Annotated in this window: 44 protein-coding genes (1 of these 44 cut by a window edge); 29 read left to right on the top strand and 15 right to left on the bottom strand. The window is 55.3% G+C overall.

Translation table 11 applies throughout. The annotated features are described in order from the left end of the window. The 4 genes from RTM13_RS03370 to RTM13_RS03355 form a co-directional block, all read left to right on the top strand. Nucleotides 1–309, top strand: a 309-nt coding sequence (locus tag RTM13_RS03370) for an enolase C-terminal domain-like protein (protein ID WP_312210089.1), incomplete at its 5' end; no start/stop codon positions are given. Nucleotides 310–322: 13 nt separating this feature from the next. Continuing rightward, nucleotides 323–1,342, top strand: coding sequence for a Zn-dependent oxidoreductase (locus RTM13_RS03365; protein WP_312210138.1), 1,020 nt, complete (start codon nucleotides 323–325; stop codon nucleotides 1,340–1,342). Between the two features lie 48 nt (nucleotides 1,343–1,390). Beyond that, nucleotides 1,391–2,788 (top strand): MFS transporter, encoded by a 1,398-nt coding sequence (locus RTM13_RS03360; RefSeq protein ID WP_312210087.1) that lies wholly within the window; start codon nucleotides 1,391–1,393, stop codon nucleotides 2,786–2,788. Nucleotides 2,789–2,957: 169 nt separating this feature from the next. Beyond that, nucleotides 2,958–4,424, top strand: a complete 1,467-nt coding sequence (locus RTM13_RS03355; RefSeq protein ID WP_312210086.1) for a mannitol dehydrogenase family protein — start codon at nucleotides 2,958–2,960, stop codon at nucleotides 4,422–4,424. 107 nt (nucleotides 4,425–4,531) lie between these two features. Here the strand turns inward: RTM13_RS03355 and RTM13_RS03350 are convergent, their stop codons facing one another. Beyond that, the gene (locus RTM13_RS03350) at nucleotides 4,532–5,218 is read right to left on the bottom strand and encodes a GntR family transcriptional regulator (protein WP_312210084.1); all 687 of its coding nucleotides are present in this window, start codon (nucleotides 5,216–5,218) and stop codon (nucleotides 4,532–4,534) included. Nucleotides 5,219–5,308: 90 nt separating this feature from the next. Beyond that, nucleotides 5,309–6,055, bottom strand: a complete 747-nt coding sequence (gene ydfG / locus RTM13_RS03345; protein ID WP_312210136.1) for a bifunctional NADP-dependent 3-hydroxy acid dehydrogenase/3-hydroxypropionate dehydrogenase YdfG — start codon at nucleotides 6,053–6,055, stop codon at nucleotides 5,309–5,311. An 86-nt stretch (nucleotides 6,056–6,141) separates the two neighbouring features. On the opposite strand from ydfG, the gene dcp reads away from it, so the two are divergent. From dcp to RTM13_RS03330, 3 genes are all read left to right on the top strand, one after another. Continuing rightward, nucleotides 6,142–8,187 carry a peptidyl-dipeptidase Dcp gene (dcp, locus tag RTM13_RS03340; RefSeq protein ID WP_312210082.1) on the top strand — a complete coding sequence of 682 codons (2,046 nt, stop codon included), beginning with the start codon at nucleotides 6,142–6,144 and terminating at the stop codon, nucleotides 8,185–8,187. A 183-nt stretch (nucleotides 8,188–8,370) separates the two neighbouring features. Continuing rightward, entirely contained in the window at nucleotides 8,371–8,844 is a 474-nt protein-coding gene (locus RTM13_RS03335) for a hypothetical protein (protein WP_312210081.1), read from the top strand. A 200-nt stretch (nucleotides 8,845–9,044) separates the two neighbouring features. Beyond that, a complete protein-coding gene (locus RTM13_RS03330) occupies nucleotides 9,045–9,488 on the top strand; it encodes an acetyltransferase (protein ID WP_312210079.1) in 444 nt (147 codons plus the stop codon). An 88-nt stretch (nucleotides 9,489–9,576) separates the two neighbouring features. Here RTM13_RS03330 and RTM13_RS03325 read toward each other — a convergent pair whose 3' ends face one another. Beyond that, nucleotides 9,577–9,939, bottom strand: coding sequence for a hypothetical protein (locus tag RTM13_RS03325; RefSeq protein WP_312210077.1), 363 nt, complete (start codon nucleotides 9,937–9,939; stop codon nucleotides 9,577–9,579). Between the two features lie 364 nt (nucleotides 9,940–10,303). Between RTM13_RS03325 and RTM13_RS03320 the strand changes: the two genes are divergently transcribed. Further along, on the top strand, nucleotides 10,304–10,480 hold the full coding sequence (locus RTM13_RS03320; RefSeq protein ID WP_312210075.1) for a hypothetical protein: 177 nt from the start codon (nucleotides 10,304–10,306) through the stop codon (nucleotides 10,478–10,480). Nucleotides 10,481–10,600: 120 nt separating this feature from the next. Continuing rightward, nucleotides 10,601–11,008, top strand: a complete 408-nt coding sequence (locus tag RTM13_RS03315; RefSeq protein WP_312210074.1) for a hypothetical protein — start codon at nucleotides 10,601–10,603, stop codon at nucleotides 11,006–11,008. Nucleotides 11,009–11,512: 504 nt separating this feature from the next. Here the strand turns inward: RTM13_RS03315 and ftrA are convergent. Then, the gene (gene ftrA, locus RTM13_RS03310) at nucleotides 11,513–12,499 is read right to left on the bottom strand and encodes a transcriptional regulator FtrA (RefSeq protein ID WP_312210072.1); all 987 of its coding nucleotides are present in this window, start codon (nucleotides 12,497–12,499) and stop codon (nucleotides 11,513–11,515) included. Nucleotides 12,500–12,566: 67 nt separating this feature from the next. On the opposite strand from ftrA, the gene RTM13_RS03305 reads away from it, so the two are divergent. Both RTM13_RS03305 and RTM13_RS03300 read left to right on the top strand, forming a co-directional pair. Then, nucleotides 12,567–12,965: a rhodanese-like domain-containing protein gene (locus tag RTM13_RS03305; protein ID WP_312210071.1), complete on the top strand. Its 399-nt coding sequence runs from the start codon at nucleotides 12,567–12,569 to the stop codon at nucleotides 12,963–12,965. Nucleotides 12,966–13,127: 162 nt separating this feature from the next. After that, nucleotides 13,128–14,231 carry a cobalamin-independent methionine synthase II family protein gene (locus tag RTM13_RS03300; protein WP_312210069.1) on the top strand — a complete coding sequence of 368 codons (1,104 nt, stop codon included), beginning with the start codon at nucleotides 13,128–13,130 and terminating at the stop codon, nucleotides 14,229–14,231. A gap of 33 nt (nucleotides 14,232–14,264) precedes the next feature. On the opposite strand, the gene ydeE is transcribed toward RTM13_RS03300, so the two are convergent. Continuing rightward, nucleotides 14,265–15,461, bottom strand: a complete 1,197-nt coding sequence (ydeE, locus tag RTM13_RS03295) for an efflux MFS transporter YdeE (protein ID WP_312210067.1) — start codon at nucleotides 15,459–15,461, stop codon at nucleotides 14,265–14,267. Nucleotides 15,462–15,652: 191 nt separating this feature from the next. Between ydeE and eamA the strand changes: the two genes are divergently transcribed. Further along, on the top strand, nucleotides 15,653–16,549 hold the full coding sequence (eamA, locus tag RTM13_RS03290; RefSeq protein WP_312210066.1) for an O-acetylserine/cysteine exporter: 897 nt from the start codon (nucleotides 15,653–15,655) through the stop codon (nucleotides 16,547–16,549). A 43-nt stretch (nucleotides 16,550–16,592) separates the two neighbouring features. Here the strand turns inward: eamA and marB are convergent, their stop codons facing one another. Genes marB through marR form a run of 3 tightly spaced genes read right to left on the bottom strand, consistent with a single transcriptional unit; the run spans nucleotide 16,593 to nucleotide 17,662 of the window. Continuing rightward, on the bottom strand, nucleotides 16,593–16,796 hold the full coding sequence (gene marB, locus RTM13_RS03285) for a multiple antibiotic resistance protein MarB (RefSeq protein WP_312210065.1): 204 nt from the start codon (nucleotides 16,794–16,796) through the stop codon (nucleotides 16,593–16,595). A 30-nt stretch (nucleotides 16,797–16,826) separates the two neighbouring features. Continuing rightward, complete coding sequence (marA, locus tag RTM13_RS03280; protein ID WP_312210134.1) at nucleotides 16,827–17,210, bottom strand: MDR efflux pump AcrAB transcriptional activator MarA; 384 nt, start codon at nucleotides 17,208–17,210, stop codon at nucleotides 16,827–16,829. Between the two features lie 17 nt (nucleotides 17,211–17,227). Then, nucleotides 17,228–17,662, bottom strand: coding sequence for a multiple antibiotic resistance transcriptional regulator MarR (marR, locus tag RTM13_RS03275; protein ID WP_103820981.1), 435 nt, complete (start codon nucleotides 17,660–17,662; stop codon nucleotides 17,228–17,230). A gap of 242 nt (nucleotides 17,663–17,904) precedes the next feature. On the opposite strand from marR, the gene RTM13_RS03270 reads away from it, so the two are divergent. Further along, a complete protein-coding gene (locus RTM13_RS03270; protein ID WP_312210063.1) occupies nucleotides 17,905–18,576 on the top strand; it encodes a MarC family NAAT transporter in 672 nt (223 codons plus the stop codon). Between the two features lie 95 nt (nucleotides 18,577–18,671). Here RTM13_RS03270 and RTM13_RS03265 read toward each other — a convergent pair whose 3' ends face one another. Then, nucleotides 18,672–19,880, bottom strand: coding sequence for a sugar transporter (locus RTM13_RS03265; protein WP_312210062.1), 1,209 nt, complete (start codon nucleotides 19,878–19,880; stop codon nucleotides 18,672–18,674). A gap of 289 nt (nucleotides 19,881–20,169) precedes the next feature. Here RTM13_RS03265 and RTM13_RS03260 point away from each other — a divergent pair, with 289 nt between their 5' ends. The 3 genes from RTM13_RS03260 to RTM13_RS03250 are packed head-to-tail and all read left to right on the top strand — an operon-like array spanning nucleotide 20,170 to nucleotide 21,516. Beyond that, the gene (locus RTM13_RS03260; protein ID WP_312210061.1) at nucleotides 20,170–20,502 is read left to right on the top strand and encodes a type II toxin-antitoxin system RelE/ParE family toxin; all 333 of its coding nucleotides are present in this window, start codon (nucleotides 20,170–20,172) and stop codon (nucleotides 20,500–20,502) included. Between the two features lies 1 nt (nucleotide 20,503). Beyond that, the gene (nadS, locus tag RTM13_RS03255; protein WP_312210059.1) at nucleotides 20,504–20,788 is read left to right on the top strand and encodes a NadS family protein; all 285 of its coding nucleotides are present in this window, start codon (nucleotides 20,504–20,506) and stop codon (nucleotides 20,786–20,788) included. A 14-nt stretch (nucleotides 20,789–20,802) separates the two neighbouring features. Then, on the top strand, nucleotides 20,803–21,516 hold the full coding sequence (locus tag RTM13_RS03250) for a GntR family transcriptional regulator (RefSeq protein ID WP_312210057.1): 714 nt from the start codon (nucleotides 20,803–20,805) through the stop codon (nucleotides 21,514–21,516). Here RTM13_RS03250 and RTM13_RS03245 read toward each other — a convergent pair. After that, the gene (locus tag RTM13_RS03245) at nucleotides 21,513–22,712 is read right to left on the bottom strand and encodes an enolase C-terminal domain-like protein (RefSeq protein WP_312210055.1); all 1,200 of its coding nucleotides are present in this window, start codon (nucleotides 22,710–22,712) and stop codon (nucleotides 21,513–21,515) included. The genes RTM13_RS03250 and RTM13_RS03245 overlap by 4 nt on opposite strands. Before the next feature lie 269 nt (nucleotides 22,713–22,981). On the opposite strand from RTM13_RS03245, the gene RTM13_RS03240 reads away from it, so the two are divergent. Then, nucleotides 22,982–24,349 carry a PTS transporter subunit EIIC gene (locus RTM13_RS03240; RefSeq protein WP_312210053.1) on the top strand — a complete coding sequence of 456 codons (1,368 nt, stop codon included), beginning with the start codon at nucleotides 22,982–22,984 and terminating at the stop codon, nucleotides 24,347–24,349. A gap of 10 nt (nucleotides 24,350–24,359) precedes the next feature. Here RTM13_RS03240 and RTM13_RS03235 read toward each other — a convergent pair whose 3' ends face one another. Both RTM13_RS03235 and ptrR read right to left on the bottom strand, forming a co-directional pair. Further along, the gene (locus tag RTM13_RS03235; protein WP_312210051.1) at nucleotides 24,360–25,304 is read right to left on the bottom strand and encodes an L-lactate dehydrogenase; all 945 of its coding nucleotides are present in this window, start codon (nucleotides 25,302–25,304) and stop codon (nucleotides 24,360–24,362) included. Nucleotides 25,305–25,393: 89 nt separating this feature from the next. Then, nucleotides 25,394–26,263, bottom strand: a complete 870-nt coding sequence (ptrR, locus tag RTM13_RS03230; RefSeq protein WP_312210049.1) for a putrescine utilization regulator PtrR — start codon at nucleotides 26,261–26,263, stop codon at nucleotides 25,394–25,396. 104 nt (nucleotides 26,264–26,367) lie between these two features. Between ptrR and sad the strand changes: the two genes are divergently transcribed. From sad to RTM13_RS03190, 8 genes are all read left to right on the top strand, one after another. Further along, nucleotides 26,368–27,756: a succinate-semialdehyde dehydrogenase gene (gene sad, locus RTM13_RS03225; protein WP_312210048.1), complete on the top strand. Its 1,389-nt coding sequence runs from the start codon at nucleotides 26,368–26,370 to the stop codon at nucleotides 27,754–27,756. Between the two features lie 127 nt (nucleotides 27,757–27,883). Continuing rightward, on the top strand, nucleotides 27,884–29,473 hold the full coding sequence (locus tag RTM13_RS03220; RefSeq protein WP_312210047.1) for a methyl-accepting chemotaxis protein: 1,590 nt from the start codon (nucleotides 27,884–27,886) through the stop codon (nucleotides 29,471–29,473). A 63-nt stretch (nucleotides 29,474–29,536) separates the two neighbouring features. Continuing rightward, on the top strand, nucleotides 29,537–30,463 hold the full coding sequence (gene glsB / locus RTM13_RS03215; RefSeq protein WP_312210045.1) for a glutaminase B: 927 nt from the start codon (nucleotides 29,537–29,539) through the stop codon (nucleotides 30,461–30,463). 43 nt (nucleotides 30,464–30,506) lie between these two features. After that, on the top strand, nucleotides 30,507–31,967 hold the full coding sequence (locus RTM13_RS03210) for a diguanylate cyclase (protein WP_312210044.1): 1,461 nt from the start codon (nucleotides 30,507–30,509) through the stop codon (nucleotides 31,965–31,967). A gap of 184 nt (nucleotides 31,968–32,151) precedes the next feature. Further along, entirely contained in the window at nucleotides 32,152–33,144 is a 993-nt protein-coding gene (locus RTM13_RS03205) for a diguanylate cyclase (protein WP_312210132.1), read from the top strand. 54 nt (nucleotides 33,145–33,198) lie between these two features. Then, a complete protein-coding gene (locus RTM13_RS03200; RefSeq protein WP_312210042.1) occupies nucleotides 33,199–34,170 on the top strand; it encodes a sensor domain-containing diguanylate cyclase in 972 nt (323 codons plus the stop codon). Nucleotides 34,171–34,349: 179 nt separating this feature from the next. After that, nucleotides 34,350–35,801 carry a tagaturonate reductase gene (locus RTM13_RS03195; RefSeq protein ID WP_312210040.1) on the top strand — a complete coding sequence of 484 codons (1,452 nt, stop codon included), beginning with the start codon at nucleotides 34,350–34,352 and terminating at the stop codon, nucleotides 35,799–35,801. 276 nt (nucleotides 35,802–36,077) lie between these two features. Then, a complete protein-coding gene (locus tag RTM13_RS03190) occupies nucleotides 36,078–36,992 on the top strand; it encodes a bestrophin family protein (protein ID WP_312210038.1) in 915 nt (304 codons plus the stop codon). Nucleotides 36,993–37,224: 232 nt separating this feature from the next. On the opposite strand, the gene RTM13_RS03185 is transcribed toward RTM13_RS03190, so the two are convergent. Next, nucleotides 37,225–38,793 (bottom strand): methyl-accepting chemotaxis protein, encoded by a 1,569-nt coding sequence (locus RTM13_RS03185; RefSeq protein WP_312210037.1) that lies wholly within the window; start codon nucleotides 38,791–38,793, stop codon nucleotides 37,225–37,227. A gap of 254 nt (nucleotides 38,794–39,047) precedes the next feature. On the opposite strand from RTM13_RS03185, the gene RTM13_RS03180 reads away from it, so the two are divergent. After that, on the top strand, nucleotides 39,048–40,601 hold the full coding sequence (locus RTM13_RS03180; RefSeq protein WP_312210036.1) for a diguanylate cyclase: 1,554 nt from the start codon (nucleotides 39,048–39,050) through the stop codon (nucleotides 40,599–40,601). 16 nt (nucleotides 40,602–40,617) lie between these two features. Here RTM13_RS03180 and RTM13_RS03175 read toward each other — a convergent pair whose 3' ends face one another. After that, complete coding sequence (locus RTM13_RS03175; RefSeq protein WP_312210034.1) at nucleotides 40,618–41,136, bottom strand: phosphoribosyltransferase; 519 nt, start codon at nucleotides 41,134–41,136, stop codon at nucleotides 40,618–40,620. Nucleotides 41,137–41,254: 118 nt separating this feature from the next. On the opposite strand from RTM13_RS03175, the gene RTM13_RS03170 reads away from it, so the two are divergent. The 3 genes from RTM13_RS03170 to RTM13_RS03160 are packed head-to-tail and all read left to right on the top strand — an operon-like array spanning nucleotide 41,255 to nucleotide 42,333. Then, nucleotides 41,255–41,596, top strand: coding sequence for a multidrug efflux SMR transporter (locus tag RTM13_RS03170; RefSeq protein ID WP_312210033.1), 342 nt, complete (start codon nucleotides 41,255–41,257; stop codon nucleotides 41,594–41,596). Next, the gene (locus RTM13_RS03165) at nucleotides 41,593–41,913 is read left to right on the top strand and encodes an SMR family transporter (RefSeq protein ID WP_312210032.1); all 321 of its coding nucleotides are present in this window, start codon (nucleotides 41,593–41,595) and stop codon (nucleotides 41,911–41,913) included. The genes RTM13_RS03170 and RTM13_RS03165 overlap by 4 nt, the downstream gene beginning before the upstream one ends. A 9-nt stretch (nucleotides 41,914–41,922) precedes the next feature. Beyond that, a complete protein-coding gene (locus RTM13_RS03160) occupies nucleotides 41,923–42,333 on the top strand; it encodes an ASCH domain-containing protein (protein ID WP_312210031.1) in 411 nt (136 codons plus the stop codon). A 47-nt stretch (nucleotides 42,334–42,380) separates the two neighbouring features. On the opposite strand, the gene RTM13_RS03155 is transcribed toward RTM13_RS03160, so the two are convergent. Continuing rightward, on the bottom strand, nucleotides 42,381–42,433 hold the 3' end of the coding sequence (locus tag RTM13_RS03155; protein ID WP_312210030.1) for a TetR/AcrR family transcriptional regulator. Its footprint extends 478 nt past the window's final position; 53 of the gene's 531 nt are visible here — the last part of the coding sequence; its start codon lies off the right edge, out of view — the gene reads right to left on this strand; its stop codon occupies nucleotides 42,381–42,383.

Genomic DNA, 42,433 nt, shown 5'->3' with positions numbered 1-42,433 from the left:
TTCGCCTCGCTCTATCAGGTGCGTACCGGCTCTCACGGCCCGTCGGATCTCTCGCCGATCTGCCACGCGGCGGCGCTGCACTTCGACCTGTGGGTGCCGAACTTCGGCGTGCAGGAGTACATGGGCTACTCCGAGCAGATGCTCGAGGTCTTCCCGCACAGCTGGAGATTCGACAACGGTTATATGCATCCTGGCGAAAAGCCTGGTCTCGGCATTGAGTTTGACGAGAAGCTGGCGGCGAAATACCCCTATGACCCCGCCTATCTGCCGGTCGCCCGCCTCGAAGACGGCACGTTGTGGAACTGGTAAAAAGGAGTTGATGATGAAGAGCATTGTTATCCAGAAGCCGAACGAGCTGGTCATTGAAGAGCGTCCGATGCCGACGCCAGCCGCAGGTGAAGTACGGGTCAAAATCAAACTTGCCGGGATCTGTGGCTCAGACAGCCACATCTATCGCGGGCATAACCCGTTTGCCAAATATCCACGGGTGATCGGCCATGAATTCTTCGGCGTCATCGACGCGGTGGGCGAGGGCGTTGACGAGGCGCGCCTAGGTCAGCGGGTCTCCGTTGATCCGGTGATCAGCTGCGGTCACTGCTATCCCTGCTCCGTCGGCAAGCCCAACGTCTGTACCTCGCTGGTGGTGCTCGGCGTCCATCGTGACGGCGGCTTTAGCGAGTATGCGGCAGTACCGGCAAAGAATGCCTGGGTTATTCCCGACGCCATTCCGGATAAGCATGCCGTGATGGTCGAGCCGTTTACTATCGCCGCCCAGGTAACCGGGCACGTTAGCCCTACCGAGCAGGACGTGGCGCTGGTCTATGGCGCAGGCCCAATGGGACTGACCACCGTCCAGGCGCTGAAGGGCGTGTACAACGTTAAGCAGGTCATTGTCACCGATCGCATTGAAGAGCGGCTAGCGATGGCGGAAAAAAGCGGTGCGGACTGGACGATCAACAATGGTAAATCGTCGCTGCAGGAGGCACTGGAAGAAAAAGGCGTGAAGCCAACGCTGATTATTGACGCGGCTTGCCACCCGTCGATTTTGCAGGAGGCGGTGACTCTGGCGTCGCCAGCGGCGCGCATCGTAATGATGGGCTTTTCAAGCGAGCCGAGCCAGATTGTTCAGCAGGGGATCACCGGCAAAGAGCTGTCGATCTTCTCCTCGCGTCTGAACGCCAACAAATTCCCGGTCGTCATCGACTGGCTGGAGAAGGGGTTAATCGATCCAGATAAATTGATTACCCACGCTTTTGACTATCACCACGTCACAGACGCAATCGAACTGTTTGAAAAAGACCAGCGGCAGTGCTGCAAGGTTCTGCTCACGTTCGGGGAATAAAAATACTGCGATACGTGGTCCACATCTTACCCTGTAGAGATAGCCATTATGACTCAAGCACAACATGAAAGATCGACCTCAGACCTGGTGAAAGCGGCCGTATCCGGTTGGCTCGGCACCGCGCTGGAATTTATGGACTTCCAGCTTTATTCCCTGGGGGCAGCGTTAGTATTCCATGAGATTTTCTTCCCGGAGCAGTCTGCCGCTATGGCGTTGATTCTGGCGATGGGGACCTACGGCGCAGGCTATATTGCCCGCATTGTTGGGGCATTTATCTTTGGTAAAATGGGCGACAGGGTTGGTCGTAAAAAGGTGCTGTTTATTACCATCACCATGATGGGGATCTGCACCACCCTGATTGGTGTCCTGCCGACCTATGCGCAGATCGGTATTTTTGCCCCGATCCTGCTGGTTACCCTGCGTATCGTTCAGGGACTCGGCGCGGGGGCTGAGATCTCCGGTGCAGGAACCATGCTGGCTGAGTACGCGCCGAAAGGGAAGCGCGGCATTATCTCGTCGCTGGTGGCGATGGGCACTAACTGTGGCACGCTGAGCGCCACGGCTATCTGGGCGGTAATGTTCTTCTTCCTCGATCGGGAAGAGCTGGTTGCCTGGGGCTGGCGTATCCCGTTCCTCGCGAGCGTAGTGGTGATGATCTTCGCTATCTGGCTGCGTATGAACCTCAAGGAGAGCCCGGTATTTGAGAAGGTCAGCGAAGGGGAAGCCCCTGCCCAAGCCAACCCACAGGAGAGCTCTCTGGGCGCGATGTTCAAGAGCAAATCCTTCTGGCTGGCAACCGGTCTGCGCTTCGGCCAGGCAGGCAACTCGGGTCTGATTCAGACCTTCCTCGCCGGTTATCTGGTTCAAACTCTGCTCTTTAATAAAAGCATCCCTACCGATGCGCTGATGATCAGCTCTATCCTTGGGTTTATTACTATCCCGCTGCTGGGCTGGCTGTCGGATAAGTTTGGGCGTCGTCTGCCATACATCCTGCTGAACATCTCGGCCATTATCCTCGCTTACCCGATGCTGTCGATTATCGTGGATAACAGCTACACCCCAGGCGTGATTATGATGTCGATCATCATCATTCATAACTTTGCCGTGCTGGGTCTGTTCGCCCTGGAAAATATCACCATGGCGGAGATGTTTGGTTCCCGTAACCGCTTTACCCGGATGGCGATCTCAAAAGAGGCGGGCGGTCTGGTCGCGGTCGGCTTTGGCCCGGTGCTGGCAGGTATCTTCTGTAACATGACCGGTTCCTGGTGGCCAATCGTGGCGATGATGATCTGCTACTCCCTGATTGGTCTGGTCTCTGCATTCCTGATGCCGGAAGTGCGTGACCGCGATCTGAGCACGCTGGAAGACGCCGCTGAGCCACAGGTTAAACAGGGCTCGCTGGGCAACCACAACGCCTATGCTGCGGCATCCTCTCGCCGCCATTAACAGGCACCGCAATGTGGTCTGATAGCTTTAAAAAGATATCAGACCAATTAAGCAAAAGTTAATACAAATCAATATAAATGCCGTCGCTTCACGTATCTTTGTGGCAGACGGCATCTTTTCTCTACTGCCATTCTAGTCAGTGTAGTCAACCAATTAACGAGTCTTAATCATGGAAAACCGGCTATTAAAAGCAAAAGCAACTCTTCCTCAGTACGATCGTAAAAAACTGGTTCCGCGTATCGTCCATTTAGGTTTTGGTGCATTTCACCGCGCCCATCAGGGCGTCTACACCGATATCCTGGCGGCAGAACACAACAGCGACTGGGGATACTGCGAGGTCAACCTGATCGGCGGCGAGCAGCAGATCGCCGATCTTAAGCAGCAGGATAACCTCTACACCGTGGCGGAGATGTCCGCTGATGCCTGGACAGCGCGCGTCGTAGGAGTTGTAAAACGCGCGCTGCACGCACAGGTCGACGGCCTGGAAACCGTCTTTGCCGCGCTGTGTGAGCCGCAGGTGGCGATTGTCTCTCTGACCATTACCGAGAAGGGCTACTGTCATGCGCCAGCCACCGGCGAGCTGATGCTCGATCACCCACTGATCGTCGCCGATCTGCAAAACCCGCAGCAGCCAAAATCTGCGCCGGGCGTCATCGTTGAAGCACTGGCCCGCCGTAAAGCCGCTGGCCTGCCGGCCTTTACCGTGATGTCCTGCGATAACATGCCAGAAAACGGCCATGTGGTGCGCAACGTAGTCTGCGCCTACGCCCGGGCGGTGAACGCGGAACTGGGCGACTGGATCGCGCAGAACGTTACCTTCCCGTCAACCATGGTTGATCGCATTGTTCCGGCCGTCACGGCCGATACGCTGGATAAGATCGAACAGCTGACCGGCGTACGCGATCCGGCGGGTGTGGCCTGCGAGCCGTTCCGTCAGTGGGTAGTCGAAGATAACTTCGTGGCCGGACGCCCGGAGTGGGAGAAGGCGGGCGCGGAGCTGGTTGCCGACGTAGTACCGTTTGAAGAGATGAAGCTGAGAATGCTCAACGGCAGCCACTCTTTCCTGGCGTACCTTGGCTATCTGGCCGGTTACCAGCACATCAACGAGTGTATGGAGGATGAAAACTATCGCCGCGCCGCTCACGCGCTGATGTTAAACGAGCAGGCACCGACCCTGAAGGTGAAGGGCGTCGATCTGGCTCACTATGCGGATCTGCTGATTGCCCGCTACAGCAACCCGGCGCTGCGCCACCGCACATGGCAGATTGCCATGGACGGTAGCCAGAAGCTGCCTCAGCGGATGCTGGACTCCGTGCGCTGGCATCTGGTGCACAACAGCGATTTCTCCCTGCTGGCGCTGGGCGTGGCGGGCTGGATGCGCTACGTCGGCGGCGTGGATGAACAGGGGCAGGCGATTGAGGTGAGCGATCCGCTTCTGCCAACTATTCAGCAGGCGGTCAACGGCAGTGAAGAGGGTGAATCCCGCGTCTTAGCGCTGCTGGGGATTGAAGCGATCTTTGGCAAGGAGCTGCCGCAGGAGCGTGCTTTCGTGGATCAGGTGCAACAGGCCTATCAGCAGCTGCTGGCGCAGGGGGCGAAAGCTACCGTGGCGCAATACATCCAAAGTCAGCGTTAAATTGTAGGTCGGGCAAGCGAAGCGCCGCCCGACATAGCCGCATCAGCCCGTTACGCCGGGTGGCGGCTTAACGCCTTACCCGGCCTACATCTCACCACAGCCGATGACTACTCTTCGCTAAACCAGTCGCTGTTCTCCTGGCGGATCAGCTGTACCGTCTCGCCGATCTCCTCCAGATGCGCGGTCATTGCTCTATCCACGCCCTCGACGTCGCGCTTCGCCAGCGCGTCAAAGATAGCCTGATGCTGGCGCAGCAGTTTCTCGGGCGGCGAGACGTGATCGAGACTCATATAGCGCACCCGGTCAATGGTTGCCTTGATGTTCTCAACCGTATCCCACGCCAGCTGGCAGTCGGCAATCAGCGCCAGCTTCTGGTGAAACTCGTCGTCAAGCTGGAAAAAATCATCAAGCTGCTTGTGGTCAATGGCGATCCGCTGCTGGTGCAGGTTCTGCTCCAGCTGATAACGCTGGCCGTCGGTGATCAGCGTTGCTGCCCGGCGGGCCACGGCGCACTCAATTGCCTGGCGAACAAAGCAGCCGTTGCGTACCTGGGTCATGGAGATCTTATTCACGTAGCTGCCGCGCTGGGGGCGGATCTGAATAAGACCATTCTCTGCCAGTTTAATAAAAGCTTCGCGAACCGGCTGGCGTGAGACGTCAAACCGCACCGACACCTCTTTCTCCGACAATGGCGTGCCGGGGGGGATCAGGCAATGTACGATATCCTGACGCAGGATACGGTAAATCTGCTGATTGACGGGCAATACAGGATTAAGGTGGGTTTCGACGGCCATGCGCTCATACTTAATAGAATAGTGACTGGCCTACCATACCATCTATTTGATCTGCATCCCATACCCGGCCCGCAGGCCGGGAGGGAAATATCATCCGCGATGCACGCTCAGACCAGCCCATGTCTGGCTAACCGGCATCATCTCCAGCGTATTGATGTTAACGTGTTCCGGCAGGGTCGCTACCCACCAGACGGCTTCGCACACATCTTCTGCGCTCAAGGCGTTGGTGTTTTCGTAGGTTTTGCCTGCTTTATCGTCGTCGCCTTTGAAGCGTACGTTGGAGAACTCCGTTCCGCCCACCAGACCCGGCTCGATGTTAGTCACGCGTACCGCCGTACCGTGCAGGTCGGTACGCAGGTTGAGGCTGAACTGCTGCACAAAGGCCTTGGTTGCGCCATAAACGTTACCGCCCGCATAGGGCCAGCTGCCTGCTGTGGAGCCGATATTGATAATGTGGCCGCGGTTGCGCTCTACCATGCCCGGCAGCACGGCGCGAGTCATGTAGACCAGCCCCTTGTTATTGGTGTCAATCATTGTCTCCCAGTCCTCTACGCTGGCCTTATGCGCAGGCTCAAGGCCCAGCGCCAGACCGGCGTTGTTGACCAGCACGTCGATGTCGCGCCATTCGGCAGGCAGGGAGGTGAGCGCCTGATCAATAGCGGCGCGGTTGCGCACGTCTAATTGCAGGGTCAGAACGCTATCGCCCAGCTCATCCTTCAGCGTCTGCAGACGCTCCTGACGACGGCCGGTAGCAATCACTTTATGACCGTTCTCAACGAAACGGCGGGTGATGCTTTCGCCAAACCCTGCCGTTGCCCCGGTTACTAAAATAATCATCATTCTGTTCCTCAACGCTTTTTGTGTGTTATTACGATAGCATGGGTTAAGAGCCTGCGGTAAACGACAATGTTTAAGGAGTTGAAATGTCGCTAACAAATCCTTTATTAAGTGAAAGCACGCTGCCCTATCTGGCTCCGCGTTTTGATACCCTTGAAGATAGCCACTATCGTTCCGCCTTTGACGAAGGGATGCGGCAAAAGCGCGCTGAGGTCAGAGACATCTCCCAGGCGACGGCGGCTGCGGATTTTAATAACACCATTCTGGCGTTGGAGCAGAGCGGACAGCTTCTGACTCGGGTCACCAGTATCTTTTTTGCTATGACCTCCGCACACACCAATGACTATCTCCAGCAGCTTGATGAAGCCTTCTCCACGGAGCTGGCCGAGCTGGCGAACGATATCTATCTGGATGAGGCACTCTTCTCGCGTATTGATGCCGTCTGGCAGCAGCGCCATGCCCTCGGGCTGGACGCAGAGTCCGTCCGGCTGACGGAAATCGTCCACCAGCGCTTTATTCTGGCGGGGGCAACGCTGGGTATTGCCGAGAAGCAGGCGCTAAAAAGCCTGAATACCGAGGCAGCGACGCTGACAAGCCAGTTTAACCAGCACCTGCTGGCGGCGGGCAAGGCGGGCGGGCTGATCGTAGAGAGCGAGCGGCAGCTTGATGGCCTGAGCGAGGGGGAGAAAGCCCAGGCGCGGGCGGCGGCCGAGGAGCGGGGCCTGCCGGGGCGCTGGCTTATCCCGCTGCTGAATACCACCCAGCAGCCTGCGCTGGCGGGGCTGCGCGATCGCCAGACCCGAGAGCAGCTTTTCAAAGCGGGCTGGTCGCGTACGGAAAAGGGCGATGAAAACGATACCCGCGCTATCGTGCTGCGCCTGGCTAAAATCCGTGCAGAGCAGGCCGCACTGCTGGGTTTCCCTGACTACGCGGCATGGAAAACCGCTGACCAGATGGCGCAAACTCCCGCCGCAGCGCTGACGTTCATGCGCAATATCGTACCGGCCGCACGCGCTCGTGCAGAGCAGGAGCTGGCGGACATTCAGCACGTCATTGACCAGCAGCAGGGCGGATTCAGCGCCGAGGCGTGGGACTGGGCGTGGTACGCCGAGCAGGTGCGCCGGGATAAGTTTGCCCTCGATGATGCGCAGATTAAACCCTACTTTGTTCTCAATACCGTGCTGGTTGAAGGGGTGTTCTGGACTGCGAGCCAGCTGTTTGGCCTGACCTTTGTCGAGCGTTTCGATCTGCCGGTCTATCACCCGGACGTCCGCGTTTGGGAAATTTTTGACGCTGACGGCACCGGCATGGCGCTCTTCTACGGCGATTTCTACGCCCGCGACAGCAAAAGCGGCGGGGCATGGATGGGTAATTTTGTTGAGCAATCCACGCTACAGGGAACCCGGCCGGTTATCTATAACGTCTGCAACTACCAGAAGCCCACCGCAGGCGGCCCGGCACTGATTTCATGGGATGATGTCATCACGCTATTCCATGAGTTCGGCCACACCCTGCATGGTCTTTTTGCCAGCCAGCGCTACGCCACGCTCTCCGGCACCAATACGCCACGAGATTTTGTTGAGTTCCCGTCGCAGATTAACGAGCACTGGGCCAGCCATCCTGACGTTTTCGCCCGCTATGCCCGTCACTACCAGACTGGAGAGCCAATGCCGACGGCGCTACAGGAGAAGATGCATCGGGCTGCGCTGTTTAACAAAGGATACGACATGACGGAGCTACTCAGCGCCGCGCTGCTGGATATGAACTGGCACAGTCTGACATCTCAGACCACGGTGAATGATGTTGCTGCCTTTGAAGCCGAGGTGCTTAAGCGGGAAGAACTCGATCTTGCTGCCGTGCCGCCGCGCTATCGCAGCAGCTACTTCGCGCATATTTTCGGTGGGGGCTACGCTGCGGGCTACTACGCCTATATCTGGACGCAGATGCTGGCCGACGACGGCTACCAATGGTTTGTGGAGCAGGGCGGATTAAACCGCGAAAACGGGCAGAAATTCCGCGAGGCTATTTTGTCGCGCGGGAATGGCACTGATTTAGCTGAGCTTTATCGCCAGTGGCGCGGACAAGATCCCAGGATCGAACCGATGCTAGTGAATCGCGGGCTGAGTTCGTAAGGGCTTTTTCGGGCTGGAAACAGAACCGGGCGCGATGCCCGGTATCCAGTCGAGACCGCGAGCTCAGGCCGTTCATCTATACTGACTATTGCCGTTGAAATTTGCACAGGAAGCCGCACCTGGAGCAAAAGCGTTTAAATAATGTGACCATGTAAATGCGTTAGTAAAGCCGGGAGATAAGTAATGAAAATAACTAAGTTTATTTATTCCGCCTTAATTGGCGTTGTCGCCAGCTGCCGGTCTATGACGCCGATGGCGGTCCTCGCTGGAGCACGCCTTGCCAGGCGCGACACACCGGGCAGCCTCATGCTACTGGACCGTCCGTTATTCAAATATGGCGCGTTAGCGATGGGTGTAGGTGAGCTCTTTGGCGACAAGATGAAGTCAGCGCCAGACCGCACCGTGTTTTTGGGCTTGTCAGCACGTGTGGCCAGTGCAGGGATTGCGGGCGCCGCATTGGCACCCGCAGGAGAAGAAAAAACCGGCGCAACGATCGCTATCTCTGCCGCTGTGCCACTTGCCTATGTCACACTTGCGGCACGTAAAAAAGCCATGGCAGAAATTGGGCAGACCAGAAGTGGCATAATTGAAGATACGCTCATCGTCGCTATCGGAGCTGCAGTTGTCTTCTTCGCAACACGGCCAAAACGTATTTAAACGTTTTCAGCCTTAAAAGGATGATCCCGGCAGATCATAATGAAGAGGCTCAAATTAACCAGAGTATTAGCACTTTTTCTGAACAATTATTAAACATGAAAGCTAAATCACTATAGTGAATTTAATTTTACTATAGTAAATTTTGGCGGACTCATTTTGTATGTAAATACATAAAGTAAAGACCGATTGAAGGTAGGAAAATGTTAAAAATCAGAATGTCAAGAACGGCTGAAGCACCTGAAATCATACAAATTTGGAAGAATTCAGTAGATGCAACACATGATTTTCTGACAGATCATGACCGACAAGAGATCGAAAAAGAAGTTGTCGGCTTTTTTTCAGAAGTTCCTGTATGGGTTGCTACAAATCAGGATGACCAGCCACTAGGATTTATGTTTTTGCATAATGGTCATCTGGAAGCACTTTTTGTGGATGCTTCTGCTCGTGGACTTGGCGTCGGCAAACGGTTGATCTCACATGCACTGGCCCTGCATCATGATTTAAGCGTCGATGTAAATGAACAAAACCAGCAAGCTGTAGGATTTTATCAGCATATGGGTTTTCAGATTTCAGGGCGTTCCAAGCAGGATAATCAGGGGAGGCCATATCCCCTGTTGCACCTAAGTAAAGCTAATGGGATGTAGCCATTGCGGTAGCATAATATCATTGATTTTTTGCTAAAACGACGATGTAAGAACAACCCTGCTCACTATTTACATGAGGCATTGGTCATTATTTCCATTCAAATCTTGTCGTTTGAGGGTTGAAAATAATCGCTGCATAGGTCCATTTCTTACCAGTAAGGATTTGTTCAATGCAGTTAGTCGCATAGAGATCGTCTGGCGGGGAAAATCTGGAGTACTCTGACTCTTCAGTAAGCTTGAATTCGTGAGAGACATTTACTGTCTGGTGGCCTTCATTATTCACGCTGCACTGACACGTAATCCTGGCTTCATAAAACTCATCCGGAAGCCCCTCCAGCATGCAGCCCGTGGCCCACTGCAAAAGCTGTTCATTTGAATATTTTGGCTGAGTAGTCGGTGCTTCTTGCTGATTGCTTATCAGCCGCTTTAATGTATTGAGAAAGGAAAACATCTCACCTCCTTGTTTTTTCCAAGCATAGCATAGTCCGGTTACTGAACCGATGCTGAAAACCGTGGCTTAGATAGCGCAGGGCAGAGAAGGTGACACCGTAACTTACAGGGCGCTGGGTATTGGGGCTGGACCATCGCGTTGCCGCCTCGCTGGTGGTATCGAAAAAGCTTACCTATACTCCAGGTGCAGCAAAAGCTGTCACCTTACCTGGAGTTACCCATGAAAAGCGTCAACTTGAACGTTTCTAAAGACCAGCCTAAAAATTCTGATAAGCGGTCTGGGTCTGACAACAAAAAGCCAAAACAGGATAAAAAGTAGCGGTTCGCTAACATCCTTTACTGCAGTTTATCGTGCTGGAGGTCCTATGTCCGAACGCCCAGATATTGTTGATCCATTACCTTCTGACAGACCGGACCGGGACGATCCCGACCGTTATCCGCCAGATGATATTGACCCTATCGACCCTGACGATCCTGATTTTGACGATCCTGATATCGATAACCCTGATATCGACGATCCCGATCGCACAAGGCCTCTCTAAGAATAGCCGCCTACGGGCGGCTTTTTGTTGAACACGGGTTCACGCCGCTGTCACAAAAACCGTTTATGTTAAGAACCGCTAATTAAGGTAGTTACATTCTCTGGTAATAAGGAGAATACTATGCGGCGCGTGTTTCTGTTAGAAAATAGGCTTTTCAAAATGAAAAGAAAAATGCTGTTATCGTTACCGCTCATTTTGGCGGCGGGCGCGGTATGTACCGGTTTTATGTACAATAATAAGCCGGCTTACATTACGAAAGCTGAATCCCGAGTCGATTCTTATCTCTCAAACAGCTACGGTCCGGGCCAGTGCGGCATTGCGCAAGCAGAGAAAGGGCACTGGGATATGGAGTGCCAGCGCCATGGCGGTCAGCTGGTGTTTAAATATGCAGTTTATCCCGCGGATAAAGCGCCCTATGCGATCGCAACAGATTACTATCTGGTAGCCGCTAATGACGAAGCTAAAAAGAGCGCGACCGTAGGGCTGATGCGCTATCTAAAGATCGATACCGGAACTCAAAAAGGTTAACACAGTAGGCCGGGCAAACGCAGTGCCGCCCGGCATGGCAGCGTCAGCACAGAAACGCCTGATGGCGCTGCGCTTATCAGGCCTACGTGTTTTCATGCAACCAATCTGTCTTTTGTCATTAATCAATCTTTATTAATTAACACCGCTTTACTGTGCAAGGCCGGTGGCTATTCACCTGTTTGTTATAAAGATGAAGTTACTAAAGAGATGATCAAAGCCTGGCGGGAGAGCCGGTAAAAACCGCACCGTGCCTCACGTAGGCCGGGCAAACGCAGTGCCGCCCGGCATTGCGGTGTCAGCCCAGCAAGGCCCGATGACGCATCGCTTACCGGGCCTACATACTTTCTTTATAGTTATTACGCCGCGTTGTTTAGCCTTTGTTAAGAAATGCTGTGCGATGATAGTGACGATCGGCTATCCCAACTAATAAACCTCGGGATAACGTACAGAGCAAAATAGATCTATCCATGCAAGCATTTGCCGCCAGTATCACTGGCGGTTTTTTTATGCCTGATTTTTACGATAGTCACGGGGCGACAGGGCGAAACGCTGACGAAAATGGTGGCGCAACGAGGCGGCGGTAGCAAAGCCCGCCTGCGCAGCGACCTCCTCCATACTGAGATCGGCGTTATCCAGCAACGTCCGGGCACGCGCCAGCCGCTCCTGTAAAATCCATCGCGCAGGCGTGGTTCCCGTCGCCTCATCAAAACGGCGTAAAAAGGTTCTTGTACTCATACCGGCGAGCTTCGCCAGGGAAGCCACAGAGTGCTGGTGTGCAAGCTGGCTATGAAGATAATCGAACACCTGCCCGAGTCGCTGACTCTCCCGCGATCTGGCGACCGGCCGGACGATCTGCTGGCTTTGCGAGCCATCACGATGCGGCTGTACCACCAGTCGACGGGCAACGTTGTTAGCCACGTCGGTACCATAGTCCAGACGAACCAGATGCAGACAGAGGTCGATCCCGGCTGCGCTGCCCGCCGAGGTTAGCACGCTACCCTCATGATAATAGAGCGCATCCTCAAGCACCTCAATGGCGGGGTAGCGCTCCCGCAACAGCGGCGTATAGCGCCAGTGAGTGGTAGCCCGCTTTCCGTTAAGCAGCCCGGCGGCGGCCAGCACAAATACCCCTGAACAGATAGACATGATTCGGCAGCCACGGGCGTTAGCCTCGCGCAGCGCCTGACACAATGCCTCCGGCACCGGACTTTCTGCACCGCGCCAGCCGGGAATAATAATGGTATCGGCCTGCGCCAGCAGCCCTAAGCCGCCGTCGGCCACCAGCCGGATGCCGCCGGTAGCACGCAGCTCACCTTCATCCACCGATGCCACGGCAAAGCGGTACCAGTTCTCGCCCAGTTCAGGGCGCGGCAGGCCAAAAATCTCCACGGCAATACCGAATTCAAAGGTGCAAAGGCCGTCATAGGCGACAGCCACCACCAGCGGGCGGGGGGAGGGTAAAGTTGTCATTATCCTGGCGTTTTCTGGCATAGCGGTAGGCGGTGGGCCGATAAGTTTTGCGTTAGCTTAGTGTTAACACAACCAAGGAGAAAGTACCATGAGCTACGTAAGCGAATATCCCACCGCCCCCGCCGAACAGGCCGTTCAGCATTTTCTACAGCGCCTGAACGTTGAAACCGACTGCGCCGATGTCCACCATGCCTTAGCTCATCAGCAGCAGGATTTTGCCCTGCTGCACGTTGTTGGTAGCCCGGATGCCTATGCTAAACGCCATCTGCCTGGGGCGGTGCATCTGCCGCACAGCCAGATCACCGACGAGAAAATGCGCGAGTGGCCTGCCGGGACGCTGTTTGTTGTCTACTGCGCCGGTCCGCACTGTAACGGTGCCGATCGCGCCGCGTTAAAGCTGGCGAAACTGGGCCTGCCGGTGAAGATTATGATCGGCGGTATTACGGGCTGGGAAGATGAAGGATTTGCATTCGCCAGCGGTGATTAACGCGGCAACATGAAAGTTTTTCACGTCTCGTGAATTATTCTCGGTTGCATCAGGACGGGGAGTGTGACATATTTTTAGACATATAGCCGTCCAGAAGGCTAAAATGTTTAAATTATGAACTATCACGTCAGGTTATCATTACCCGACGGCAAGGAGATTACCATGCAGCGTCACCACTCCCCGTTCCGCGCCGATGTTGTCGGCAGCTTCCTGCGCCCGGATGCTATTAAGCAGGCACGTATTCAGTTTGCTGCGGGCGAAATTGATGCGGGCCAGCTACGCGCCGTTGAAGACAGCGCGATCCGTAAAGTGGTAGAGCAGCAGTGCGCCTGCGGCCTGCATGTCGTTACCGACGGCGAATTCCGCCGCGCCTGGTGGCACTTTGACTTCTTTGATGGCCTGCAGGGCGTAGAGCGTTACGACTCTGATGCGGGCATTCAGTTCAACGGCGTACAGACCAAAGCACATGGCGTACGGGTGACCGGCAAGCTGGGCTTCGGCGATCACCCGATGCTGGAGGATTTCCGCTTCCTGCAGAGCATCAGCGGCAGCGCCCAGCCGAAAATGACCATCCCTAGCCCGAGCGTGCTGCACTTCCGCGGCGGCCGTAAAGATATCGACAGCACGGTCTACCCAGAGCTGGATGCCTACTTCGACGATCTGGCGACCACCTGGCGCGACGCTATCCACGCCTTCTATGAAGCGGGCTGCCGTTACCTGCAACTGGACGATACGGTCTGGGCCTACCTCTGCTCAGACGATCAGCGTCGCCAGGTTCGCGAGCGTGGTGAGGATCCTGACGAGCTGGCACGTATCTATGCCCGGGTCCTGAACAAGGCGCTGGAGGGCAAGCCGGAGGATTTAACCATCGGCCTGCACGTCTGTCGTGGTAACTTCCGTTCAACCTGGATCTCTGAAGGCGGCTACGAGCCGGTGGCGGAAGTGCTCTTCGGCCAGGTCAACGTCGATGCCTTCTTCCTGGAGTATGACAACGATCGCTCTGGTGACTTCGCTCCGCTGCGCTTTATCCGTCCGGGCAAGCAGCAGGTGGTGCTGGGCCTGATTACCACGAAAAACGGCGAGCTGGAGAACCCGGAAGGGATCAGGGCGCGCATCCAGGAAGCGGCGCAGTATGTAGATATCAATCAGATCTGCCTCAGCCCGCAGTGCGGTTTTGCCTCCACAGAAGAGGGCAACAGCCTGACCGAAGCCCAGCAGTGGGATAAGGTCCGCCTGGTAACCACCATCGCGGACCAGGTCTGGTAAGCATTAAGTAGGGCAGGATTTCCTGCCCTTTTTTTATGCTTTTGCCGCGCTCAGTCCGCTGTCCCACGGCCTGACCTGCATCCCGCGCAGCATCATCAGCCAGGCCAGAACGATGATTGCCGCCAGGATCGCAAACAGCGTCCAGCCAGGGAGCGTGGTCAGAATGATGCCGGTGGCGAGTGGGTTCATCGCTGCGCCGAGCCAGCCGAGGGCCTGGGCTGAGAAGTAGCTGGCTTTCATTCCCGGCGGGGCAATGTGGTCGATCAGCATATATTCACCCGGTGCATAGACAATCTCCCCAACCGTAAATACGGCGGCGGAGAGTCCCCATAGCCAGAGCTGGCTGCCGGAGATCATAAAGCCGAGCAGTCCGATCACGAAGCAGAGCGTCCCGACGGCCATCATCGGACGAATATTGCTGGCCTGCAGGTAGCGGCCAATAACGTACTGAAACATGACCACCATAATCGCATTCACCGGCAGCACCAGCGCCACCACCTTCTGTGCGAAAGCGTTATCGGCCACGGCCATTACGTACTGCGAAATGCAGGAGGCAAAAGAGCCGCTGACGAAGGAGGCCAGCAGGCCAGAGAGCGTGAACCACAGCAGGGCTTTATCGTGCAGTAGAACCGAGGGTGACCAGGGCTGGGTAGCCTCTCCCTCACTCTTCACCCTAACGCGTTGCACCCAGAGTTGAATAAACACCACCGGGAAGGCCGCGCAGCCAGCAGCCAGCCAGAACGGCAGCTGGCTGTTCTGCATCACCAGCAGCGTCCCCAGCGGTGGGCCGACCGTCCAGCCAATATTCAAGAATGAGTAGTTAAGCGAAAAGACCTTTGATTTCGCCGCCGGAGCCAGCGTATCGGAGAAGTAGGCTTTAACGACAGTGGCGAAGACCGAGTAGGCGCAGTTAATTACCGAGAAGAAGAGCACCACCAGCACCGCATTATGGCTAAGAGGAATGCCGATAAAGCTCAGTATAAAGGTGGTGATAGCGATCAACATGTAGCGCTTCTTATCAAATTTATCGGCAAGCATGCCGAAGCCGAGGCTAAAGAAGACGCCGACTGACATTGCCACGGTCATGGCAAAACCCACCTGATCTACGGCCATGCCATATTGGCTATTGAGATAGATGGTCATAAAGGGCAGCGTAGCGCCGCGCCCGATGGTTAACAGTAGTGATGAAGCGAGTAGTGCGATGATGGAGCGTTGCTGAGTTGTGATCATGTTGTATCCGACAGTGCGTAGTTTTTTATTTTTTGCTTTCGCTATCAGCAATAACATGCCAAAAGCGCACTGTATAGCAACCAGATCTATGACATCGCACAGGCTGACCTACCGAATATTGTGATCTGTCTCTCGACAGATTTTTACGATAACGTAATATTTTTACAAAAGCTTAAACTTCAGGGGCAGGTATGACGCGGAAAGACGGGCTGCTGGCATTACTGGTGGTAGTGGTTTGGGGACTTAATTTTGTCGTCATTAAGGTCGGGCTACACAATATGCCCCCCCTAATGTTGGCAGGTCTGCGCTTTGTGCTGGTAGCCTTCCCGGCGCTGCTGTTTGTCGCCCGGCCAAAGGTGCCGCTGCGCCTGCTGCTGGGCTATGGCCTGACCATCAGCTTTGGCCAGTTCGCCTTTCTGTTTAGCGCCATTAAGTTTGGCATGCCCGCCGGGCTGGCCTCGCTGGTATTGCAGGCGCAGGCTTTCTTTACCATCGTCCTCGGGGCGGCGGCTTTCGGCGAGCGGCTTCAGCTTAAGCAGGTGCTTGGAATTACCCTGGCCGTTTTTGGCGGGCTGGTGCTGGCGGAGTCCAGCCTGAACGGCCAGGACGTTACTCTGCTGGGCTTTATGCTCACTCTGGCGGCCGCTTTGAGCTGGGCCTGCGGCAATATCTTTAACAAAAAGATCATGCAGCACCCGTCGCGACCGGCGGTCATGTCGCTGGTGGTCTGGAGTGCGCTGATCCCCGTGGTTCCCTTTATGGTCGCCTCGCTGATCTTTGATGGCCCGGCGGCGATGGTGCAAAGTCTGGTACAGATCGATATCACCACCGTGCTGTCGCTGATCTACCTGGCGTTTGTCGCCACTATCATCGGCTATGGGATCTGGGGAACGCTGCTCGGACGCTACGAAACCTGGCGCGTTGCGCCGCTCTCGCTGCTGGTGCCGGTAGTGGGCATGGCCAGCGCTGCGCTGTTGTTGGGTGAGACGCTGAACGGTTTACAGCTGTTGGGGGCTGCGCTGATTATGGCCGGCCTCTATATCAATATCTTTGGCTTTCGCCTGCGTTCATCGTTGGCGGCACGCTAAAAAAAGCCCCGCACGGAGCGGGGCAAGGACGTATTAGCCGCGCTTAGTTGTAATAAGGCACGCCTAACTCGTCGGATTTATCACTTCCGGAGCCCATGTGGTTAAAGTCGAAAGGTGACTGGTCATGGGCGGAAGGCATAATCATCGCGTCGCGCTGGTTTTGATCGGAAGGGCGCGGCTGCTCCGCAAAGCTGTTGCCAGAAAACAGCACCAGCAGGGTAAGGGCGGCGGAGACGGTAAACTTCATGATTTCCTCGATACGTCTTAAAACAGGCGATTAATGGTTGTAATGGTTTAGTGGCAGCAGATAACGGGCTTCGCCATGCATATTGGTAATACGGTACTTATGCGGCGGCACGTCGAAATAGTTTTTAAAGGTTCGGGTCAACGTCTGCTGTGACTCAAAGCCGTAGCGCTCTGCCAGATAGAGAATCGGCTCGTTGCTCTGCTTAAGCTTCTGTGCGATTTCAGTAAGCTTGCGGCTGCGGATATAGTGACCTAAAGAGTGCCCGGTCTCTTTCTTAAACATCCGTTGCAGGTGCCATTTTGAATAACCCGAACGCTCGGAAACCTTCTCCAGCGACAGCGGTGACTCCAGGTTATCCTCGATCCAGTCCAATATGCTATGAATAGTAATGGCGTCATTATTGCGTCTGGACATCATTATACCTCTTCTGTTTACGGCAGTATTTTCTTGAGCAAATACTCAAGGGTTGCCACTTCATCTGCCGTTAAGTTTTTTGTTAGTTCCTGATGCAGGTCTTGCCCCACTAATTTATGGCCTTGCTCACAAAGCGCTGCGCCATCGGCGGTGAGCTGAATCAGCACGCCGCGTTTGTCGTGCGGATTAGGCTGGCGTTCAATCCAGCCTTTGCATACCAGTCGATCCAGCATTCGGGTCAGCGCCCCGAGATCGACAGACAGCACTTTTTTCAGCTCCACCGGCGTAATACAGCTTGCGCAGCGGATAGAGCAGAGCACCTTAAATTGCGTCGCCGTTATATCCAGCGGCGAAAGGTAATCGTTTAATAAGCGATCTTTTTTCTGGTTGACCATGTGGATCAAGCGGCCCAGTGGGATGATTTCATTGAACAAGTCACTGGTGCTTTTCACGATGGTTGCCCCGGCAAGTAGATTAGTCACGGCAGATATTATTGCCGGGGCAACTATAAGTCAACTGAATGCATTAGCTTATGCCACAATTTGCTAAAACGTTTCACGTACTAATTTTTTAGCAATAACTAATAAATTAATAACTGCAAGTTATACATTGGGTTAGCACAATGCCCGCTGCGCAAGAAGGGGCTTTGTAGGTATAATGCGTAAAGAGTATTCCACGTCGAGGAGTGAAGCTTATGCAGGATCTGTTCAGGGCTATTGGGTTAGGGCTGGTGGTATTGCTCCCGCTAGCGAACCCGTTAACCACCGTTGCACTGTTTCTTGGGCTGGCGGGAAACATGAACAAAGCTGAACGCGATCGCCAGTCGCTGATGGCCTCGGTCTACGTATTTGCCATAATGATGGTTGCCTGGTATGCCGGGCAGGTAGTGATGAATACCTTCGGCATCTCTATTCCCGGGCTGCGTATTGCGGGCGGGTTAATCGTCGCTTTTATTGGATTCCGGATGCTGTTTCCCCAGCAGAAAGTACATGAGTCGCCGGAGGCCAGCAGTAAAACGGCCGAGCTGATTGAAGAGCCGGACGCGAATATCGCTTTCGTCCCGCTGGCCATGCCCAGCACCGCCGGGCCGGGAACCATCGCCATGATCATCAGTTCGGCCTCAACCCTGCGTCACAACTCAACCTTTCCGGAGTGGGTGATACTGGTTGCGCCGCCGCTCATCTTCTTGATCGTGGCGGTGATCCTCTGGGGCTGTCTGCGCAGTTCGGGAGCGGTAATGCGGCTGGTAGGGAAAAGCGGTATCGAAGCCATCTCAAGACTGATGGGTTTTCTGCTGGTCTGCATGGGCGTGCAGTTTATTATTAATGGGGTGCTGGAGATTATCTCCAGCTACCCACTTTCGTAGCAGTAACGCCCGGTGGCGCTTCGCTTACGCGGGCCTACAAATACACACCGTGCCCATCGTAGGCCGGGTAAGCGCTGAGCCACCCGGCGTAAACGTTATTGCGTCTGCTCTTGAAGCTCAGCGTGCTCTTCCAGCACCGTTGGCCAGCGGCGGAAAATCACCACCGACCAGACCAGCGCCGCCAGCGCGGGCACTGCACCCACGTAGCCCACGTTGGCCATCGACCAGTTAAGACTCACCTGGTTGCCCACCAGCGCGCCCGCGCCGATTCCCAGGTTAAAGATGCCAGAGAAGAGTGACATCGCCACGTCGGTGGCGTCCGGAGCCAGCGACAGGACTTTCACCTGCATACCCAGCCCGATAATCATAATCGCTATGCCCCAGAAGACGCCGAGCACGGCAAGGTACATCGTGCTGTGGGAAGCGGGCAGCATCAGCACCAGTGAGATCGTCAGCACGGCAATCGCACTGCTCACCAGCGTGGAGGCGTGCTGGTTGCCTAGCTTGCCAAACAGGACGCTGCCAATAATGCCCGCACCGCCCAGGATCAGCAGCAGAACGGTAGCGAAGCTGGCGCTCAGGCCCGCAACGTGCTGTACAAACGGCTCGATGTAGCTATAGGCGGTATAGTGTGCGGTCACCACCACAACCGTCAGCAGATAGATGCTCATCAGCGCCGGACGGCGGATCAGCAGCGGCAGGCTCTTCAGCGAACCGGAGTGCTCGCTCGGCAGCTTAGGCAGCAGCTTCGCCAGGCAGAGCAGGGTGATCAGCGCCCCGAGGCCGATGATAAAAAAGGTGGTGCGCCAGCCAAAGTATTGCCCGACGATGCGGCCAATTGGCAGCCCGAGCACCATTGCCAGCGCCGTGCCGGTGGCCAGCAGGCTAAGTGCCTGGGCGCGCTTGCCGGGGGGAGCCACGCGGATCGCCAGCGATGCGGTAATAGACCAGAAGATCGCGTGGGCAAAGGCAATGCCGATCCGGCTTATTACCAGCACGGTAAAGTTCCACGCAAGGAAGGAGAGTAAGTGACTAGCAATAAACAGGACAAAGAGCACAATCAGCAGTTTGCGCCGCTCCACCTGGCTGGTGAGCAGCATAAACGGCAGCGACATCAGCGCCACCACCCATGCATAGATGGTGAGCATAATGCCCACTTCCGGGGTCTGCATCCCGAAGCTGTCAGCGATATCAGAGAGCAGTCCGACGGGTACAAATTCAGTGGTATTGAAGATAAAGGCCGCGATGGCCAGCGTCACGACGCGCAGCCACGCAACTTTGCGTGAAACGGTGTTCGTTGTCATAAGGTTATAGTAGTGTTGATGAGCGGAAAAGATGCCGCGATCTTAAAACGTTCACTGGCGAAAATACAATCGTTTTGTGATTTAGATCTCGATTTTGACTCCCAAACCAGAGCGCTCATGTAGGCCGGATAAGGCCTTTGGCCGCCATCCGGCGTCAGGCGCCTTGACGCCGGATGGCGCTGCGCTTATCCGGCCTACGGTCCTCACAATTTTATGTTCTAACTCAGCTATCCTATAGAGAAGATCTTCCTTAAGGTGTACTGTGTACGCCAAAAGGGAGATTGAATGGATGAGTCATGCGATAGAATTTATCGAGACCCCAACGTTTACTCGTCAAATTAGACAGATTGCCACGGACGATGAACTCAGGGTTCTACAAAAGGAACTTATTGCCTTTCCTGATAAAGGTGACTTAATACCGCACACCGGTGGGCTACGTAAAATCAGGATGGCTACAGGCTCTCAAGGGAAAAGAGGAAGTGCCAGAGTGATCTATTTTTTGGCCACTGTAGAGGTTATTTATTTGATAATGGTCTATCCGAAAAATATAAAGGATAGTCTGACCGACGCGGAAAAAGCAGAGCTAAAGAAACTGGCTAAACTATTGAGTAAAGAGGTGTAATATGAGTTTTTTTGATGAGCTGAAAACCTCTTTGGAAGAGGCTGTAGAGATTAAAAAAGGCGCGAAGAAAGCGGCTCGGGTTACGCGTTATGAGGTTGCCGACGTTAAAGCCATCAGAGAGCAGCTTAATGTCTCGCAGAGTGAAATGGCCCAAGCGTTAGGTACTAGCGTTGATACTATTAAAAGCTGGGAGAGTAAGAGACGCAACCCAACGGGGCTTGCAGCAAAGGTGCTGGCAGCCATCCAGTCAAATCCAGCTTTTTATTACGAACTGGCCTCGCATTAAATACTGCTGACACCATGAAAAAACGGGAATTTATCACTCAGGACTTGCTTAGTAAGATCTTCCAAACCGCCAGCGAGCCGTTACATAAATTACCCGCCGAGCGTGAACTTGCCGACGAGTATGGCGTTTCGCGCTATACCGTGCGTGAAGCTTTAAAAAAGCTGGTTAGCATTGGCATTATTCGTATCGTGCAGGGCTCGGGCATTTACGTCAGTGAAAATGCGCGCAGTAATCCGCTGGTCTATAACTCCATCACCGAAAAACGCTTCGATCAAATGCGCTATCGCCTGCTCAGCCTGCATAAACGGCTGCCCAGTAAGGAACAGCAACAGGTATTTGGCATCGGGGAAAATGATTGGCTGTGGCATTTCTGTCGTCTGCGCTACGTGGACGATCGCTGCACGCAGATCGAAACCTCCAGCCTGCCGCTGGCGCGCTTTCCCGACCTCAATCAGCAGGCGATTGAAAGCTCATTACAGCGCTATGTGATCGGCAAAGGCCTTACGCTTTCCCACTTCCTCACCCATTATCAGGCGGTGGCGGCGGACAAAGCCCAGGCCACGCTGCTCGGCTGCAAACGCGGCACGCCCGCCATGAAAATCACCAACCGTGGCATTCTCTCCGGCGGTGAAGTCTGGGTGCTGAGCGAAGTGATCGACATTCATTACGAATGCACCTACGTCACGCCGTTCAACGCCGACAACCTGCGCTTTCGCAGCGGCGATTAAGGCGTATGCATCGCGCCGTTCGGCAGGCGGCTTTGCGTCCATTCGTGGGGACGATATACCACCGGGAAACGCGCCAACGCTGTTTCATCTACCTGCATACCGATGCCCGGACGGTCGATCGGGTACATATAGCCGCCCTCCGCCTGTGGCGCATTGGGAAACACCGCCAGAGTATTGGCCTGCGGCGGAATAAACTCCTGAATCGCTGCGTTATGCAGGTGAATATTAAGATGGGTATTCACCGCTACGCCGATCGGCGTCATGTCTGGTGGCCCGTGCCAGGCCAGACGCACGCCAAATGCCTGACACAGGATCGCTAGCTTAAGTGCTGGGGTAATACCACCAATCTGTGACACATGGCAGCGGATAAAATCGATCTGCCGATTAACGATCACATCGTGCCACTCAGCCGGATTGTTAAATAGCTCGCCCAGCGCCAGCGGCACGCTGCTGTGCGCTCGGATCTGTGCCAACCAGCCGCTCTGCTGCGGCGACACGATATCTTCCAAAAACCAGGGCTGATAAGGCTCCAGCGCCTTCGCCAGCTGAATCGCCTGCTGCGGAAACAGTCGCTCATGCACATCATGCAGAATATGGAAACGATGACCGTACTTCGCGCGCAGCGCTTTAAACATGGCGAGGGTATTTGCCATGTATTCATCCTGATCGTAATAAGCGCCTGCCGTCGGTTCGCGGGTGGCATGTAAGTCCTGCGGCGTGCCGCCGTAAAAACCGAGCTGGCAGCGAATGTAGCGATAACCTTGCGCAAGCAGGGCATCCACCTGCGGATAGAGTTCATCCATGCTTTCACCGGCAGCATGGCTGTAAACCGCAATGGCGTCTTTCGATTTCCCGCCGAACAGCTGATAGAGCGGCATTCCCGCCAGCTGGCCTTTGATATCCCACAGCGCCATATCTACGCCCGCGATGGCGTTGTTCATCACCGGGCCATTTCGCCAGTAGGCGTTCACCTGCATCATCTGCCACAAATCTTCAATGTGATTGCCGTCGCGCCCCATCAGCAGCGGTTGCAGATATTCATCCACCATGGCCTTTACCGCCAGCGGTCGCTGCTGAAACGTGGCGCAGCCGTAACCGACGATATTTTTATCCGTGGTGACTTTAACCAGCACCAGGTTGTGGCGATCCGGGCGGGTGATAAAGCATTCAACGTTGGTGATTATAGTGGGTGTCATGGTCGCTCCTGACGGCTGACTAAAAGCAGATTACGGCGACTATTATTCCTGCTCTTTTTTACCGATTACCAGCACTTTATTTTGGTCCGCGCAGGGAGGGTGAATGGCTTAAAAACCAGACCAATCGAACATAAAGCCTGTTGAACCTGCTTCTTATACCTGCTTTTGTGAGTGTCATCACTTTTTATTGGTCTGTTTATCCCGGCAGCCTTCCCGTAGACTTCTTCAGCATTGAACATGCCGTCATCAAGGCAGACGAGGAGCAGGAAATGAGTAATCCAGCCATCATCAACGCGCTGATCCAGGGCGTTGGCGGTCGAGAAAATATCAATAAAGTCTGGCACTGCATGACGCGTCTGCGCTTCGATCTGGTCGATGAGGCGAAGATCAACCAACAGGCCGTGACCCAGCTACCTGGCGTGTTGGGTGCGCAGCTGCAAAGCGAGCAGTTTCAGGTGATCATCGGCCCGCAGGTCAATCACTGGTATCAGCAGATCGGCGGCGACGTCGCTGCTGAGCCAGCCAGCGCACCATCAGCCAAAGCGAAGAGGGGGCTGGTTTCGCTGTTTATGGACACGGTGTCCGGCGTTTTCGGTCCCATCGTACCGGCTATTGCGGGTGCGGGCATGATCAAAGGCTTGCTGGCCGGTTTTATTGCCATGAATCTGCTGTCGGCAAAAAGTGACACTGTAATGGTGATCGACATGATTGCCAGCGGCGTGTTCTGGTTCCTGCCGTTTTTCCTGGCGGTTTCCGCCGCGAAGATGTTTAAAACCAACGAGTATTTAGCGGCGGCAGTGGTTGCCTGCTTAATGTATCCCTCCCTGATTGAGGCGGCTAAGCAGCTGACGAGCGGCGCACCGGGGGCGGTGCAGGCTTACTGGTTTGCCGGCGTGCTGCCGGTATCGGTATTCAACTATGCCTCCAGCGTGATCCCGGTGATCTTCTCGGTGTTGGCGCTGAGTTATATCCACCGCGCCGTCGATCGCATCATGCCGCAGGTCTTAAGAACCGTGTTTACGCCAACCCTGACGCTGTTTATTACCGCGCTGGTGGCGTTAGTGGTTATTGGCCCAGTAGGTATCTGGCTGGGAAAAGGTCTGGCGTGGTGTATTCAGGGCCTGTTTGATACCTCATCGGTGCTGGCGGGTTTGATTGTCGGCGCGATCCGTCCGGTGGCGATCCTCACCGGCATGCATCACGCGATGACGCCTATTGCCCTGCAAAACTTCAGTGAACACGGCTACGACATGCTGATGCCGATGATGTGCATGGCAAACATGGCGATTGCCGGGGCGACCTTTGCCATCTGGTTTCAGAACCGTCATCGCGACGATCGCACCGTGACGCTCTCTGCGGCGATCTCCGCGCTGCTGGGCATCACCGAACCGGCGCTGTTTGGCGTACTGACCAAAGAGAAGCGGGCATTTATTGCCGCGACGATTGCCAGCAGCGTAGCGTCCGCGTTTATCGCTTTCTTTGGCGTACGGCTGTTTGGCTACATTCTCTCCAGCATCTTCAGTCTGCCAGCCTACATCGGTCCGTGGTTCCCCTACGCCATTTCCGGCGTGCTGATCTCGCTGGTGCTGTCGTTTAGCTTAACGCTGCTGTTAGTGCGGCGCAGCGCTGCACAGTAACGCCTGGCTATCAGGGCAGGCGGGCGATGTTTGCGGCAATCACGCTAGCCGAGTGCTGGAACTTCGCCTGCTCATCCTCCGCCAGCTGCAACTCAATGATCTGCTGCACGCCGCTCTGGGCCAGCACTGCCGGTACGCCGATGGCGATATTCTCTGCGCCATACTCTCCGTCCAGTACGCAGGAGATCGCCAGCGCACGGTGACTGCCGGTAAAGATATTGCGGCAGATCTCGGCGATGGTCCCGGCAATGCCATATTCGGTACAGCCTTTTCGGGCGTAGATATCAAAACCCTGACGGCGAACCTGCTCTGCCAGACGCTCACGATCCAGCTCTTGACCCGTCTTGCGCTGATAGACCTCGGCGATGGGTGAACCGTAGACCGAAGAGTGAGACCAGACCGGGAATTGGGTATCGCCATGCTCGCCGAGAATAAACGCATCGATACTCTGCGCGCCAATATCCAACGTCTGGGCGAGGGAGCGGCGCAGGCGAGTGGTATCCAGCCATACCCCGGTACCGATGACCTGGTTACGCGGCAGGCCAGAGAGCTTCCACACCTGCCAGGTGATAATGTCACATGGATTGGTGGCGATCAGAAAGATGCCGTTGAAGCCGTTCGCCATCATCTGCGGCACGATCTTCTTGACGATTTTTGCCGTGTTGGTCAACTCGTCCAGCCGGGTCTGGCCAGGCTGAAGCGGGCCGCCGGAGACAGTGATCACCGCGATATCTACATCCGCACACTCGCTGGCCTCACGGGTAGAGATGGTCATCATCCCTGGCATATAGGCCGCTGCATCTGCCAGATCCTGGGCGTGTCCCTCGACGCGATCGCGGTTGAGATCGACCAGGATCAGCTCTTCACAAATGTTCTGGTTTAGCAGAGCGTACGCTGCCGATGCTCCGACGTTGCCGGTACCAATAATCATGACTTTACGGGCTTTGGTATTCATTCTTTTTCCGTTAACCGTTAATGGCGACCGCTTAAAAGTATCCCTTACGGGTCATCGGCGCAACATCCTGAAACATCTATTGTATTATCCTATGACCTCTGCGACTGCTCTTGCAGCAGGGCAATAAACGCCTCCAGCGGGCGGCTCTTTGCGTCCTTGCGCCATACCAGCCAGGTGGTCAGCCAGCGCCACTCCTCTGCCAGCGGCCAGGCAGAGACCTGATGATGACCGGGCATACTCTCCAGCATGGAGCGCGGCATCAGCGCCAGCCCGGCTCCGGCTATCACGCAGGCCAGCATCCCATGGTAGGACTCCATTTCATGGATTTTGCCGGGCATTGCGCCCGCCGCCTTAAACCAGCTCTCAAAGTGGCGACGGTAGGAGCAGTTGGCGCGAAAAGCATAGATGCTCATCCCGTTAACCCGCATGGCGTCATCGACAGGGGCATGCCCGCCAGGGGCAACGATCATCATCTCCTCCCGGTAGACCGGGATGCCCTCCAGTCCAGGATGCATCAGCGGCCCGTCAACAAACGCCGCGCTTAGCCGACCCTCTATCACCCCGTCGATCATGGTTCCGGACGGCCCCGTAGCGAGATCAAACTGGATACGCGGATAGCGCTGATTGAAGTCGGCCAGGGTCGCGGGAATGCGTACGGCGGCGGTGCTCTCCAGTGAACCGAGGGAAAAGAGCCCCTGCGGTTCGTCACCGGCGACGACGTTGCGCGCCTCTGCAACCAGATCGAGGATCTGCTGGCTATAGCGTAAAAAGCTGTGCCCGGCGGGAGAGAGGCGCAGGCGCTGGTTTTCGCGAATAAAGAGATCCACGCCTAAATCGGCCTCCAGCTGGCGGATGCGCGTCGTCAGGTTCGAGGGTACCCGATGCACCCGCTGTGCGGCCTGGGTAATGCTGCCGGTCTGCGCCACGGCGTTAAACATCTCAAGCTGGGTTAAATCCATACTGTTCTCGAATCGTGAATGGTTAGGTTAATATTATTCAGTTTTCAGAAATAGCAGAGTAGGCCAGGATAAAGCAAGTTCCCTGTTTAGAAGAGAGATAAATAATGTCCATTTCCGCAAAAACACACGCACTATCTATTAACCCGGCAACGGGCGAACAGCTCTCTGCCCGTCCGTGGGCCACCTCGGCAGAGGTCGAGACGGCGCTGGCCGCCGCGCAGCAGGGCTTCCGTCAGTGGCGCGAGCAGAGCGTGGATCAACGCGCCCAGGCGCTGCGTAACGTGGGTGCCGTTCTGCGTCAGCACGGTGAAAAGATGGCCCAGTTGATTAGCGCCGAGATGGGCAAACCCATTCTGCAGGCCCGGGCTGAGGTAGCGAAATCAGCCAACCTCTGCGACTGGTATGCCGAACATGGTCCGGCCATGTTGGCGAGCGAGCCGACCCAGGTAGAAAATAATCAGGCGGTGATTGAGTACCGTCCGCTAGGGGCAATCCTGGCGGTGATGCCGTGGAACTTCCCGGTCTGGCAGGTACTGCGCGGTGCGGTGCCGATCCTGCTGGCGGGTAACAGCTATCTGCTGAAACATGCTCCTAACGTGCTGGGCTGTGCCGAACTGCTGGGCGATATCTTTCGCGAGGCGGGTCTACCGACGGGCGTCTTTGGCTGGGTAAACGCTACTAACGAAGGCGTAAGTCAGGCGATTAACGATCCGCGCATTGCCGCCGTGACCGTTACCGGCAGCGTGCGTGCCGGGGCGGCAATTGGTGCCCAGGCCGGGGCGGCATTGAAAAAATGCGTGCTGGAGCTGGGGGGATCCGATCCCTTTATCGTACTTAACGACGCCTCGCTCGATCTGGCCGTTAAAGCGGCGGTAGCCGGTCGTTATCAAAATACCGGGCAGGTCTGCGCGGCGGCGAAACGCTTTATCGTTGAAGCAGACGTAGCGGAAGCCTTTACCGAAAAATTTATTGCCGCAGCGGCCGCGCTGAAGCTGGGCGCGCCGGACGTTGAAGAGAACTACCTCGGGCCGATGGCGCGTTACGATCTGCGCGACGAGCTGCATGCTCAGGTGGAAGCCACCCTGAACGAAGGGGCCACGCTGCGCCTTGGCGGGGAGAAGATCAGCGGGGAGGGCAACTACTATCCGGCAACGGTGCTCACTGGCGTGACGTCGGAGATGACCGCGTTCCGTCAGGAGCTGTTTGGCCCGGTAGCCACAATTACCATCGCCGATGATGCTGAGCACGCTTTATCCCTGGCAAACGACAGTGACTTTGGTCTCTCGGCTACGATTTTCAGCGCTGACGAGGCGCGGGCGACAGCGCTGGCTGCGCGTCTGGAGTGCGGCGGCGTGTTTATCAACGGCTACAGCGCCAGCGATGCCCGCGTGGCGTTTGGTGGTGTGAAGAAGAGCGGCTTTGGTCGCGAGCTGTCACATTTCGGTCTGCATGAGTTCTGCAACGTGCAGACGGTGTGGAAAGACCGTCTGTAAACGCTAGCGTATCCTGCGCGGCACCGCTGTTTATTCAGTGCTGCCGCGCTGTCATGGTTCTGTCATTTTTCTTTCGTAGACTCACGCGCAGTGTGTAGTTTCAGAAGATGAGTTACAGAAGAATATCATGAACTTAACTAAAACTTTTTCGTCTGCTTTTCGACTGGCTAAGCCACGGCAGTTTGGCCTGCTGGCAGGGATATTGTGCATTATCGGCTTGTTCTCCGCGCTTCAGATCTCTTCGTCTCTTCTCCTCTCCCGTTCTCTCCACGACGCCCAGCATCACGAGCAGCTGAATCAGCAGGCTATTCTGCAGCAGGCAAAGGTTGATGAAGCGCGGGTAGCACTGCTGGCAGCCAGCGATCTGCTTAACCGCGCGGGGGTCTATTTTATGCAGGATCAGGCCACCGGCTCGGAAGGAAGCTGGCATAGCCTGATGGATGAGGCCCAGCAGGCGCTGGAAAGTTCGCAAAAAAGCTGGCAGGCGTGGCGAGCGCTCAATCCGCCGGAAGATGAGGGACTCGTAAATAGCTACCAGCTCTTCTACGGTGCGATCAAAGAGCAGGCGGATGCCCTGACCCGCAGCCAGTCGATCGATGCCTTCTTTGCCGTACCGGCTCAGGCGTTTCAGGCCGACTTCAACGATAACTTTGCCCGCTTCCGCGCCGCCAGCGACGCACGTGCAGAGGAGGGCAGGCAGACGCTGATGGCCCGCCTGGCGAATCTGCAATACCTCTTTATTCTCGGGCCAGCACTGCTGCTGGTGATCGCCATCGCCGTCTGGTTTGGCATGTCGCGCTGGGTGATCGCCCCTCTTAAGCGGCTGATTACCCATATCAATCGTCTTGCCGCCGGGGATCTCTCCGTGGCACCGCCGCCGGTGACCTGTTTTAACCGGGAGATCGGCCAGCTCAGCGTCAGTATTGAAGCCATGCAGCAGGGGCTTCAGCAGCTGGTAACCCAGGTCAGCGATGCGACTACCTCAATGGTGGGCAATATCGAGAGCCTGGCGCAGGGCAATCAGAAGCTCTACCAGCAGTCGGCTCGCCAGGCCAAAGAGCTGGACGAGGTGACGGCCAACATTGCCGAGCTTGAGTCCCACGTCGAGGGCAATACAGGCTATGCGAAGCTTGCCAGCCAGCGCGCTGATGAGGCCCGTCAGGCCGCCGCGGGCGGAGACAGGATGATGGATACCGTTAACGAATCAATGCGGGCAATTGTGACGCGCTCAGATGAGATGCGCGGTATCGTGGCGCTGATCGATAACGTGGCGTTCCAGACCAATATCCTGGCCCTTAACGCCGCTATTGAAGCCGCCCACGCGGGCAACCATGGGCGCGGCTTTGCCGTAGTAGCAAAAGAGGTGGGCCTGCTCGCGCGCAAAAGCAGCCACTCAACACAGACGATTCAGGTCCTGATCCAGCACTCGTTGCAGGGTATAGAGGCTGGCTCGCAGGCGGTACACCGGCTGGAGAATAACCTTCAGCAGGTCACGGGATTGGTGGCGCACCTCAGCGGCCTGCTCAATGACATCTCCCAGGCGACGCTGAACCAGGGCGAGAACATTCATCAAATGACGCGCCAGCTCCAGGGGCTGAACCAGGTAGCCCGGCGTACAGGTGAGTTGGTCAGCACCGCCGCCGAGGCGTCCCAGCAGCTGCACGATGATTCCCGACAACTTATGCAGGCGGTCACGCGTTTTCGACTTCCAGCCTGACGCTTGCCGCGTGGCTCTGATATACTCGCAGGCCTTTTTTAGCCGGTGAGCAAGGAGTGTAGTGTGGCGACGGTCATGGATAATGACATGCTGGAGTCTATTCTGGCCCAGGTTCGGCCTTTGGTCGGTCAGGGTAAGGTAGCCGATTACATTCCCGCGCTGGCTTCGGTAGAGGCAAATAAGCTGGCGATTGCGGTGAGCACCATCGATGGCCGTCACTTTCAGGCTGGTGATGCCGATGAGCGCTTCTCTATTCAGTCTATCTCGAAGGTGTTGAGCCTGGTGGTGGCGATGGATCACTACCAGGAGGAGGAGATCTGGCAGCGGGTGGGCAAAGATCCCTCCGGCCACCCCTTTAATTCACTGCTTCAGCTTGAAATTGAGCAGGGCAAGCCGCGGAATCCCTTTATCAATGCCGGGGCGCTGGTAGTGTGCGATATGCTACAGAGCCGCCTCAGCGCACCGCGCCAGCGAATGCTGGAGGTTGTTCGCCAGCTCAGCGACGTCAGCGATATCACCTACGACAGCAAAGTAGCGCGATCTGAGTTCGATCACTCGGCGCGGAACGCGGCCATTGCCTGGCTAATGAAATCCTTTGGTAACTTCCATAATGACGTGGCGACGGTGCTGCAAAACTACTTCCACTACTGCGCCCTGAAGATGAGCTGCGTCGAGCTGGCTAAGACCTTCCTGTTTCTGGCGGATGAGGGGCGGGCACCCCATTTGACCCGGCCGGTCATCTCCCCATTACAGTCGCGGCAGGTCAATGCCCTGATGGCCACCAGCGGCATGTACCAGAGTGCGGGCGAGTTTGCCTGGCGCGTGGGCCTGCCGGCGAAGTCCGGCGTGGGAGGGGGTATTGTGGCGATCGTACCCCATGAGATGGCTATCTGCGTCTGGAGTCCGGCGCTGGACGAAGCAGGCAACTCGCTGGCGGGTATTGCTATGCTTGAAGCACTCAGCCATCAGCTGGGTCGTTCGGTTTACTGATGGCCTGCCGCGTCGTTACCCTTATCTACAGGGACAGAACTCTATGCTTTCACAACTGAACATTGCTTTTAGTCCGTTCCATAAAGAGAGGCCATGGCGTAACGCGGTCCTGATCTTTCTACTGACCACGCTCTTCTACTTTATTGGCGCGATGCTCAGGCTTGTCGAGGAGCTTTCCCTATTCTGGCCATTGAACGCGGTGATGGCCGGTATTTTTGCGCGCTATACCTGGCTGAACCGATTGCACAACTATGCCATCTGCTACGTGGCGATGCTGGTTTACGATGCGTTGACCACCACCTGGGGAGCGACCTCGCTGGTCATTAACCTGTCGAATATGGTGTTTATTCTCACCGTGGCGCAGCTGATTGTCAGGGATAAACGACGGCCTGAAAAACGCACCCTGCCGGTAAGCGCCCTGCGAATTTTCAACTACTGCCTGCTGGGAGCGCTGGGCTGTGCGCTGGTCGGCGCGTTTGCCTCGGTGGGTATCGATAATCTGACCTTCTGGCCGCTCTTTGCCGACTGGTTTAGCGAGCAGTTCTCTACCGGGGTGCTGATCCTGCCCTGTGTCCTCACCCTGACATGGCCGCGCTGGGCCGCGCCGTTTCGCGTCGAGCACCTGCTGCCGATTGCGGCGCTGATGATTTCAATCACTGCCTCCGTGGCGATTGGCGGGGCGGGGAGTCTGCTCTTTCCACTGCCGGCGCTGATCTGGTGCGCGGTACGCTATTCGCTGCTGACGACTGCCTTCCTGACCTTCTTAACCGGGGCGTTGGAAATTATTCTGGTCGCCAACGGCACGATTAACATCTTCGTTGCCAGTCCGCTGCAAATGTCGCGGATGTTCTCGGTAAGGCTGGGGATCGCCACCATGGCCATCTGCCCGCTTATCGTTTGCGTCAGCGTAAACGCGATTAATACGCTGATGAAACAGGTCTCGCTGCGGGCTGACTTTGACTTTCTCACCCGGGTTTACTCCCGCTCTGGGCTGTATGAGGCGCTGGGCCGCGATCGGGGTGGCGAGGCGCGGCATCTGTCAGTCATGCTGCTGGATATCGACTATTTCAAAACCATCAACGACAGCTTTGGTCATGAGTGCGGCGACAGGGTGTTAACGACCTTTGCCCAGCAGGTGCAGCAGGTGGTCGGCGACAGAGGGATTGTCGCGCGGATGGGAGGAGAGGAGTTTGCCGTCGTGGCAACAACGGAGGATGCGCGGCAGGGGTTTATGCTGGCAGAGAGCATCCGTCGCGCCGTTGAGGCCCATCCGTTCCGCTGGCGGCAACAGACGCTCTTTCTGACCGTCAGCATTGGCCTGAGCAGCGGTACTACCCAGTCCTGGGAGCTGACGGAGCGGTTTAACAAACTGCTGGCTGAGGCGGATGAGTATCTCTACCGATCGAAAAAAGAGGGACGCAACCGTACCAGCACGCAGGAGGGGCAGGAGCCAGTTGAATTGTTACCCACTAATAATGGTGATCCAGGCACAGAGAATGCGTAACACTGTCACCTAACGCGCTGCGATTGCGAGGGAATTCATTGAAATAACGCATTAAATTGCTTGCTACCCATTTTTAACGCCAATACTATAGCCGAGTATACGTATCGGATAACATTGCGCGATGACTGGATCGAATAAGCTAAAACCACGTGAACAGATCACCGGCAAGCGTTTTGTAAAACGGATGTATCTGATGCGCATGCTCGGGACGCTGCTCTGCTTTTTCCCAATCCTCTCCGTGCTGCTGGAGCATCATCAGCCTCATTGGCTTATCGCCCTGCTGGCCGTGAATGCGTTTGTCTGGCCGACTATCGCCTTTATGCGCTCCCGTAAGTCACAAAAGCCGCTGACCTGTGAACATCACAACCTGATATTTGATGGAGCGGCAGGTGGATTCTGGATCGCCATGATGGCGGTTAATCCGCTGCCCTCCGTGGTTATCGCCACTATTCTTCTCGCCGATCGCCTCGCGGCGGGCGGTATCCAGCTCATGCGTAAGGCTGGCGCGACCATGCTGGCGGTATTTGCTGCAGCCTGGCTGGCGCAGGGAATGGCGTTTGATCCTGACGTCTCTCAGCGCACGCTGCTTGCCACGCTACCGCTTATCACCATCTATATATTAGCCCTCAGCGTGCTGACGGATAACATTGCCAAAAAGCTGCGGCGGAAGAGTCGCGAGCTGGAGCGCATTGCGATGATGGATCCGCTGTTGGATATTGCAAACCGCCGCCTGCTGGAGAAGCGCATCCAACATGAGCTGGAGAAGCTGCGCGACTCCGCCCATAGCTCCTCCCTCATGTTTATCGATATCGATAACTTTAAAGAGGTCAATGACCGGTTTGGCCATAAGGTAGGCGATACGCTGCTGGTAACGGTCTCTAAAATTTTGCACGTTGCGACCCGAAATACCGACACCCCGGCACGGCTGGGAGGCGATGAATTCGTGATCCTGCTTCCGGATACCTCTCCGGAGGAGGCGCTCGTCGTCGCCAGGCGCATTATGGATGCTACCGCCGTGATGATGGTAGCTCAGGACGCTTCGTTTCGCTGTACCCTCAGCATTGGTATTGCCAACGCCGTTCAGGATATGGAGACCGTCACCGACTGGTTAAAAGCGGCTGACGACGCATTATACCGGGCCAAACGCGCGGGCAAGAACCGGATCTATGCCCACTGACCAAACGGGTTAAATGCGCTAAGCTTAGGTTTTGCTTAGTGAAAAAGGCCCAGTATGAAGACTCCTCAACTCCCCGAAAACGAGCAACAGCGCCTGGCATCGCTTAATGAGTCCGGGCTGCTGGACTCTGGGACACATGAACGTTTTGACAGGCTCACGCGGCTGGCTAAACGGATGTTCGATATGCCCATTGCGCTCATAAGCCTCGTTGACAGCCATATGCTGCACTTCAAGTCCTGCGATGGCATTGCTAATGGACAGGTGCTACGTGATATCTCTTTTTGCGGCCACGCCATTCTCAGCTCTCAGCCGCTGGTGGTCGAGGATGCACAGCAGGACGAGCGCTTTTTTGATAATCCGCTGGTGGTCGGCCCACCGCATATTCGTTTCTATGCGGGCTATCCGCTACAGCTGCCCGACGGCGCAACGGTGGGATCGTTTTGCCTTATTGCGCCCGAGCCGCGCAAATTTACCGAGGACAACGTCTCGGTGCTAAAAGATTTTGCCGCCATCGTTGAAGACGAATTTGCGGCTATCAGTGCTGCTACCACCGATGAGCTAACTGGCCTCTTTAACCGCCGCGGTTTTTATAACCTCGGTAAATACGCTATCACCAGCGCGCGCCGCCGTGCGGAGCCGTTAACGCTGGCATGGCTGGATCTCGATAAGTTCAAATACATCAACGATACCTTTGGTCATGAAGAGGGTGACAACGCCCTGCGGGCAATGGCCTCTCTGCTGCGTGAAAGCTTCCGCGAGGCCGATCTGTTGGTGCGTTACGGCGGCGACGAGTTTGCCATTATCTTCTCGGATACCGATGAGAAGGGCGCATGGGTCGCGATGCAGCATCTGGTTGAGCAGGCTCGGGGGTTCAATCAGACCACCGACAAACCGTGGCAGCTTAACTTCTCCTGGGGGGTAAGCGAGTACGATCATGACAGCAATCCGGATATGACCAACTGGATCACCTCCGCCGACGAAAAGATGTATGCCATGAAAGAGAAAAACGAGCAGAAAGAGCGCTAATCAATCAACGCACCAGGCCATCGAAATGTGACGACGCCCACAAATTCATATTCGTTTTAAAAAATGACGCAAGAAGGGCGTCCCATTTTGATCAAAACAGGGTTTCATGGTCGTAAAGTCTGGTAAGTTATTGGACCAATCTTCCCAGGTTGTATGACTAATCAAAAAAGGAACCCATTGTGAACACGATAAACCGTCGCGATTTTCCCGGTGCCACCTATCCGGAACGTATTATTCAGTTTGGCGAAGGGAACTTCCTGCGCGCATTTGTCGACTGGCAGATCGATCTGCTCAACGAGCACACCGATCTGAACGCCGGTGTGGTTATTGTTCGCCCGATTAAAAGTGATTTTCCGCCGTCGCTGAGCACGCAGGATGGTCTCTACACCACCATCATTCGCGGCCTGAACGAGCAGGGCGAAGCGGTGAGCGATGCGCGCCTGATCCGTTCGGTAAATCGTGAAATCAGCGTCTATGACCACTACGATGAGTTCCTTAAGCTGGCGCAGAACCCTGAAATCCGCTTTGTGTTCTCGAATACCACCGAGGCGGGCATCAGTTACCATGCGGGCGATAAGTTTGATGACGCCCCGGCCGTGAGCTATCCGGCGAAGCTGACCCGTCTGCTGTTCGAGCGCTATACCCATTTCAACGGCGCGGCGGATAAAGGCTGGATCATCATTCCGTGCGAGCTTATCGACTACAACGGTGATGCGCTGCGCGAGCTGGTGCTGCGCTACGCCACCGAGTGGGCGCTGCCGACTGCGTTCATCCAGTGGCTGAACGAAGCCAATGCCTTCTGCTCGACCCTGGTTGACCGTATCGTAACGGGTTACCCGCGTGATGAAGTGGCGAAAATTGAAGCCGAGCTGGGTTACCGCGACGGCTTCCTCGATACCGCTGAACACTTCTACCTGTTTGTTATCCAGGGGCCAAAATCGCTGGCTTCCGAGCTGCGTCTCGACAAATATCCGCTGAACGTGCTGATTGTAGATGACATCAAGCCCTACAAAGAGCGCAAGGTGGCGATCCTTAACGGGGCGCACACCGCGCTGGTCCCGGTAGCGTTCCAGGCAGGCCTGGACACCGTGGGCGAGGCGATGAACGACAGCGAAATCTGCGCCTTTGTTGAGAAAGCGATCTACGAAGAGATCATTCCGGTGCTGGATCTGCCGCGTGACGAACTGGAATCCTTCGCCAGCGCCGTAACGGGACGTTTTCGTAACCCCTATATTAAGCATCAGCTGCTCTCCATCGCGCTGAACGGCATGACCAAGTTCCGCACCCGTATTCTGCCGCAGCTGCTGGCGGGGCAGGAGGCCAACGGTAAGCTTCCGGCACGTCTGACCTTCGCCCTTGCCGCTCTGATTGCGTTCTATCGCGGCGAGCGTAACGGCGAAGCTTTCCCGGTACAGGATGACGCTCACTGGATCGAACGCTTCCAGCTGCTGTGGAGCCAGCATCGCGATCGGCAGATTAGCACCAGCGAGCTGGTAAAAGCCGTGCTCTCCGTGAGCGACCACTGGGAGCAGGATCTGACCCAGGTTAGCGGCCTGGTAGAGCAGGTCTCTCTGGATCTGGATGCTATCCTGCTGCGCGGCATGCGCGAGGCCGTCAAGCCGCTCTGCTAATTGGTATGTCTATGTAAACGCCGGGCGGCGCGTTGCTTGCACCGGCCTACGGTCTGACACGATCTGTAGGCTGGGCAAGCGCAGCGCCGCCCGGCATTCATTTACCACACCAATAGTTACAACATACACATATCATCCTGATTTATTAAACCTCGGCACCTGTACCCTCAATCGCTTACCAGTTAAGAATTTCCACAACATTTTTGCATCAAACTTGCAACCGTGAGGGCGATCACGTTTAATAATCGCGACTCTCCTTTATGCCTGAATATAACCATGATTGTTCGTCCTCATCAGCACTGGCTTGCGCGTATCTTCGTCTGGCATGGCTCGGTGCTACCCAAAATCTACTCCCGTCTACTGCTTAACTTTATCCTGTCGGTAGCGGTGATTTTAATGCTGCCCTGGTATAGCTCGCTGGGCTTCAAGCTTACCGTGGCGCCGTTTAGCATTTTGGGCATTGCCGTTGCTATCTTCCTGGGTTTTCGCAATAACGCCTGTTATAGCCGCTATACCGAAGCGCGGGTGCTGTGGGGACAGCTAATGATCGCCTCACGCTCGCTGCTGCGGGAGGTCAAAACAACGCTGCCGGCGGGGGAAGGGCGTCACCACTTTGTGCTGCTGCTGATTGCTTTCGCCCACTGCCTGCGCCTGACCCTGCGCCGAAAACCGCTGGAGGGGACGCTGGCCAACTATCTCTCGCCAGGCGAACTGGCACGGGTAATGAAAGCGCATTCTCCAGCAAACCAGCTTCTGTTAATGATGGGCGAGTGGCTGGCTGCCCAGCGCGGGCCGAACGGGCTCTCTGATATTCTCTACCACAGCATGAACAACCGGCTGAATGACATCTCGGCGGTGCTCTCCGGCTGTGAACGTATCGCCTTTACGCCGGTGCCTTTTGCCTATTCGCTCATTTTGCACCGTACGGTCTACATGTTCTGTATTATGCTGCCCTTTGCGCTGGTTGTAGATTTGCATTACATGACGCCTTTCGTCTCAGTACTTATCTCCTATACTTTTATAGCTCTTGATACCTTAGCCGAAGAGCTTGAAGATCCGTTTGGCGTGGAAGATAACGATTTGCCGCTGGATGCCATCTGCAATGCACTTGAGATAGATCTGCTGCAGATGAATGATGAAAACGTTGTGCCCGCGAAGATACTGCCTGATAAGTATTACCAGCTCACGTAACGAAAGCCGGATGCGCCCGTTACTGGCTGGTTAAACCGCCAGGAGGGAAACACGATGGAAAGAGTAATTCAGATGGTTGTTGTGGTGATTGCCTGCGTTGCGCTGTTTGCAACTGCCTACGATCTCTCGTTTGTGAGCGAGCTTCCGTAACCTCTATTCGTAACGATGGCCTGCCGCAAACCAGAGCCTTCTCAGGGGCCTTGCTGCCCCTGAGGGTGAGGCTCTGAAGCCGTTAACTTACACGTAGCTGAAAGAAACGCACCGAGTCGCGCAGGTGTTCACTCTGCTCGGTCATTGAGGTCGCGGCCACCGCAGCCTGCTCTACCAATGCCGCGTTCTGCTGGGTAACCTGATCCATCTGCTCAATCGCGACGCTAATTTCCCGGATCCCCTGGTGCTGCTCGTTGGAGGCTGTGGAGATCTCCGCCACGATATCCGTAACTTTATTCACCGAGCTAACAATTTCCTCCATCGCCCGGCTGGCAGTATCGGCGTAGCGGGAACCTTCGGTAATCTTATCTACCGTACCGTCGATCAGCGCTTTGATCTCTTTCGCCGCATCGGCGCTCTTCTGCGCCAGGTTGCGCACTTCACCCGCCACAACGGCAAAGCCCTTACCCTGTTCACCGGCGCGTGCTGCCTCAACCGCCGCATTCAGCGCCAGGATATTGGTCTGGAAGGCGATACCTTCAATTACCGCAATGATGTCGACAATCTTCTGCGAGCTGTCGGAAATGTCGTGCATTCGCATAAGCATATCGTGCACCTCTTTACCGCCTTTCACCGCCGTTTGCGAGGTCTGACGGGCCAGCTCGCTGGCCTTATGCGCATTCTCAGCGTTGCTCTTCACGTTCTGCGTAATCTGCTGCATGTTAGCTGAGGTCTCCACCAGCGAGGCGGCCTGCTCTTCGGTACGCTGGGAGAGATCGCTGTTGCCCATCGCAATTTCGCTGGCCGCCAGTGAGATAGACTCGCTGCCGTGAATAATACCGTGAATAATTTCGGCCAGCCTGCCGTTCATGAACTTGATAGTGGCCAGCAGGCTGTTGTGGTCGTTGGCGTTAAGCGCAATGTCGGTATTCAGCTTGCCTGCGGCAATCTGCTGCATAATATTTACCGCGTAGGCCGGTTCGCCCCCCAGCTGACGGGAGAGGTTGCGCGAGATAAACAGGGCGATGATGCCGGTCGCAATCAGCGCCAGCACCAGCAGACCAGAGAGCAGGTATAGCGCCCGCTGATACCCCTGGGCAGAAGCCTCACCCGCACGGTTTCCGATAGCCACCTCCATATCCACCAGCGTAGCGAGATCCTTCATCAGCTGGGTGCGGTATTTCGCGGAGACTGCACCACTGATTTTGGCTGCCTCATCAAGCCGCTCATCGTTTACCGCTTCAATGACTTTGCCGTTAACGTCCACAAAGTGAGTGAAGTTTTCTACGACCTGGCCAAACAGGCCTTGCATCTCTTCCGGCAGGTCGCTGGCAATGGCGGCGTAGTGCTTCTGCGCATTGAGGAAGATATCCTGGTTCTGCAGTAGCTCCAGGCGGTGTTTTTCACGCTCCGGCATGGTCGGCGAGTTGATGTACTGGATCTGTTGTAGGCGCATTTCCGACAGCACACCGCGCATCTCTAGCGAGTAGCGCACGCCAGGCAGGCGATTTTCACGATATTTATCGATGTGCTGGTTGCTGATGTTGAGCTGATAGATAGCGACCACGCCCAGCAGCAGCATCATAGCGATGAGAATAGAGAAACCGCTTAAGAGTTTGGTTAAAACCGTAGAGTGTGCAAATTTTTTCATAGTGAAGACTTAGAAGAGAAAGGTATGACTAATAACGGCAGATATCGGAAAAGTATTGATCTAAATAGTTGATCGGTATCACATAAATGAATGTTTCTCATTTTTTGAAATGGTTTTTTAATTTTATTTTACATTGTTATGAATGAGGTGTTGAATTGTCGTAAACAATTTGCAATAGGGCATACGTCTTAATCTGCCCATTGGCTATAGCATTATGTGCTTTACTGAAGGAAAGGAACCTGGGAGGAGTGACAATGAAAGTCGGTAAACATATATCCAACGCGCTGGCGTTAAACTCCTCTCTTGGACGCAGTATCTCTCTTTTTATGGCGGGTCTGCTGATCGCTGGCGTGGCTACCAGCGCATGGACATTAAACCGCTCGTGGGAGCGAACCGTAGAGGAGAGTGAACGCAACGCCATCAACCTGTCGGTTTCCCAGGCGCGCCAGGCGGAAGATACCTTTTTGCAATCCGAGCTGGCGCTGCGTGATATCCGCCGCAACGTGCCGCAGGGTGGCGTCTCGGTTATCGATGAGGCCAGCTTCAATCTCTATCTCAGTGAGATCAAAGAGCGCCTGCCGCAGCTGCATGGCCTGTTTGTCTATGATGCCCAGGGCAATATGAAGGCCACATCGTTTGGCCGTCAGCCAGCCATTGCCAATAACGTTGACCGGGAATATTTTGCCTATCACCGTAAGAACGGTCATGGAAGCGTCCATATTGGACATGTGATCCGTAGCCGTTCGACGGGCGATCTGGTTATTCCCGTCTCGCTGCGTCTGAACGATGCCGCTGGCGGCTTTGCGGGCGTGGGACTGGCTACGGTGAAAATTGACTACTTCCGTCATTTCTATAACTACTTTGAGCTGGGCAGCCGCGATCTGCTTGCCATTCTAAGCACCGATGCCACGGTACTCTACGCACGGCCGTTTAACGATGATGTCATTAACCGCAATCTCTCCCGCAGCCCGCTGTTTACGCAAGAGCTAATTCGCCAGGATCGCGGTAATGCAACCTGGAATTCAGCTATCGATCGCGTTGAGCGGATATTTGGTTTCGCTCGTCTTGAGCGTTACCCGCTGGTCGTGGCCGCAGGCTATGATAAGCCTGCGCTATGGCATGCCTGGCTGCGTGAAAGCCTGCCGGATATTGTCCTCAACGCCATGCTGCTGTTAGGCACGTTGGTGATGGGCGCGCTCATTTTCCGCGTAGTGAGGGTAAACGTCAGAGATCAGACTGAATTAACGATGCTGCGTGATGAGCTAACCAGTATTAACCACACGCTACAGACGATGGCGCTGGCTGACGGCCTGACAGGGCTGGCAAACCGTCGGCAGTTCGATCTGTTCCTCTCTCAGACGCTAAAAACCGCCGCGCTGACCGGCAGGTCGGTGTCGTTGATTATGCTTGATATCGATTACTTCAAGCGTTACAACGACTTTTATGGTCATGTTGCCGGGGATAACTGCCTGCGCCACGTGGGTGAGGTATTACATAAGCTTAATCTACGGCAGTCCGATTTGATCGCCCGCTACGGCGGAGAGGAGTTTGCCATCGTTCTGCCCGATACCGATCGCGGCGCGGCGTTTAACATTGCTCAGCGTGCCGTAGCCGCTGTACGCGCCGCCCAACTCCCGCACAACGAATCGCTTACAGGTGTAAAAGTGGTGACGCTTAGCGCAGGTTGCTATAGCCTGGTACCCCGTGGCAACGATGACGATGCGCGTTTGCTAAAAGAGGGGGCCGATGCCGCACTCTATAGTGCGAAAATGGCGGGACGTAATCGCGCCATTGTTTCCGAGAGCTAATGTTTCCGAGAGCTAATTAACGCTTTAACTTTGAGATGAAGGGAATATTACGGAATTTATTCTCCCACGGCAGGCCATAACCAATAAGCAGATCGTCGTTCTCCATCTCCCAGGCGTAAAACTGCCGGAAGGGAATATCGACTCTGCCGGGCTTAACGAACAGCGTGGCAATGGCTAATGATTTCGGTGAATAAGTGGTGCTGAGATACTCCACCAGCCGCTTCATCGTGCCGCCGGATTCAATGGCATCATCGACAACAATGACATCTTTGCCGTTAATATCGACATTGTTATGAAAAACAATTGCTGACTGATTGCTGCGATCGCCGGGCGTATGCGGGCAGGAGATGGTGTCCATCGCGATAGTGAAATTTAACTTTCTGACTAGATCGGCAGTAAACAGAATACCGCCCGGCACCACGGTAATCACCACGGCATCCTGATAGCTATCGTTAAGTAACGCTGCAACGTGCGCAACGCCCGTGGCGATGGCGGCCTCATCAAGTACAAGCTCACCTATGTAGCGGTTATCCATCGTTTTTCTCCTCTCAACTGTAAGGTTAAGCATACATTGACTTTGCCCAGACCCGCTAATAGGATTCCCGGCTGATTTGAGCGCTGGTTCAAATTTTTATCCGAAGTGCGGAGCAAAAATGTCACGGTCCTGGTTCTTTTTATCCCTTGCTATCGTCTCTGAAATAGTCAGCGTAGTCATAATGAAGCTGGTTGCAGAGAGTGATAGCTGGGGCGCATTAATCTTTATGTATTTTACTATTGGTCTCTCATTTACCTGCATGGCCTTCGCCCTTAAAGAGATATCACTATCCGTCGCCTATGCGACCTGGGAATCGTTGGGGCTGATTGCCGTCGCCGTTATCGGTAGCTTCTTCTTTCATGAGTACATCACGCTGCCTAAGCTTATTGCCATCCTGATGCTGCTCGCCGGGGTAATACTGGTCAACTTCGGTGAGAACGAGAGTAAGGGGGAGATATGACGCTGGTTCCTTATCTCTCTCTGTCGATGGCCATCGTTCTGGAGGTTGTGGCGAATTTTTTCCTCAAACGTTCCGACGGCATGTCACGGAAACTGCCGGGCGCGGCAGGGCTGCTTTGCATTTTTGCTTCATTCACGTCGCTATCCCTGGCCCTGAAGGGTATTGATATGGCTACGGCCTATGCCACCTGGGGTGGGAGTGGTATTCTGCTTACCGCATTCATCGAGAGGGTGATTTTTCGACAGGCGCTCTCAACAAAAGCCTGGCTGGGACTGATTTTGATTGCCGCCGGGATCGTGCTCTTAGAAATGGTATAAGGATCGATCATGAACACGCTTGAAAAATTAAAAGCTAAATACCCGAAGGCGCTAGCGTGGTCTATTGGCGACAGCGCCGAGCTGGCAAACGAGCTGGCTGGTCTGGTCGTTAAGGGAAAAAAGACCGCATCGTGCGGCTCGCTAGCGGCTTACCAGTCGGAAAGCGCACCGCCCGCGGTGGGCAGCTACCATATTATTCTCAACGGCCAGCAGGAGCCGGTGTGCGTCATTCGCATCACATCGCTGCGCCTGGTCAGGTTCTGCGATGTCGACGAAGATTTTGCCCGTAAAGAGGGGGAAGGCGACCTGAGCCTGACGTACTGGCGCACGGAGCATCAACGCTTCTTTACGCAGGCAGGAGGCTTTTCGGAAGAGATGGAGCTGGTTGCCGAAGAGTTTGAAGTGGTTGAGGTGGTCTGATATGTAGGCCCGTGCAAGCATAGCGCCGCCGGGCAAGCCGCTACGTGTTAGTCTGTAAACGCCTTCAGATCGTTAAACACCTCGTCCCAGAACGCCGATT

It is taken from the genome of Pseudescherichia sp. (genome assembly GCF_031979925.1).
GTDB lineage: Bacteria > Pseudomonadota > Gammaproteobacteria > Enterobacterales > Enterobacteriaceae > Pseudescherichia.
This window is presented reverse-complemented; position numbering and strand designations above follow the sequence as displayed.

Bases quoted from the DNA above. Each gene is read 5' to 3' on its own strand.
- RTM13_RS03365 (WP_312210138.1), top strand. From the start codon at position 323: ATGAAGAGCATTGTTATCCAGAAGCCGAACGAGCTGGTCATTGAAGAG.
- RTM13_RS03360 (WP_312210087.1), top strand. From the start codon at position 1,391: ATGACTCAAGCACAACATGAAAGATCGACCTCAGACCTGGTGAAAGCG.
- RTM13_RS03355 (WP_312210086.1), top strand. From the start codon at position 2,958: ATGGAAAACCGGCTATTAAAAGCAAAAGCAACTCTTCCTCAGTACGAT.
- RTM13_RS03350 (WP_312210084.1), bottom strand. From the start codon at position 5,218: ATGGCCGTCGAAACCCACCTTAATCCTGTATTGCCCGTCAATCAGCAG.
- ydfG (WP_312210136.1), bottom strand. From the start codon at position 6,055: ATGATTATTTTAGTAACCGGGGCAACGGCAGGGTTTGGCGAAAGCATC.
- dcp (WP_312210082.1), top strand. From the start codon at position 6,142: ATGTCGCTAACAAATCCTTTATTAAGTGAAAGCACGCTGCCCTATCTG.
- RTM13_RS03335 (WP_312210081.1), top strand. From the start codon at position 8,371: ATGAAAATAACTAAGTTTATTTATTCCGCCTTAATTGGCGTTGTCGCC.
- RTM13_RS03330 (WP_312210079.1), top strand. From the start codon at position 9,045: ATGTTAAAAATCAGAATGTCAAGAACGGCTGAAGCACCTGAAATCATA.
- RTM13_RS03325 (WP_312210077.1), bottom strand. From the start codon at position 9,939: ATGTTTTCCTTTCTCAATACATTAAAGCGGCTGATAAGCAATCAGCAA.
- RTM13_RS03320 (WP_312210075.1), top strand. From the start codon at position 10,304: ATGTCCGAACGCCCAGATATTGTTGATCCATTACCTTCTGACAGACCG.
- RTM13_RS03315 (WP_312210074.1), top strand. From the start codon at position 10,601: ATGCGGCGCGTGTTTCTGTTAGAAAATAGGCTTTTCAAAATGAAAAGA.
- ftrA (WP_312210072.1), bottom strand. From the start codon at position 12,499: ATGCCAGAAAACGCCAGGATAATGACAACTTTACCCTCCCCCCGCCCG.
- RTM13_RS03305 (WP_312210071.1), top strand. From the start codon at position 12,567: ATGAGCTACGTAAGCGAATATCCCACCGCCCCCGCCGAACAGGCCGTT.
- RTM13_RS03300 (WP_312210069.1), top strand. From the start codon at position 13,128: ATGCAGCGTCACCACTCCCCGTTCCGCGCCGATGTTGTCGGCAGCTTC.
- ydeE (WP_312210067.1), bottom strand. From the start codon at position 15,461: ATGATCACAACTCAGCAACGCTCCATCATCGCACTACTCGCTTCATCA.
- eamA (WP_312210066.1), top strand. From the start codon at position 15,653: ATGACGCGGAAAGACGGGCTGCTGGCATTACTGGTGGTAGTGGTTTGG.
- marB (WP_312210065.1), bottom strand. From the start codon at position 16,796: ATGAAGTTTACCGTCTCCGCCGCCCTTACCCTGCTGGTGCTGTTTTCT.
- marA (WP_312210134.1), bottom strand. From the start codon at position 17,210: ATGTCCAGACGCAATAATGACGCCATTACTATTCATAGCATATTGGAC.
- RTM13_RS03270 (WP_312210063.1), top strand. From the start codon at position 17,905: ATGCAGGATCTGTTCAGGGCTATTGGGTTAGGGCTGGTGGTATTGCTC.
- RTM13_RS03265 (WP_312210062.1), bottom strand. From the start codon at position 19,880: ATGACAACGAACACCGTTTCACGCAAAGTTGCGTGGCTGCGCGTCGTG.
- RTM13_RS03260 (WP_312210061.1), top strand. From the start codon at position 20,170: ATGAGTCATGCGATAGAATTTATCGAGACCCCAACGTTTACTCGTCAA.
- nadS (WP_312210059.1), top strand. From the start codon at position 20,504: ATGAGTTTTTTTGATGAGCTGAAAACCTCTTTGGAAGAGGCTGTAGAG.
- RTM13_RS03250 (WP_312210057.1), top strand. From the start codon at position 20,803: ATGAAAAAACGGGAATTTATCACTCAGGACTTGCTTAGTAAGATCTTC.
- RTM13_RS03245 (WP_312210055.1), bottom strand. From the start codon at position 22,712: ATGACACCCACTATAATCACCAACGTTGAATGCTTTATCACCCGCCCG.
- RTM13_RS03240 (WP_312210053.1), top strand. From the start codon at position 22,982: ATGAGTAATCCAGCCATCATCAACGCGCTGATCCAGGGCGTTGGCGGT.
- RTM13_RS03235 (WP_312210051.1), bottom strand. From the start codon at position 25,304: ATGAATACCAAAGCCCGTAAAGTCATGATTATTGGTACCGGCAACGTC.
- ptrR (WP_312210049.1), bottom strand. From the start codon at position 26,263: ATGGATTTAACCCAGCTTGAGATGTTTAACGCCGTGGCGCAGACCGGC.
- sad (WP_312210048.1), top strand. From the start codon at position 26,368: ATGTCCATTTCCGCAAAAACACACGCACTATCTATTAACCCGGCAACG.
- RTM13_RS03220 (WP_312210047.1), top strand. From the start codon at position 27,884: ATGAACTTAACTAAAACTTTTTCGTCTGCTTTTCGACTGGCTAAGCCA.
- RTM13_RS03210 (WP_312210044.1), top strand. From the start codon at position 30,507: ATGCTTTCACAACTGAACATTGCTTTTAGTCCGTTCCATAAAGAGAGG.
- RTM13_RS03205 (WP_312210132.1), top strand. From the start codon at position 32,152: ATGTATCTGATGCGCATGCTCGGGACGCTGCTCTGCTTTTTCCCAATC.
- RTM13_RS03200 (WP_312210042.1), top strand. From the start codon at position 33,199: ATGAAGACTCCTCAACTCCCCGAAAACGAGCAACAGCGCCTGGCATCG.
- RTM13_RS03190 (WP_312210038.1), top strand. From the start codon at position 36,078: ATGATTGTTCGTCCTCATCAGCACTGGCTTGCGCGTATCTTCGTCTGG.
- RTM13_RS03185 (WP_312210037.1), bottom strand. From the start codon at position 38,793: ATGAAAAAATTTGCACACTCTACGGTTTTAACCAAACTCTTAAGCGGT.
- RTM13_RS03180 (WP_312210036.1), top strand. From the start codon at position 39,048: ATGAAAGTCGGTAAACATATATCCAACGCGCTGGCGTTAAACTCCTCT.
- RTM13_RS03175 (WP_312210034.1), bottom strand. From the start codon at position 41,136: ATGGATAACCGCTACATAGGTGAGCTTGTACTTGATGAGGCCGCCATC.
- RTM13_RS03170 (WP_312210033.1), top strand. From the start codon at position 41,255: ATGTCACGGTCCTGGTTCTTTTTATCCCTTGCTATCGTCTCTGAAATA.
- RTM13_RS03165 (WP_312210032.1), top strand. From the start codon at position 41,593: ATGACGCTGGTTCCTTATCTCTCTCTGTCGATGGCCATCGTTCTGGAG.
- RTM13_RS03160 (WP_312210031.1), top strand. From the start codon at position 41,923: ATGAACACGCTTGAAAAATTAAAAGCTAAATACCCGAAGGCGCTAGCG.